The organism is Helicovermis profundi (genome assembly GCF_033097505.1).
GTDB lineage: Bacteria > Bacillota > Clostridia > Peptostreptococcales > Acidaminobacteraceae > Helicovermis > Helicovermis profundi.
In genome coordinates, this window is record NZ_AP028654.1 from 2,249,184 (window position 1) to 2,306,854 (window position 57,671).

General features: G+C 27.7%; 55 protein-coding genes, 1 tRNA gene, 1 riboswitch and 1 other annotated feature. Of the genes, 4 read left to right on the forward strand and 52 right to left on the reverse strand.

The window, feature by feature from the left end; genetic code table 11:
- Positions 1-3: 3 nt before the first annotated feature.
- Positions 4-168, reverse strand: a binding site (T-box leader).
- A 55-nt stretch (positions 169-223) separates the two neighbouring features.
- The 23 genes from AACH12_RS10095 to lepA form a co-directional block, all read right to left on the reverse strand.
- A complete protein-coding gene (locus AACH12_RS10095) occupies positions 224-811 on the reverse strand; it encodes a DUF4342 domain-containing protein (RefSeq protein WP_338535290.1) in 588 nt (195 codons plus the stop codon).
- A 101-nt stretch (positions 812-912) separates the two neighbouring features.
- Entirely contained in the window at positions 913-1,656 is a 744-nt protein-coding gene (gene recO / locus AACH12_RS10100) for a DNA repair protein RecO (protein ID WP_338535291.1), read from the reverse strand.
- A 24-nt stretch (positions 1,657-1,680) separates the two neighbouring features.
- Entirely contained in the window at positions 1,681-3,060 is a 1,380-nt protein-coding gene (gene mgtE, locus AACH12_RS10105) for a magnesium transporter (RefSeq protein ID WP_338535292.1), read from the reverse strand.
- A 16-nt stretch (positions 3,061-3,076) separates the two neighbouring features.
- On the reverse strand, positions 3,077-3,967 hold the full coding sequence (gene era, locus AACH12_RS10110) for a GTPase Era (RefSeq protein ID WP_338535293.1): 891 nt from the start codon (positions 3,965-3,967) through the stop codon (positions 3,077-3,079).
- A 32-nt stretch (positions 3,968-3,999) separates the two neighbouring features.
- On the reverse strand, positions 4,000-4,389 hold the full coding sequence (locus AACH12_RS10115) for a cytidine deaminase (protein ID WP_338535294.1): 390 nt from the start codon (positions 4,387-4,389) through the stop codon (positions 4,000-4,002).
- Positions 4,390-4,394: 5 nt separating this feature from the next.
- Positions 4,395-5,612 (reverse strand): DUF3048 domain-containing protein, encoded by a 1,218-nt coding sequence (locus tag AACH12_RS10120; protein ID WP_338535295.1) that lies wholly within the window; start codon positions 5,610-5,612, stop codon positions 4,395-4,397.
- A gap of 3 nt (positions 5,613-5,615) precedes the next feature.
- Positions 5,616-6,083 carry an rRNA maturation RNase YbeY gene (gene ybeY / locus AACH12_RS10125; RefSeq protein ID WP_338535296.1) on the reverse strand — a complete coding sequence of 156 codons (468 nt, stop codon included), beginning with the start codon at positions 6,081-6,083 and terminating at the stop codon, positions 5,616-5,618.
- Positions 6,084-6,203: 120 nt separating this feature from the next.
- Positions 6,204-6,650 carry a GatB/YqeY domain-containing protein gene (locus AACH12_RS10130; RefSeq protein ID WP_338535297.1) on the reverse strand — a complete coding sequence of 149 codons (447 nt, stop codon included), beginning with the start codon at positions 6,648-6,650 and terminating at the stop codon, positions 6,204-6,206.
- 12 nt (positions 6,651-6,662) lie between these two features.
- A complete protein-coding gene (gene rpsU, locus AACH12_RS10135; RefSeq protein WP_338535298.1) occupies positions 6,663-6,848 on the reverse strand; it encodes a 30S ribosomal protein S21 in 186 nt (61 codons plus the stop codon).
- Positions 6,849-7,013: 165 nt separating this feature from the next.
- Complete coding sequence (locus AACH12_RS10140) at positions 7,014-7,358, reverse strand: histidine triad nucleotide-binding protein (RefSeq protein WP_338535299.1); 345 nt, start codon at positions 7,356-7,358, stop codon at positions 7,014-7,016.
- Positions 7,359-7,384: 26 nt separating this feature from the next.
- Positions 7,385-8,755 (reverse strand): tRNA (N(6)-L-threonylcarbamoyladenosine(37)-C(2))-methylthiotransferase MtaB, encoded by a 1,371-nt coding sequence (mtaB, locus tag AACH12_RS10145; protein ID WP_463670986.1) that lies wholly within the window; start codon positions 8,753-8,755, stop codon positions 7,385-7,387.
- An 84-nt stretch (positions 8,756-8,839) separates the two neighbouring features.
- Positions 8,840-10,516, reverse strand: a complete 1,677-nt coding sequence (locus AACH12_RS10150; RefSeq protein ID WP_338535300.1) for a sensor domain-containing protein — start codon at positions 10,514-10,516, stop codon at positions 8,840-8,842.
- Between the two features lie 58 nt (positions 10,517-10,574).
- A complete protein-coding gene (locus AACH12_RS10155; RefSeq protein ID WP_338535301.1) occupies positions 10,575-10,865 on the reverse strand; it encodes a hypothetical protein in 291 nt (96 codons plus the stop codon).
- A 52-nt stretch (positions 10,866-10,917) separates the two neighbouring features.
- Positions 10,918-11,000: riboswitch (cyclic di-GMP riboswitch) on the reverse strand.
- A gap of 84 nt (positions 11,001-11,084) precedes the next feature.
- The gene (locus AACH12_RS10160; protein WP_338535302.1) at positions 11,085-11,831 is read right to left on the reverse strand and encodes a tRNA pseudouridine synthase A; all 747 of its coding nucleotides are present in this window, start codon (positions 11,829-11,831) and stop codon (positions 11,085-11,087) included.
- Positions 11,832-11,846: 15 nt separating this feature from the next.
- A complete protein-coding gene (locus tag AACH12_RS10165) occupies positions 11,847-12,608 on the reverse strand; it encodes an RsmE family RNA methyltransferase (protein WP_338535303.1) in 762 nt (253 codons plus the stop codon).
- Complete coding sequence (gene prmA / locus AACH12_RS10170) at positions 12,601-13,548, reverse strand: 50S ribosomal protein L11 methyltransferase (RefSeq protein ID WP_338535304.1); 948 nt, start codon at positions 13,546-13,548, stop codon at positions 12,601-12,603. Before prmA ends, AACH12_RS10165 begins: the two co-directional genes overlap by 8 nt.
- Before the next feature lie 511 nt (positions 13,549-14,059).
- Positions 14,060-15,208: a molecular chaperone DnaJ gene (gene dnaJ / locus AACH12_RS10175; protein WP_338535305.1), complete on the reverse strand. Its 1,149-nt coding sequence runs from the start codon at positions 15,206-15,208 to the stop codon at positions 14,060-14,062.
- Positions 15,209-15,278: 70 nt separating this feature from the next.
- Complete coding sequence (gene dnaK, locus AACH12_RS10180; RefSeq protein WP_338535306.1) at positions 15,279-17,105, reverse strand: molecular chaperone DnaK; 1,827 nt, start codon at positions 17,103-17,105, stop codon at positions 15,279-15,281.
- Between the two features lie 40 nt (positions 17,106-17,145).
- Complete coding sequence (grpE, locus tag AACH12_RS10185; RefSeq protein WP_338535307.1) at positions 17,146-17,754, reverse strand: nucleotide exchange factor GrpE; 609 nt, start codon at positions 17,752-17,754, stop codon at positions 17,146-17,148.
- 13 nt (positions 17,755-17,767) lie between these two features.
- Complete coding sequence (gene hrcA / locus AACH12_RS10190; RefSeq protein WP_338535308.1) at positions 17,768-18,796, reverse strand: heat-inducible transcriptional repressor HrcA; 1,029 nt, start codon at positions 18,794-18,796, stop codon at positions 17,768-17,770.
- A 116-nt stretch (positions 18,797-18,912) separates the two neighbouring features.
- Positions 18,913-20,004, reverse strand: coding sequence for an HD-GYP domain-containing protein (locus AACH12_RS10195; protein WP_338535309.1), 1,092 nt, complete (start codon positions 20,002-20,004; stop codon positions 18,913-18,915).
- A gap of 33 nt (positions 20,005-20,037) precedes the next feature.
- The gene (hemW, locus tag AACH12_RS10200; RefSeq protein WP_338535310.1) at positions 20,038-21,183 is read right to left on the reverse strand and encodes a radical SAM family heme chaperone HemW; all 1,146 of its coding nucleotides are present in this window, start codon (positions 21,181-21,183) and stop codon (positions 20,038-20,040) included.
- 125 nt (positions 21,184-21,308) lie between these two features.
- The gene (gene lepA / locus AACH12_RS10205) at positions 21,309-23,120 is read right to left on the reverse strand and encodes a translation elongation factor 4 (RefSeq protein WP_338535311.1); all 1,812 of its coding nucleotides are present in this window, start codon (positions 23,118-23,120) and stop codon (positions 21,309-21,311) included.
- Between the two features lie 150 nt (positions 23,121-23,270).
- Here lepA and rpsT point away from each other — a divergent pair, with 150 nt between their 5' ends.
- Complete coding sequence (gene rpsT / locus AACH12_RS10210; protein WP_338535312.1) at positions 23,271-23,534, forward strand: 30S ribosomal protein S20; 264 nt, start codon at positions 23,271-23,273, stop codon at positions 23,532-23,534.
- A gap of 267 nt (positions 23,535-23,801) precedes the next feature.
- Here rpsT and holA read toward each other — a convergent pair whose 3' ends face one another.
- From holA to AACH12_RS10320, 22 genes are all read right to left on the reverse strand, one after another.
- A complete protein-coding gene (gene holA / locus AACH12_RS10215) occupies positions 23,802-24,836 on the reverse strand; it encodes a DNA polymerase III subunit delta (protein WP_338535313.1) in 1,035 nt (344 codons plus the stop codon).
- An 18-nt stretch (positions 24,837-24,854) separates the two neighbouring features.
- A complete protein-coding gene (locus AACH12_RS10220; protein ID WP_338535314.1) occupies positions 24,855-27,101 on the reverse strand; it encodes a ComEC/Rec2 family competence protein in 2,247 nt (748 codons plus the stop codon).
- Positions 27,102-27,260: 159 nt separating this feature from the next.
- Positions 27,261-28,352: a YibE/F family protein gene (locus AACH12_RS10225; RefSeq protein ID WP_338535315.1), complete on the reverse strand. Its 1,092-nt coding sequence runs from the start codon at positions 28,350-28,352 to the stop codon at positions 27,261-27,263.
- A 337-nt stretch (positions 28,353-28,689) separates the two neighbouring features.
- The gene (locus AACH12_RS10230) at positions 28,690-29,211 is read right to left on the reverse strand and encodes an ECF transporter S component (RefSeq protein WP_338535316.1); all 522 of its coding nucleotides are present in this window, start codon (positions 29,209-29,211) and stop codon (positions 28,690-28,692) included.
- Positions 29,212-29,316: 105 nt separating this feature from the next.
- The gene (locus AACH12_RS10235; protein ID WP_338535317.1) at positions 29,317-30,672 is read right to left on the reverse strand and encodes a hypothetical protein; all 1,356 of its coding nucleotides are present in this window, start codon (positions 30,670-30,672) and stop codon (positions 29,317-29,319) included.
- Positions 30,669-32,720, reverse strand: coding sequence for an Eco57I restriction-modification methylase domain-containing protein (locus AACH12_RS10240; RefSeq protein ID WP_338535318.1), 2,052 nt, complete (start codon positions 32,718-32,720; stop codon positions 30,669-30,671). Before AACH12_RS10240 ends, AACH12_RS10235 begins: the two co-directional genes overlap by 4 nt.
- A gap of 237 nt (positions 32,721-32,957) precedes the next feature.
- Positions 32,958-33,377 carry a hypothetical protein gene (locus AACH12_RS10245; RefSeq protein WP_338535319.1) on the reverse strand — a complete coding sequence of 140 codons (420 nt, stop codon included), beginning with the start codon at positions 33,375-33,377 and terminating at the stop codon, positions 32,958-32,960.
- A gap of 51 nt (positions 33,378-33,428) precedes the next feature.
- Positions 33,429-34,319, reverse strand: coding sequence for a hypothetical protein (locus tag AACH12_RS10250; protein ID WP_338535320.1), 891 nt, complete (start codon positions 34,317-34,319; stop codon positions 33,429-33,431).
- Between the two features lie 36 nt (positions 34,320-34,355).
- A complete protein-coding gene (locus AACH12_RS10255; protein WP_338535321.1) occupies positions 34,356-35,249 on the reverse strand; it encodes an MBL fold metallo-hydrolase in 894 nt (297 codons plus the stop codon).
- Positions 35,250-35,535: 286 nt separating this feature from the next.
- Entirely contained in the window at positions 35,536-36,873 is a 1,338-nt protein-coding gene (gene gdhA, locus AACH12_RS10260; protein ID WP_338535322.1) for an NADP-specific glutamate dehydrogenase, read from the reverse strand.
- A 235-nt stretch (positions 36,874-37,108) separates the two neighbouring features.
- Positions 37,109-41,362 carry a 2-hydroxyacyl-CoA dehydratase gene (locus tag AACH12_RS10265; RefSeq protein ID WP_338535323.1) on the reverse strand — a complete coding sequence of 1,418 codons (4,254 nt, stop codon included), beginning with the start codon at positions 41,360-41,362 and terminating at the stop codon, positions 37,109-37,111.
- 240 nt (positions 41,363-41,602) lie between these two features.
- A complete protein-coding gene (locus AACH12_RS10270; protein WP_338535324.1) occupies positions 41,603-42,025 on the reverse strand; it encodes a MarR family winged helix-turn-helix transcriptional regulator in 423 nt (140 codons plus the stop codon).
- Entirely contained in the window at positions 42,022-42,951 is a 930-nt protein-coding gene (locus AACH12_RS10275; RefSeq protein ID WP_338535325.1) for a 4Fe-4S binding protein, read from the reverse strand. Before AACH12_RS10275 ends, AACH12_RS10270 begins: the two co-directional genes overlap by 4 nt.
- A gap of 131 nt (positions 42,952-43,082) precedes the next feature.
- Complete coding sequence (locus AACH12_RS10280; protein WP_338535326.1) at positions 43,083-43,628, reverse strand: hypothetical protein; 546 nt, start codon at positions 43,626-43,628, stop codon at positions 43,083-43,085.
- A gap of 60 nt (positions 43,629-43,688) precedes the next feature.
- Positions 43,689-44,789 carry a TDT family transporter gene (locus AACH12_RS10285; protein WP_338535327.1) on the reverse strand — a complete coding sequence of 367 codons (1,101 nt, stop codon included), beginning with the start codon at positions 44,787-44,789 and terminating at the stop codon, positions 43,689-43,691.
- Positions 44,790-44,823: 34 nt separating this feature from the next.
- The gene (locus tag AACH12_RS10290; RefSeq protein ID WP_338535328.1) at positions 44,824-45,186 is read right to left on the reverse strand and encodes a carboxymuconolactone decarboxylase family protein; all 363 of its coding nucleotides are present in this window, start codon (positions 45,184-45,186) and stop codon (positions 44,824-44,826) included.
- A 24-nt stretch (positions 45,187-45,210) separates the two neighbouring features.
- Positions 45,211-45,552 (reverse strand): ArsR/SmtB family transcription factor, encoded by a 342-nt coding sequence (locus AACH12_RS10295; RefSeq protein WP_338535329.1) that lies wholly within the window; start codon positions 45,550-45,552, stop codon positions 45,211-45,213.
- A 58-nt stretch (positions 45,553-45,610) separates the two neighbouring features.
- Positions 45,611-45,976, reverse strand: a complete 366-nt coding sequence (locus tag AACH12_RS10300) for a carboxymuconolactone decarboxylase family protein (protein WP_338535330.1) — start codon at positions 45,974-45,976, stop codon at positions 45,611-45,613.
- Between the two features lie 310 nt (positions 45,977-46,286).
- A complete protein-coding gene (locus AACH12_RS10305) occupies positions 46,287-46,694 on the reverse strand; it encodes an arsenate reductase ArsC (protein ID WP_338535331.1) in 408 nt (135 codons plus the stop codon).
- 69 nt (positions 46,695-46,763) lie between these two features.
- Positions 46,764-47,822, reverse strand: a complete 1,059-nt coding sequence (arsB, locus tag AACH12_RS10310) for an ACR3 family arsenite efflux transporter (RefSeq protein WP_338535332.1) — start codon at positions 47,820-47,822, stop codon at positions 46,764-46,766.
- A gap of 107 nt (positions 47,823-47,929) precedes the next feature.
- Positions 47,930-48,304, reverse strand: coding sequence for an ArsR/SmtB family transcription factor (locus AACH12_RS10315; protein ID WP_338535333.1), 375 nt, complete (start codon positions 48,302-48,304; stop codon positions 47,930-47,932).
- Positions 48,305-48,401: 97 nt separating this feature from the next.
- Positions 48,402-49,319, reverse strand: coding sequence for an alpha/beta hydrolase (locus AACH12_RS10320; RefSeq protein WP_338535334.1), 918 nt, complete (start codon positions 49,317-49,319; stop codon positions 48,402-48,404).
- 173 nt (positions 49,320-49,492) lie between these two features.
- On the opposite strand from AACH12_RS10320, the gene plsY reads away from it, so the two are divergent.
- On the forward strand, positions 49,493-50,089 hold the full coding sequence (gene plsY / locus AACH12_RS10325; protein ID WP_338535335.1) for a glycerol-3-phosphate 1-O-acyltransferase PlsY: 597 nt from the start codon (positions 49,493-49,495) through the stop codon (positions 50,087-50,089).
- 39 nt (positions 50,090-50,128) lie between these two features.
- Here plsY and AACH12_RS10330 read toward each other — a convergent pair whose 3' ends face one another.
- Positions 50,129-51,076 (reverse strand): hypothetical protein, encoded by a 948-nt coding sequence (locus tag AACH12_RS10330; RefSeq protein WP_338535336.1) that lies wholly within the window; start codon positions 51,074-51,076, stop codon positions 50,129-50,131.
- A gap of 198 nt (positions 51,077-51,274) precedes the next feature.
- On the opposite strand from AACH12_RS10330, the gene AACH12_RS10335 reads away from it, so the two are divergent.
- Both AACH12_RS10335 and AACH12_RS10340 read left to right on the forward strand, forming a co-directional pair.
- Positions 51,275-51,371: transfer RNA gene (locus tag AACH12_RS10335), tRNA-Sec, on the forward strand.
- A 125-nt stretch (positions 51,372-51,496) separates the two neighbouring features.
- On the forward strand, positions 51,497-51,796 hold the full coding sequence (locus AACH12_RS10340) for a hypothetical protein (protein ID WP_338535337.1): 300 nt from the start codon (positions 51,497-51,499) through the stop codon (positions 51,794-51,796).
- Between the two features lie 472 nt (positions 51,797-52,268).
- Here the strand turns inward: AACH12_RS10340 and AACH12_RS10345 are convergent, their stop codons facing one another.
- The 6 genes from AACH12_RS10345 to AACH12_RS10370 form a co-directional block, all read right to left on the reverse strand.
- Positions 52,269-53,528: an MFS transporter gene (locus AACH12_RS10345; protein ID WP_338535338.1), complete on the reverse strand. Its 1,260-nt coding sequence runs from the start codon at positions 53,526-53,528 to the stop codon at positions 52,269-52,271.
- A 156-nt stretch (positions 53,529-53,684) separates the two neighbouring features.
- Positions 53,685-54,884 carry a zinc metalloprotease gene (locus tag AACH12_RS10350; RefSeq protein ID WP_338535339.1) on the reverse strand — a complete coding sequence of 400 codons (1,200 nt, stop codon included), beginning with the start codon at positions 54,882-54,884 and terminating at the stop codon, positions 53,685-53,687.
- Positions 54,868-56,130, reverse strand: a complete 1,263-nt coding sequence (locus AACH12_RS10355; RefSeq protein WP_338535340.1) for a radical SAM/SPASM domain-containing protein — start codon at positions 56,128-56,130, stop codon at positions 54,868-54,870. Before AACH12_RS10355 ends, AACH12_RS10350 begins: the two co-directional genes overlap by 17 nt.
- An 87-nt stretch (positions 56,131-56,217) precedes the next feature.
- The gene (locus AACH12_RS10360; RefSeq protein ID WP_338535341.1) at positions 56,218-56,382 is read right to left on the reverse strand and encodes a hypothetical protein; all 165 of its coding nucleotides are present in this window, start codon (positions 56,380-56,382) and stop codon (positions 56,218-56,220) included.
- Positions 56,383-56,403: 21 nt separating this feature from the next.
- Positions 56,404-56,559, reverse strand: a complete 156-nt coding sequence (locus tag AACH12_RS10365; RefSeq protein WP_338535342.1) for a hypothetical protein — start codon at positions 56,557-56,559, stop codon at positions 56,404-56,406.
- Between the two features lie 30 nt (positions 56,560-56,589).
- Positions 56,590-57,594 (reverse strand): cysteine peptidase family C39 domain-containing protein, encoded by a 1,005-nt coding sequence (locus tag AACH12_RS10370; RefSeq protein WP_338535343.1) that lies wholly within the window; start codon positions 57,592-57,594, stop codon positions 56,590-56,592.
- Positions 57,595-57,671 lie beyond the last annotated feature (77 nt).

Genomic DNA, 57,671 nt, shown 5'->3' on the forward strand with positions numbered 1-57,671 from the left:
TAAAAAAGGGACGAAAGATTATCCGCGGTTCCACCCTAGTTGATTTAAAAAATCCACTTTGTTTAAGTATTGCTAAAAGTTCCATTCACATACATTAAGTATCATATCCCAGCAACTATGACTCTCTAAAACTCAAAATATACTACTACTCTTTATCATTGCACTCTATATTTAAATAATTACTGACATTCTAACATATCTACAAATTATAATCAAACAAATACTATTCTTCGTCTTTTTTAAAATCAACGACAATTTTTTCTTCTTCACTAGTATTTTCTTCATTAGGAGTTTCTTCATTTGACTCCTCATTTTTTTCTTCGTCAGTTACATCTTCACTATCTTCTTTTTTAAAACTATTTGTAAATTCATTCATTTTTTCTTTCATATTCTTGACAGTTTCTTCTGTTTTCTTGTTTAAGTTAATTACTTCTCCATCATCAGTTATAACTTTAATTTCTGCACCAATTGCAATTGCAGCTACAATAGCAATTAAAGTAGGTCCAGCAAAAATAAGTGCGCCTACAGCTCCTGCAATTACAGGTATATCAAGCATAGTTTTATTGTTTTTCTCAAAAACAATTCTTGAAACATTGCCTTTTTTAACAAATTCTTTTAACTTTTCAAGCATTTCATTGCCAGCATCATAAAATTCATTTTTCTTACTACTATCAGAATTTACCGTTTCAATATAAACAATTGCATCTAATACATTTCCTTCACAAAATTCTAAAGCCTCTTTAGCCTCTTTATAAGACGCTCCAGTTCTATTAATAACATCGTCTACCATCTCAAGTGTAATATTGTTCATCAAAATCACTCCTTTGTATTATTGTTGTATCGTTTCATAATATTAGTTTATACTATAAAACAAATAAAATCCTTAAAATAAGATTAAATTTACATTAATTATTATTTTATTGTATTTAAAAAGTCTAGACTTTTAAATTTTTTATGTCCCAAATGATGGAATATAAACAAACTTAAAATTTTACCTATTAATACAATATATCTTTTATTAATAGAAGTATTTAAAACAGTAGAAATATCGTTAGTTAAAATAAAATTTATAACTTTATGTGCATTTTTCCCACTGTATATTAATTCATTAAAGTTTCTTTTACAATCTTCGCAAATTAATCCACCTTCAATAGGACTAATATACCATTTTATATTATCAGTTTTTCCACAGTTTACACATGAATTTATATTCATTTTATAACCAATAATGCTCATCATTTTTAGTTCATATGAAATCTTAAGTAATTCAAAATCAGTATTTTTATTATTTAACACACTTAAGGCTTCATATAGTAAATTAAATAATCTTATATTAGGCGAATTTTCTAAAATTACATGTGAGGTTAATTCAACTATATAAGATGCATATGCTAACCTAACTAAGTCTTCCCTTAATTTATAAAAACTTTCTTCAATTTCAACAGAATTAATTCTATTCCATTTACTACCCATAGAAAGCATAAAATCTCCATAAATGAAGGGATGAGAAGCAGATGAAAGTTTAGATTTCGGATTTCTCGCACCTTTAGATATAACAGTAACTTTTCCAGCTTTTTTTGTGAAAAGAGTTAAAATTATATCTGTATCAGATAATTTTGTTTTTTTTATTACTATTGCTAACGTATTAAAATACATAATATTCCTTTTAAATACATACTCCTAAAGCCACGCTTTCATCATAAGCGTTGCTAATGTAAAGTAAATTGTAAGCCCTGTAATATCAACAGTCGTAGATATGAATGGCGCAGAAGCAACGGCTGGATCTACTCCAATTTTTTTAAATACAATAGGAACCATTGTACCAATTGTCGCTGCAGTAACAATATTTGACATCATTGCAACTCCGACTATAAGACTCATAAGTATATCCCCTTTTAAATAGAAAGACGATATAGCAACAATAATACTACATACAATACCTATAGATATGCCAACTATTCCTTCTTGAAAAATAGTCAAAAGAACTTCTTTTCCACGAATTTGATCTACTGCAATACTTCTAACAGTAAGTGTTGAAGACTGCGTACCAACATTTCCACCCATTCCTGCCAAAAGAGGCATAAACATTGCTAGAGTAGTGTTAGAATTAATCACACCTTGAAAATTAGAAACAATGTGTGAAGTAAAAAGTCCACCAAAAAGTGTAATAATTAACCAAGGTAGCCTTGAACGAACTGACATTAAAATTCTCATACCAAAATTTTCTTCATCAAAATCTTCTAAATCTGAAGAGCCTGCAAATTTTAATATATCTTCAGTAGCTTCTTCCTCAATTACATCTATTATATCATCCATTGTAATAATCCCGGATAATACACCATCATTATCCGTAACTGGTATTACTAGTAGGTCATATTTAGAAACTATTCTAGCAACTTCTTCTTGATCATCAGAGGTAGTTACGCTAATAACATTTTCATTCATTATTTCAGAAATTAATTGATTTGGTTTTGCAATAATTAATTCTCTAAGCGAAATTACTCCAACTAATCTTTCTTCAAGATCAGTTACATATACATAATAAATAGTTTCATTATCAACCTCAGTTTTTCTTAGTGTTTCTATTGCCTTGTAAATTGTATAATCTGACTTTAAAGATATAAAATCTTTAGTCATTATACCACCGGCAGTATCTTCATCATAAACAAGAAGTTCTCTTACATCTCTAGCATTTTCAATATCCAAATATGCAATGATTTCTTTTCTTCTATCTTCTTCAAGTTCACCTAATTTATCAACAATATCATCTTGGCTCATTCTATCAAGAACATAAGTTTTTTTGTCTTTTCCAAGTAATTCTAATACTTCGCTAAAAGACTCTGGTCCAAGTTCAGATAAGACTTCACTTGAATCTTCCCAAGATAATAAATTTAAAAAATTTAAACGATTTTCATCGGAAAGCTCCATTAAAACATCTGCAAGGTCAACTGGATGCATTTTTTCAATAATATTTTTTATTTCATCAATTCTATTATTTTCAAAGTGCTCTTTAATAAAATCAATAATATCATCAATATTTTCATCAATTATTGCATTCATTGCCCACCTCCAAATTTTATTTATTGTATCCAAAGTTTTTAAGATGTGAATCGTTATCTCTCCAACCTTGTCTTACTTTTACCCAAATTTCAAGATATACTTTAGAACCAAGTAATTTTTCTATATCTTCTCTAGCGCTTTTCCCAACGCCTTTTAATTTCCTACCATTTTTTCCAATAATAATGCCTTTATGCGTTTCTCTTTCGCAAATAATTGTTGCATTAATATCTACAATATCAGAATTTTTTCTTTTTCTCATTTTTTCTATTTCTACAGCTACTCCATGAGGAACTTCATCATTCAAATAATGGAGTAATTTTTCTCTTATAATTTCCGCGGCAATAACCTTTTCCGGTTGATCTGTAATCATATCTGATGGATAGTACATAGGTCCTTCAGGAAGTAAATTATTAACCATATTTAATAAAATATCAACATTAATATTGTTAAGTGCAGAAATAGAAATTATTTCTTCAATGAAATCATATTCTTTATAATTTTCAACTATTTTTATATAATTTTCTGGATTAATTAAATCCATTTTATTAATTACTAAAATAACAGGAGTTCTTGACATTTTAAGTTTTTCAAGAATATATTTATCACCTAGCCCAATTTTAGTTGACTCATCTACTAAAAATAATACTACATCAACTTCTTTAATTGTTTCATAAGCAGTTGAAACCATAAATTCACCTAATTTATTTTTAGGTTTGTGAAGACCTGGTGTATCTATAAATATTACTTGCGAATTGTCTGATTGATATATTGCTTGTATTTTATTTCTTGTAGTTTGAGGTTTATCGCTCATAATCGCGATTTTCTCGCCTAAAATTTTATTTATCAACGTTGATTTTCCAACGTTTGGTCTACCAACAACGGTAACAAATCCTGATTTAAATCCCATAAATTCTCCTTTTACTTTAGCACTAGACTTTTCTATAACAATTCTTCACTTGTCCAAGAATGCGGTAATAATTCTCCTAATTTTAATACTTTGTATTCCATATCTTTTGCAATAACTACATCAAGATCTTTTCCAAATTCAATTAATACTTGTCTACAAATCCCACACGGATAAGTAAAATCGTTGCTACTACTTACTATTGCAATTGCTGTAAATTCTTTTTCACCATCGGCAATAGCTGAAAATAGAGCTGTTCTTTCAGCGCAATTTGTACCTCCAAAAGACCCACACTCGACATTGCATCCTAAATAAATTTTTCCGTTTTTTGTTAATAGAGCAGCTCCTACTTTGTATTTTGAATACGGAGCATACGCATTGTCACGAACTTCATAAGCTTTTCTCACTAACTCTTTGTAATCCATTATCTTCACCATCCAAGTTTTATAGTTTTCGGTACAACTTCAAACCAAGTCACACCTTTGTTTAACTCAATTAACTTCCCATCTTTATCATAAAACTTTGTCATGGATTCTCTATTTTTTTTACTCCATGTCAATTTTGTTTTTACGCCCATTGTAAGTAAATATGCATCGCCTTTTCCTAAATCATCAATTTTAAGTCTGCCTTTATCATCTATAACTTTATGTTTAGCAAATTGCACAATAATATTTTTGGCTGTTAAATTTTCTCCATTTGCTTCATCAATATGATGTTTACCATTAACGTATCTATAGTACTCTTTTAAATCTTTATCATATTTAAATTCAACATAATATCCAGTTTTATCAGAACTTGAAGATTTCTTATATACTATTTTTAAATAATTTGCTTGCTCACTATTAATAGGCTTCTCGTCTTTACTATAAAACTCAAAAAAATCAAAGTTACCTTTTAATCTATACTTTCTGTTTGAACCAGCTTTTCTAAGAGCGGAAATTGAAGAATAAGTATTATGAGGTGGTTTTTTATTAGTTTTGCTTGTTCTATACATCCCGTTTCCACTTAAGCCATCAAGGTCTGCTACATTAAGGTTAACAAGGTCTGCCCAAGCTGCAGGCGAACCACCAACATGTGCATATAAAGGATCATATTCTAACGCTTTATTTATAAAATAAGGTCTTGCACTTCTAATTGGACCTACCCTCTTAGGCGCATTGCCATAAAACACTGCCATATATCTGGTAATTAACCCTTCAGCTAAAATTTCATAAACAACCTCAGCTTCACTAAGTCCTGACTGTGGACGAGCGTAGTACTGATTATCAAGCATAACTGCTACAGGTCGTTTCTCAAGCTCACTTTTATCAAATAAAAGTCCACTAAGCTTTGACTTTTCTTTTTCACTAGTATTACTGTCAACTGAATTCTTTGTACTCACTTTAACTTCACTGTCAGTAGAAGTTTTCTCTTTTGAAGCCTCACTTTGAACAGTGTCTTCTTCTTTTTCAGTTTTTTTATCTTCTATTACAATAACTTCTTTTAGGTTTTTCTTGTCACTACTATCTTTGTCTAACTTATTGTCTTTCTCTAAATTCACATCATTACTTGTATTATCTTTTACATCAATACTTGAAGCATTTTGACACGCAGATGACGCAAAAACTATAACAAATATTAGCAGCAACAAATAAATTTTTCTAAACATAAATCACCTATTAATCCCTAATTTTTTTAATGTTTCTTCTTCCAGCTCTCTCATTTCTTTTTTATCAATTTCATTCATATGGTCATATCCAAACAAATGAAACATACTATGTACTGCTAAATAACATAATTCTCTTAAAAAAGAATGATTATATTCTATCGACTGTGCATAGGCTCTTTCAGCACTTATCACAATATCACCTAAAAACAAATTTTCATCTAGTTCATCAGAATCCTTTATACTATCGTATTGATGAAACGAAAGAACATCTGTAACACTATCTATATTTCTATACTCTTTATTAAGCTTTTTTATCATTTCATTTGTTACGATATTCATACTAACTTCAATATTAAATTCTTCTAAACCCTCTACCCAAATTGCCATTTCAACAGTTTCAGTAAGCTTTTTAATCATAACTTCATCAATTTCATATGCACTCTGTGAATTTTCAATATCTAAATTTACCATATATTCTCCTTGTCTTAGCACTCAATTATATCATTTTTTTGATAAATAATATACTATGAATATTATAATTTATCAAAAAATAAAAAAAGCTGATAAAATCAGCTTTTTATGTTGTACTTATTAATTATTTATCATTTTCTTCACCAGTGAAGACACTGTTTTACCATCCGCTCTACCAACGCATTTCGGATTAACTATACTCATTACTTTTCCCATATCTTTCATCGAAGTAGCATTTACTTCTTCAATTGCAGACATAATAAGTTTTGTTAATTCTTCTTCGGAGATAGGCTCAGGCAAATACTTAGATAAAACAGAAATTTCTTTCTCAGCTTCTTCAACTAAATCAGTTCTTTCAGCTTTCGAAAATTCTTCTATTGCACCTTTTTTTTGCTTTATTTGTTTTGCTATGATTTCAATAATATCATCATCACTAAGTTCTACCCTATTATCAATTTCTACCTGCTTAACAGCAGAACGAAGCATAGTAACAGTAGTCTTTTTAATAACGTCTTTTTGTTTCATAGCATCCTTTAAATCAATCATTAATTGATCTTTTAGGGACATTCAAATCACCCCCTAGAAAGAATTTTTCTTGCTTTTTCTTCTAGCTGCTTCAGATTTTTTCTTTTTCTTTACGCTAGGTTTTTCATAATGCTTTCTCTTCTTGATTTCAGCTAAAACCCCAGATTTTGAAGTTTCTTTTTTGAATCTACGAAGTGCACTATCAATTGATTCCGTAGTACCAACTTTAATTCCTGCCATTTTTTATTCCCTCCCCCCGTGTGTTACTTGCATTCTGATTACGGAAAAACCGCAATTACAGTGGGATATTCACAGAATACTAGGTAATTATACAATAAATATTCATAAAAAGCAAGAATTTTTTTAAAGTAAATTTATATTTTTTTGCTAATTATATAACATTTTTTAACCAGGAGGCCACTCAAGTGGTCTGCCACCTACCAAATGAAAATGTAAGTGTTCAACAGTTTGCCCACCATCGTCACCAACATTGGTAACTAACCTAAATCCACTTTCATCAACACCCAGTTCTTTTGCAAGATCTTTAATTTTTGTCATAATATAAGTTACATATTCTATAGACTTTGAATCTAAATCAACAATTGAATTAATATGAATTTTGGGAACTATTAAAATATGTACTGGCGCAACTGGATTCAAATCATAAAAAGCCAAAATTTTATCATCTTCATAAGCTTTTTTTGATGGAATTTCTCCATTTACAATTTTACAAAAGATACAATCGCTCAAATTATCACCTCTTATTTTTTTTTACGCTATATAAGTTTTCCAAGTAAAATACCATCTTTTATACCAACAATATTTACTTTATAAACTTTTCCTTTTAAAGTTTTACTATTTTCTACAATTACTCTAAGGTAATTTTTAGATATACCTTCCACATACTTCTTGTTTTTTTCGTAATATCCTTCAAATAAAATTTCTAAATTTTGATTTACCATATTTTTTTGAAATTTATCTTCAAGATTCTTTGTAAGTTCAATAAGGCTCTCGCTTCTACTATGTTTAATACTATTCATTATTTGATTTTCCATTAATGCGGCTTTGGTACCTTCCTTTGGAGAATATTGAAATACATGTACTTGGCTAAAGCCAACTTTTTTCACAAATTCTAAAGTTTCTTCAAATTCCATATCTGTTTCACCAGGAAATCCGACTATAATATCAGTAGTAATAGCTGCGTTATTAAAACTTGAATAAATCAGATTAGCTGTATTTAAGTACTCTTTGGAAGTATATTTTCTATTCATTCTCTTTAGAACTCCATCAGACCCACTTTGAAGCGACAGATGAAAATGTGGGCAAAATGATTTTACTTTTTTGAGTCTTTCTATAAAATCATTTTCAAAAAGTCTAGGTTCTACAGAGCTCATTCTTAATCTTTCAAGGCCATCAACTTTATCAGCTAATTCTATTAGATCAATCAAAGAAAAGTTTTTTAAGTCCTTTCCATAAGAAGCTATATGAATCCCTGTTAATACGATTTCTTTGTATCCATGTTCAACTAACCTTTTAACTTCTGCAATTACATTTTCAGGACTACGACTTCTAATATTTCCCCTTGCATATGGAATGATACAATATGTGCAGTACTGATTACATCCATCTTGAACTTTTATAAACGCTCTCGTTTTTTCCTTAATTGCATCAATCTTAATTTCTTCAAATTCTTTTATTTCCATAATATTTGATACAAGACATTTAACTTCATTTTCTTTTAGATTTTCGATATATTCTACAATTTTTTTTCTCTCATTAGTTCCGAGTATTAGATTTACACCTTCAATATTTTTAATATCATTGGGGTTAACCTGAGAATAACAACCAACTACAGCAATAATTGCATCCGGATTATTTCTCTTAGATTTTCTAATAAATTGCCTTGATTTCTTATCACCTAAGTTTGTTACTGTGCACGTATTAATAATATAAATATCTGCTATTTGATCTTTACCAACAATTTCATACCCGCTTTTTTCAAACATTTCTGCCATAGCTTCGCTTTCATATTGATTTACTTTACAACCTAGAGTGTGTATATGAACGCTTTTTCTTCTTTTATCTTTAATAATAAATTTTTCTTCTTTTATATATGCATTAATTTGTTTTTCTTTTTTTATATCCACGACAATTTTCTCCTTAAAAACATATCACCAAATTCCTTACAATGAATATAATCTATCACAAGGAGAAAGTTTTTTCAAATTTTATTATATTATACTTAACATCTCATCTTTATTTAATGGTTTAGAAATTAGATATCCTTGGCCAAGTTCACATTTCATAGTTTTAAGCAGACTTAGCTGTTTTTCTGTTTCTATACCTTCTGCTATAGTAATTAAACCTAATTCCTTCGACAAATTAATAATAGATTTTACAATTATAAATGCTTTATTTTCATTTACGATCCTATCTATATAACTTTTATCAAGTTTCAATATATCAAAAGGTAGTTTACTTAAATAATTAAGAGAAGAGTATTCCGTACCAAAATCGTCAAGCGACATTATAAATCCTATTTTTTTTAATTCTTTCATAATTTTGAAAGCAGTATCTACATTTCTTATTATAGAATATTCAGTAATTTCAATTATAATTTGCTCAGGGTTAATTCCATAAACATCTATCATATCTTTTAAATACTGAATAAAGTCATTAGAATAAAATGATTTTGTGGATATGTTTAAGGAAAATTTTATTTTATCATTATCATTTGCCACTTCTTTAATACTACTAAATGTCCTCTCCACAACCCATTTGTCAATCTCGATTATTTGGTTTGTTTTTTCTGCAAGTCCTATAATATACCCAATATTCTTTTTACTTGTTGGATTAGACGGCCACCTTAATAATATTTCAAAATCTTTAATTTTTTTTGTTTCTATATTAAAAATAGGCTGAAAATTAAGTTTAAATTCATCTCTGGCTATTGCTTTATTAATTAGTTCAAATAATAATTGTTCTTCTTTAATTTTTGTTTTATACCTTATATTATAAAAAACGTGATTATTTTTACCTCTTTTTTTTGCTTCATTCAGCGCTATATCAGAATCCTGATGAAGCTCTTCTATTTTGCTTCCATCTTTTGAACATGTTGTTATTCCAACACTACATGTTGTAGAATAATCAAAATTTTCAAGTGTAATTTTTTTATTTACAATTTTATTTATTCGATCAATAGTTTTTATAATATCGTTATAATCTGTAGTTTTTTCAATAAATATAAAACCATCACCATAACCCCTATATGCTCCAATGTTACTAATATTTTTAAATTCGTCAGCAATTTTCATTAAATATTCATTTCCAAATTTATGTCCATGTATATTATTTAGTAATTTAAAATTATCAAGTCCCATTAAATATAGGGTAAAATCAACTCCAGCATTGTATAAATCAACAACATCACGCCTAAGAGTATAGTTGTTACCGAGTTTTGTAATAGGATCAACAATTTCAAATTCATTTATTTTATTATCAATATGTTTTTCTCTAATTATACCAATTGAAACGACGGCGAAATCATCAATGGATTCATCTAAAATAAGGCTATTACTCCACAAAACATCAATAATATGATTATATTTAGTCCTTATTTGATTTTCGTGGTTATGAAATTTTCCATCTTTTTTTAATCTTGAAATCATATTTGTAATTCTAAATTTTTCAAATTCAGGGATTAAAAACTCAGTCCACTTTTTTCCAATAATTTCTTTGCTGTAACCTAATTTTTCCAAAAAATATTCATTTGTAAATATTATTTCTCCGTCACTATTCCAAATCAAAATTAAGATCTCGTTATTATCATAAATTTTTTTATATAAATTACTATCAAATTGCAAATCATCTATGATTTTTTTTATACTAGCATTATTAACTAATTCCATTGCAACTTCACCAACTTTCTTTTTTAAAATTTTTTAGCTAAACATATTTTTTATTATACTACTTATAATAAAATTTTGTTTCATTTAATAAAATCTCGGCTAAAACTAAATCAATTTTAACTTTGTAATCACACTTTTCCATAGAGCTTAAAATTATCTTATCAAAATGTTTTTTAAAAGTATCAAGATTAATTTCATCAAAATATACCTTATATTCTTTACACAATGTAATAATTTTAGTAAATCTATTCATTCTTTTATCATCAACACAATTAATCATATACTTTAAATCTTCTCTAATTCTTTGCTTTATTTCTTTTTCGTGTTTTCTATCAATTATATATACCATTTTTACTCCCTTCATAACAAAAAACTACTTCAAAATAAGCTGAAGTAGTTTTTTTTGCAACTGGCTACCATCGTCTTCACTTTAGGTCCTTTAGTTTTGCGTCCTCACTTTTCAGTAAGTTTGCCGATATTTAATTTTCCATATTTAAAATTCATTTTACTTTCTTATTTATATTAACAATTTTTTTATTATAAATCAATGTAAATAATTAGCATTAAATCAATATTCCACTTTAACAAGACAAAGTGCTCCCGCCATTGCTTTATGCCCAACATCACTTAGCTCTCCTGAAATAAATGCATTTTCAATAGAATTTAAAGGAAGTTGTTTTAATCCAACTTGTATTAAAGTACCTACAATTAATCTTTCCATATTTAACAAATAACTATTTGCCTTAATAGTTATAATTATTTCATTATTTGTTTCCTTAACATCTAACAAAAATATTTTTTTAACTGGATTTTTTACCTTCCTATTAGTAGTAAAGGCTAAAAAATCGTGTTCACCTTCAATATATTTTTCAGCCTTTTTCATTAATCCAACATTTAAATTTTGAACCATTAAGTTCACATAGTTTCTTTCAAATAAAGGACGATTTTGTGCATTATTTTTCCACAATCGGTATTCGTATGTTGCACTTTTAACTAGATATTTACTTTGAAATCTTTCTTCAACTTTCTCAACATTAATAACTATAATATCATCAGGTAAATATTTTTCAAAATATTCATGTATTTCATTTTTTTTAAAGCTTCCATTTGGTGCTTTGAAATTAACTATTTGTTCTCTCGCATGAACACCAGCCGCAGTGTTAATAGCCCCAATTACTTCAATTTCCTGATTGTAAAGTTTTAATAATATTGTTTCAAGTTTTCCCTCTATACTTTTAGATGGATTATTCTTTTTCTTACTAAAACCCATATATTTATGACCATCATATGCTATTGTCATTTTATAATTTTGCATATTAATCTCCTCAATTTACCCCAAATCACCAATTTCGTATTGAATTATCGATGATATAACAAAGCCTGCAGTTTCTGTCCTAAGAATTCTAGTTCCCAAATTAATAATATATGAATTACTTAGTTCCTTTAAAATATCAATTTCACTTTCTTCGAACCCACCTTCTGGTCCTATCACAATTGCAACTTTTTTAGAATCTATGTTTTTTGACTTAATATCACTAAAAACTTTTTTAATGCCTGTATCTTCATCATTTTCATATGCAATAATAAGTAAATCATAATTTTTAGAAAGTATAACTAATCTATCCATATCAATAGATTCATTTATTTTTGGTATATAAGTTCTCTTCGATTGCTTAGCCGCTGCTTCAGCTATTTTTTGCCATCTTTCTATTTTTTTATTTTCTGATTTTTTATCTTTAAAAAACGTTATACATCTATCAAAATTTACAGCAGTAAAAGTTTTTACTCCAAGTTCCGTGTTTTTTTGAATAATCAAATCCATTTTAGTACTTTTTGGTAAACCTTGATATATATCTATATTAATTGGTGATTCATAAACTTTCTCTATTTTTTCAATAATACGAAATTCTACACTTTCACTTGTAATATTTTGCAATTCACCAAGGTACACTTCACCTGAAGAAACACATATTTCAGCATCATCTCCTAAATTCATTCTTAGCACCTTAAGGATGTGGTTTACATCAGTTTTTTCGCTTACTGTAGCTATATTATCAGAAACATTTTCTTTTTTAATAAAAAATCTATTCATTATCTTCACCAAGTTTTGATACTATAGCAGACCACTCTCCTACAGTTTTAGTGTCTAAAACGACTAATCCATTTTCTTTAAGTGCACTGAGAACCATATCAAGTTTACCATTAATAATACCAGATGCTATAAAAACTGAATCTTTATTTAAAAATTTATGAATATTAACCGAAAGCATTGCAATAACCTCTGCTATAATATTTGCTACAACTATATCTGCTTTCCCTTTTACAACTTCCATTAAGTCGCCTTCTTTTACTTCAACAATATTTTCTAAATTATTAATTCTAACATTTTCTGTAGTTGTTCTTACTGCTTCTGAATCAATATCACCAGCAATAACCTTTTTCGCACCTAGTTTTGCTGCCGAGATTCCAAGAATTCCACTCCCGCAACCAATATCAAATACAAAGCTATTTTCTTTAATGTATTCTTCTATAAATTCTACACACATACTTGTCGTTTCGTGTGTACCAGAACCAAAAGCACCACCTGGATCTATTTCAATAACGATTTCATCTTTTTTAGAATTATATTCTTCCCAAGAAGGTTTAATAACAATATTTTCTCCTATTTTAAATGTTTCATAATATTTTTTCCATTCGTTTGCCCAGTCAGTATCTTTCACAACTTCCGCGCTAACTTCATCAATATGACAATCAATTCCTTCATTTTTTAATGAATCAACTTTCTCTTTTATTATACTCAAAATATCTTCAATATCATCTGTCTCAAAATAACATTTTATAATAGCGCCATTATATTCAAATTCAACTTTTTCCTTATCGAAATAATCCCAATCACCCTTATAAGAATCAGAATAAATTTCATCATTAGGATCTATAATTTCAATTCCATCTACATCAACATCATATAAAATACCATTAATTACTTCAATTGATTCCGTTTTTGTTTTAATAATTACTTGATACCACTTCATTAAACTACCTCCATATATACTCTTAGAAAACATAATCTAGGTCCTTTTTAGAGTTCTTTATCCCCCACTTTTTTAAGTAGTGGGGGTATTAGAACTCTAAGGCATCGGATAAATATATAATATATCATAAAACAAAAAAAATATACATCAAAATTATAGATGTATATACTTAAGACACTTACAGCATAGCTGCGAAGCGAAGCGCATTACCTTGGAACATTCTATTTGATACACCAAAATATTATTATAAGCACTATATCGTCGCAAGAATATATCACCCTTTCGCCAAAAGGCAAAAATTTCATGTATATGCGGAGCGCACATTACAGCAAAGCTGTGAAGCGAAGCGCATTACCTTGGAAAATTCTATTTGATACACCAAAATATTATTATAAGCACTATATCTTTGCAAGGATATATACCCTTTCGTAAAAAGGCAAAAATTTCATGTTTATGCGAAGCGCGCCTTACAGCAAAGCTGTGAAGCGAAGCGCATAAACATGAAATTTTCTTATTTTTTCAACCCATCTTTTAATTTATTTAATATACCTTTATCTTTTCCACCAACTTTTGAAAGGTCTTCTCCCATTGTAAGTGCATATTTCCTAAGTTCTTCTTTCTGTTTTCCATTAAGATTTTTTGGAACAACAATATTTACTTTAACGTACTGGTCACCTCTACCATAAGCGTTTAAGTTTGGAACACCTTTACCTTTTAACCTAAATGTTTTACCACTAGGTGTTCCTGGAGTTATCTTATATGAAACTTTACCATCTAAAGTTGGTACAGTAATTTCAGCTCCTAAAACCGCCTGAGCAAAAGTTATATCAATATCTAAGAAAATATCTTCTCCATCTCTTTTAAAGATTTTATGAGAAAGTACCCTTATAACTACATAAACATCCCCTCTAGGTCCACCTTTTGTTCCAAGATCAGATTCTCCTCTAAGGGTTAACTGAGCACCATTATAAACTCCTGCCGGAATATTAACTTTAATAGTTTTCTTTTTCTTAACTTTTCCTTTTCCTTTACAAGTATGGCAAGGATTTTCAAATACTTTTCCTTTTCCTTGACATACATCACATTTTTTAACCGAAATTGATTCTCCAAATAAACTTCTTTGGGAATATCTAAGTTCACCTGAACCTCCGCACTTAGTACAAGTAGTCGTCTTAGATCCAGGTTCAGCACCTTCTCCTCCACAAGTTGGACATTCTTCAGTACGATAGAATTCAATTTCTTTTTCGCATCCAAACACAGCTTCTTCAAAAGTTAATGTAATATCTGCCCTAACATCATTTCCTTTTCTAGGACCATTTCGTCTAGACGAAGACGAAAATCCACCAAATCCACCGCCAAACATTTCATTAATAATATCTTCAAATCCGCCAAAACCTGCACCGCCACTAAATCCTCCGCCGCCAGCATTTTGATTTACACCTGCATGTCCAAATTGATCATAAAGTGATCTTTTTTCCTTATCACTTAATATTTCATAAGCTTCATTTGCTTCTTTAAATTTTGATTCAGCATCTTTATTATCCGGATTTCTATCTGGATGATATTTCATAGCTAATTTTCTATAGGCTTTTTTTAGTTCTGCTTCATCAGCATTTTTACTAACACCTAAAATGTCATAATAATCTCTCTTATCACTCAAGTCTTCCCGCCTCTCTTTATCGTAGTATTATATCACTTAAAGACACCAATTAAGGTGTCTTTAAAAAATATTAATCTACTACTTCATAATCTGCATCTTCAACATCATCATTTGGAGCTTCGCCGCCGCCATTTGCTTGATTAGCTGCTGCTTCATCAGTTGCTTGTTGCTGATATATTTTTTGTGCGATTGGACTAAATGCTTCAGTAAGTTCTTCAACGCCTTTCTTAATTGCTTCTCCATCTTCACTTTCCATAAGTTTTTTAAGTTCTTCAATTTTTTCTTCAACTTTAACTTTTTCAGCTTCTTCTACTTTATCAGCTTGCTCTTTTAAAGTTTTTTCTGTTTCATAAATTAATGAATCAGCACTATTTTTAGCTTCTATTTTTTCTTTCATTTTTTTATCTTCTTCAGCAAATTCTTCAGCTTCTTTTACTTTTCTTTCAATTTCCTCTTCACTTAAGTTAGTCGATGCAGTGATTGTAATATGTTGCATTTTTCCAGTTCCCATATCTTTAGCACTTACATGTACAATTCCATTTGCATCTATATCAAAAGTAACTTCAATTTGAGGAATTCCACGTCTAGCTGGAGCAATTCCATCTAATTGGAATCTTCCCATTGTTGAATTGTCCTTTGCCATTGGTCTTTCACCTTGAAGAACATGTATATCTACAGCAGTTTGATTATCAGCAGCAGTTGAGAATATTTGACTCTTCTTAGTAGGAATAGTTGTATTTCTTTCAATTAATTTAGTAAATACACTTCCCATAGTTTCAATGCCAAGAGAAAGTGGAGTTACGTCTAAAAGAAGAACATCTTTAACATCTCCAGAAAGTACACCACCTTGTATTGCAGCACCAAGAGCAACACACTCATCAGGATTTACTCCTTTGTGAGGATCTTTGTTTGTTAATTTTTTTACTAAGGCTTGAACTGCAGGTATCCTTGTTGAACCTCCAACTAAAATAACTTGATCAATTTCATTAGCAGTAACTCCAGCATCTTTCATAGCTTTTTTAATTGGCTCTTCTGTTGCAGTAACTAAACTTGAAGTAAGTTGATCAAATTTAGCTCTTGTAAGATCCATATTTAAATGAACTGGTCCATTTGCAGTTGCAGTAATAAAAGGCAAGTTAATATTTGTTGATTGAGTAGTTGACAACTCTTTTTTAGCTTTTTCTGCAGCTTCTTTTAATCTTTGAAGTGACATTTTATCATTTCTTAAATCAATTCCATTCTCTTTATTAAATGCAGTTGCAAGATAATCAATTATTTTATTATCAAAGTCATCTCCACCTAAATGATTATTACCATTAGTAGCTAAAACTTCAAATACTCCATCACCAATTTCTAATATAGAAACGTCAAATGTTCCACCACCAAGATCATAAACCATAATTTTTTGTTGCTTTTCAGTCTTATCCATACCATATGATAATGAAGCAGCGGTAGGTTCATTTATAATTCTTTTTACTTCAAGTCCTGCAATTTTACCAGCATCTTTAGTTGCTTGTCTTTGAGCATCTGTAAAGTAAGCCGGAACAGTTATAACTGCTTCAGTAACTTTTTCTCCTAAATACGCTTCAGCATCTGCTTTTAATTTAGCAAGTATCATTGCCGAAATATCTTGAGGAGAATGCTTAATACCATCTATTTCAACATGATAATCTTTACCCATTTCTCTTTTAATTGAACTGATTGTTCTATCTGGATTAGTGATTGCTTGTCTTTTGGCAGTTTCACCAACTAATCTTTCACCATTTTTTGTAAATGCAACTATTGAAGGTGTAGTTCTATTTCCCTCTGCATTAGCGATAACTGTTGATTCTCCACCTTCTAATACTGCAACACATGAATTTGTAGTTCCTAAGTCAATACCAATAATTTTAGCCATTTTTATTTCCTCCTTATGTTTTAATTTCCTTTTTAATTAATTAACAAGATACTTTTACCATTGAATGTCTAATCACTTTACCATTCATTTCATATCCCTTTTGAAATTCTTCAATAACAATATCCGCCTCAACACCTTCTTTTTCTTCTGTCATAACAGCATGGTGCTTATCATGATCAAAAGGAGTATTAAGTGCTTTTACTTCTTTAACTCCATTTTTATCTAAAAAGTCCATAAGACTTTTTTTAATTAATTCAATTCCTTCAAGCAATGCTGGATTTTCTTCAAGGTCAATACTAGAAAAACCTCTTTCAAAATTATCTACAACTGGAAGAAGATCTACAAATAATTTTTCGTTGGCATATTTATAAATATCTGCTTTTTCTGTAGTAGCACGTCTTCTAAAATTTTGATACTCCGCATTTAGTCTCAAAAAGCTATCTTTTGTTTCGGCAAGTTCTTTTTTTAGTTTATCAACTTCTGAAAGTTCCTGATCATTTTCTTTAGTGTTTTTTTCTATTTCTTCATCAATCTTTTCTTCGCTTAATTTCTCAGCTTCGTCAATTTCCTTAGCTTCATTCTCTAAGGAATTTTTCAATTCTTCTTCAAGAATTTCTTCTTTTATCTTTTCATTTTTTTTACTTGTCAAATTCTACACCTCTTTATAAATATATTCCAGAGAAAATTTCAGATAAAGTTTCTCTTATATAATCTACAACACTGATAACAATATCATAATTCATTCTTTTAGGACCAATAACACCAATCTTGCCAATGTATTCTCCATTAAATTTATATGAAGTTGCTACCATACTACAATCACTAAATTCCTTAATGGAAAGTTCTGAACCAATTTTGACAGAAATACTTTCTGAAACATCTGCAAACAATTCATATAAATCTTTTTTGTTTTCAAAAATATTAAGCAAAACACTTGCCTCTTCAATACTTTTAAACTCTGGAGAATTAAATAAATTACCTGTTCCATTAACATAAAGTTCAACTTCATCCATTTCTCTAAAAATATCTCTCATAATAGGAACCAAATAATCAATAAAATTTGAATACTCAGGAAACTCTTTCTTTAAATTATTTACAAGTTTTATATTTATTTCTTCAATAGTAATTCCTTTAAGCAATTTAAGAAGAGAATCATTAACAATATCAAGCACTTCTTGAGAAATTCCATTTAAAAGTATTGGCAAACTTTTGTAAGTTCCTGAATCGGATACAAAAATCATAAGAACTTTTGAATCACTTATTCTTACAAACTTCATGTTTTTTAGCCTACTTTTATTGAACTGGGGCATTGATACTATACCAACATATCCTGTTAGATCTGATAAAAGCTGGACAGTTTGATTTATTATATCATCCGCTTCAATAACCTTATTTAATAGAAGCTCTCTTATAATATTTCTTTTTTCTCTAGCTATTATAATATCCTTATCCATTAAATTATCAACATACAATCTATATCCTCTATCAGAAGGAATACGACCAGATGATGTGTGGGGCTGAAGTAAATAACCAAGTTCTTCAAGATCAGCCATCTCATTTCTAATAGTTGCTGAGCTAATACCAAGAGGATATTTTTTTGCAATCGTTCTTGATCCAACCGGGTGAGCAGTATTGATAAAATCATCAATAATAACTTGAAGTATTTTCATTTTTCTTTCGCTATTTTTCATATCTTCACCTCTATCAGCACTCTTCGTATTCGAGTGCTAACACCTTACACTAATAAGATACCATCACAAATAAAATTTGTCAACGGTATCAATATAAATATTTTGTAAAGAAATTGTTAAAAGTCAAGTTCAATTACATTTTCAACAAATATAGTTCTTTCGTCTATTAAATCAAGGTCATATGATTTCTTTAAATCATCCTTATCAATTATTCTGACAAGTGGTCTGCTAGGGTATTCTCTCCTATACTTCACCACTATAGCTTCTCTATTATCAGAGAGTTTAACACCACTTCCTGGAGGATATATACAGATATTTTCAACAAAATGTCTATATATATTTCTATCGAGTTTAAAAACTGCATCTGTCATCAGTATCTCAAGAGCTTTATACATTGGGATTCTCTTTCTGTATACTCTGTCATTTGTAATTGCATCAAAAATATCACATAGAGTTACAATTCTAACAAACTCTGGTATATCTTTAGATTCGATTCCACTAGGGTAACCTGATCCATCAAGTTTTTCGTGATGTTTTATTATTATTTGTTTAACATAGGCTGATAAAGCTACATCCTTTTTTACTATTTCAAAACCATATTTTGCATGATTCTTAATTTCATCAAATTCATCATCAGTAAGGGGTTCTTTTTTATTAATAAGTTCATTTTTCACATTGATTTTACCGATATCATGAAGCAGTGCCCCTATTGCTATTTGCTCAATCATCTTATAATTATATTTTAATGATTTTGACGTAAGTATAGAAAGGATTGCAACATTTACACTATGCTTATATGTATACATATCCGTTCCCATAAGTTCTGTAACTGAATAAAGTACATCTTTATTACTCATAATATTTTCAATAAGTGCTTTTACAAGATCTTGAACTATTTTAAATGTTTCAAGTGGTACAAAGCCTGAAACATTTTTATTTTTATCACCAAAAATAGCATCGTCCATTACTTTTTTCATCGAGGTTACAAACTTAGCCATATGTTCTTCATCAACAACATTATTAATTTCAATTCCTTTTGAAATTTCATCGTCAATATAAATAAAATAAATATCATGTTCAAATATTTTATCTATCAGCCCTTTAGTTAATTTTACCCCTTTTCCAAGAAGTAGATTTCCATTTTCTGAAAAAATTGGCCTACCAACAAATTGTCCGATTTTTACTTTAGATGTACTTAATAATCTCATTTCATCACCTACATATGTTATAGTATAAAATTTTTACTCTGGAATAAATTCGACAAATACTTGATTTGATATATCTATTCCTAATTTTGTTAAATATATTTTATTATTTTCATGTATGATTAACTGCTTTTTTTTAAGTGTTTCTATTTTATCAAAATACTTTACTTTAAAATCAATTCCAAACTCTTCATTAATACTTACAATATCTATTCCTTTATTAAGCCTAAGCCCCAAAATAATTTTCTCATATAGGGATTCTTCTTTATTTATATATTCTTCGTTCTCTACGCTAATAATACCTTTTTCAATATTTTTTTTATATACTTCTATATTTGAAACATTATTAAATCTTTTTTCATTAACTAAACTACTACTCGATAAACCTAAGCCCAAATACTCATCTCTTTCCCAGTATAGCAAATTATGTTTTGACTCATAATTTACTTTAGCAAAATTACTGATTTCATATTGATAGTATCCATTTTCTTTTAAATATTCTACTATATAATGATACATTTCTCTCTCAATTTCTTCCGAAGGAAGAATTAATAGATCTTTTTCATCCATATTATATAACTTTGTTCCTTTTTCAAGTTTCAAACTATATACAGAAATGTGTTTTGGTTCAATTGATACAATTTTTTTTATATCATTTTTTACATCCTCTAAAGTTTGTTCTGGAAGCCCAATAATAAGATCAATACTAATATTATCTAATCCTTTAGATTTGATTAAATTAAAGTTGTCTAAAAATTCTTCATAGCTATGAGTTCTACCTATTTTCTTCAAAATTTTATTTTTTGTACTTTGTAAGCCTAAAGATATCCTATTAATACCTATACTTAAATAGTCATCAATTTTTTTTTCATTTACTGTATTTGGGTTACATTCTATTGTAAATTCATCTAGATATTTTAAATTGAAATTAGATTTTAATACTTCATATAACTTAACTATAAATTTAGAATCAATAAAGCTAGGTGTTCCGCCTCCAATAAAAATGGTGTCTACTTTTTTATTATTATATTCATTTAAATTCCCATATAGCTTAATTTCACTATATAGACTTTTCATATAGCTATTTATCAATTCATCGTTTGCTTTAAATGAATTAAAATCACAATAATAACATTTGCTTTCACAAAATGGTATATGAATATATATTCCAAATTTTTTCATATATCCTCCAATTTAATACTATCTTCAAAAGGGCTTTGGAATTTTCCAAAGCCCTTATAGTTATACCCATTATTAATGAAATAAAACGATTATTTATCCAATGCCTAGCGTTCTAATATTCCAACTTATTTATCTTCATCAAATTTAAGGACTTCTAGAAAAGCTTGCTGCGGAACTTCTACAGAACCGAGTTGACGCATTTTTTTCTTTCCTTCCTTTTGTTTCTCTAATAATTTTTTCTTTCTAGAAATATCTCCCCCGTAACATTTGGCAAGTACATCTTTTCTAAGTGCCTTAATAGTTTCCCTTGCAATTACATTAGTTCCAATTGAAGCTTGAATTGGAATTACAAATTGATGTCTTGGTATAACTTCTCTAAGTTTGTTACATACTTGTCTTCCTCTTGAAACAGATTTACTCCTATGCACTATCATACAAAACGCATCAATTATTTCTTTATTGAGTAAAATTTCAAGTTTAACTAAATCCGACTCTCTATATTCTTTAAAATCATAATCTAATGAACCATACCCTCTAGTTTTTGATTTTAAAGCATCAAAAAAGTCGTATATAACTTCATTTAATGGTAATTCATAATGTAATTTAACTCTTTTCTCATCCAAATAATCCATAGATATCATATTGCCTCTACGGTTTTGACAAAGTTCCATTACATTACCAACATACTCATTTGGAATAAATATACTCGCATCTACAATTGGTTCTTCCATTTTTTCTATTGCACTTACACTCGGCATATTTGTTGGATTTTGAATAAATACAACCTTACCATCAGTTTTTGTAATCTTATATATAACACTTGGTGATGTTGCTATTAAGTCCAAATCAAACTCTCTATCTAAACGCTGCTGAATTATCTCTAAATGAAGTAATCCTAAAAATCCACATCTAAAGCCAAAGCCCAGCGCAACAGATGTTTCTGCTTCAAATGTAAGAGCAGCATCATTCAATCTTAATTTTTCAAGAGCATCTCTAATCTCATCATAACTTTCTCCTTCAGCAGGATATATTCCGCAGTACACCATCGGAGTCGCTTGTTTATATCCGGGAAGAGGTTCGCTTGTTGGACTTGAAAACGAAGTGATAGTATCACCAACTTTGCAATCACCAACATTTTTAATGGCCGCTGTAATATAACCTACATCGCCTGATTTAAGTTCCTTAAGTGGAGTTGCTACAGGTGAAAAAACTCCTACTTCAGCAACTTCAAATGATTTATTATCAGCCATTAAAAGAATTTTATCATTCTTTTTAACTCTACCATCAATTATTCTAACAATTGATACTGCCCCTTTATAACTATCATAATAAGAATCAAAAATAAGTGCTTTCAAAGGCTTATCCTCGTCACCACTTGGCGCAGGAATATCATTTACTATTTTTTCTAAAACTTCTTCAACATTAAGACCTGTTTTTGCAGATACAAGTGGTGCATCTTCTGCAATTATTCCAATCACGTCTTCAATTTCAGCCTTTATTTCATCTGGTCTAGCACTTGGTAAATCAACTTTATTAAGTACCGGTATGATTTCAAGCCCTTGTTCATCAGCTAAATGAACGTTTGCAAGTGTTTGTGCCTCAACTCCCTGAGTTGCATCTACAACAAGTACAGCGCCTTCACACGCAGCAAGAGACCTTGAAACTTCATAAGTGAAATCCACATGGCCTGGTGTATCAATTAAATTAAGCGTATAAATTTCTCCATCTTTAGCTTTATATAGCAAGCGAGTTGTTTGAAGTTTTATCGTAATTCCTCTTTCCCTTTCAAGCTCCATATTATCTAAAATTTGATCTTTCATTTCTCTATTAGTTAAAAGACCGGTCTTTTCAATTAATCTATCAGCTAAAGTTGACTTTCCATGGTCAATATGAGCAATAATACTAAAATTTCGTATTTTGTCCTGTCTACCCGTCATCAACATCTTCCTCCCTTTAAAGTACATAATCCTATTAATTATATCACATATATATCAAAAAAGGTAAGATAAAAAAATTTTTTTATCTTGCTTTTTAATATCCCATATGATAAAATACTTTTGTTAAACGTTATTAGGGAGGTGAAGACCGTGGCAAATATTAAATCTGCTAAAAAGAGAATCAAAGTTATCTCAAAGAAGACTTTAAATAATAAATCTAAGAAATCAGCGCTTAAAACTGCTGAAAAGAAATTTTTAGAAGCTGTTGAAGCTGGAGATAAAGCACTAGCAACTGATAGTCTTAAATCAGTAGAGAAACAAATCAGAAAAGCAACTACAAAGAACATTTTACATTTAAATACTGCTTCAAGAAAAGTTTCTAGATTAACAAGTAAACTTAATAAAATGGCATAATAATTACATTTTATAATATGTTTAATATTTGAGCTCGAATATTAAGTAAAGCGTACAAAATTTATTTTGTACGCTTGTTTATTTTTTGCACATATTAGTTTATAAATGAATTTCTAAGGTTCAGAGGGAGTTTTTACTCCCACTGTATCTTAGAAAACATAATCCAGGGCCTTTTTAGAGTTCTTTATCCCCCATTTTTTTTAGAAGTGGGGGTATTAGAACTATAAGGCATCGGACAAAATTATGATTTGAAAAGCTGAAGTTCATTTACAAAGTTGATTTAATTATAAGCATCTCGACTTCTCTTCTAGGACTATTAAGCCCTGTTTTAATTTTAAGTTCTGAATTCACACAATTTGAAATAATATATGATAATTTCTCACTACCAAATCGTCTACACTGAGTAGAATATTTTTTCGCAACAAATGGAGGAACCCCTATTTTACTAGCCACAGCAGATGGATTGAATCCAGCATCTATATAAACTAAAGTTTTTTTTAGCATTCTAAATTGCCTAGAAATCATATTCAGTATTAAAAATTCACTTTCACCTCTTGTAATTAAATTATCAAAAAGCAATATCGCTGATTTTGCATTTTTATTTCCAATACTATCAACCAATTCAAAAATATCTGTTTCAAGTGAATTTTCAATTACATTTTTAATATCAGAAACTTCTACACTAGCTTTTTCACCAATTAAATTAACCAATTTGTTTATTTCATTTTTGATATCATAAATTGTTTTCGTTGAATTTTTATTTAAATAAGAAAAACTCTTTATTAAAAATTTAACTGCTTCTCTTTCAATTTTCTTATTTCCATTTTTAAATTCTTTGATCATCCATTTTGTTAAATCTGTTTCAGATAGTTTATTTAATTCTATAATACTACCATTTTTTTTAATACTTTTATAAAGTTTTCTCTTTTTATCAACAGTAATTCCACCATAAAAAATAACAATCGTTGATTTCAAAGGATTTTTAAAATAATTTAATAACTGTTCCGTTTCCTTGTCACTAATGCCCGTTTTAATAGAATTAAAATAAAGACAATTTTTCACAATAACAATTTTTTCATCATCCATAAATGGTAATGTTTCAAAACTACTTACTAGGTTTTTTACAGATTTATCTCCTGCATCAATAATTTCAAAATTAAATTCTTTAAAAGAATTATTTTCATATTTTTTTTCCAGAGAATTTATAATAGAATCAAATAGATATTTTTCTCTTCCATAGAGTAAATATAAATTGTTTAGTTTTTTGTTTTTAATATCATCAAAAATAATTTTATACGACATATTAGCCTCCCGCTTTGATTATTTTAACATACTTTTTATAGAAACAAAATCATTCTTATACTTAAGTCTAATCATTCCCAATTTATCATTTCGATAAATTTTTAGCTTCATATTGTTATATCTGTTAATTACAACCTTAGAAGGATGAGAGTAAGAATTTTTACCGACTTGAATCACAACAATTTTAGGATTAATCTTATTTAAAATGTATTCTGATGATGATGTTTTAGAACCATGATGTGGAGATTTTAAAATATCAATACTAGCTATTATTTTTTTATTTAACAATAATTTTTCCTCTTCAAGTTCCATATCACCAGTAAAAAGGATATTTAAGTCTTTAAAAGTAACTTTTAAAATCAAAGAATTATTATTAATATTTTTAAGTAAATTAATAGCTGATGTTTGAAAATCAAGTTTTACACCATCAACATAAATTGTGTTTTCTCCATTAAGTTCAAAATAATTACTCTTGGTATTATGAAGATAATTTTTAATCCTATTGCCTTTAGAATAAAGAATATTTTTAATTTCAATTTCATTTTCAAGTTCTATAGCTCCACCAATATGATCCATATGCTCATGTGATATAACTAAATAATCAATTTTATTCACTTTTAATGCTTTTAAAACACTATTTATCCTTAAATATCCATTTCCTGAATCAATTAAGATTGTCTTTCTACTTGGAGTAATTATAAGCGATGAATCTCCTTCTCCAACATCAATAAAATAAATCAGTAATGAATTTTGCATTTGGTAGCTTAAAACAACTGAAATAAAAAGTATTATAAGAGATAAATTAATTATTTTTATTTTTTTATAATAATCTAAATTCTGCTTTAAATATACTAGTGCCACTATAATAAAAATAGCAATAGTCAATATTTTAAACACACCTAAGCTATAGTATAGTAAATCTAATTTTGCTGTTTTAATATTAAAATTAATTAAAGTTTTACAAATTCCATCTAAAAATGGCGATAAAATGATAAGTAATTCATTTGAAATAAAAATGGCAAAAAACGAAATATAAAATAATATACTTATAATTATTCCAAATATCAGCATGTAAATTAAACTAATAAATGAAATATTATTATTATAAATAATATTATAAGGTAACATAGAAAATTGTATTGAAAACGACAATAAAAGACTCGTAATTATTTTTTTAGAAAAACTATCTTTATTTAAGAGAATTTCTTTTAAAACAGGATATATGATTCCTATTCCTATACAAGCTAATACTGTTAACACAAACGATAGACTCTGCAGTATCAAAGTATTCAAAATAATTGAAATAATAATTACAAGAGAAACTCCGCTTAAAAAATCAAATTTTTTATAAAAACTTTTTGCCAATATTATTATGATTATGGTGCATAGAGCTCTAAACGCAGAAAATTTCATTGCTGTAAGAAACCAATAGGATGAGATTATAATCAAAATAGCTAAATTTCTAATAATAAAGGGAATCTTAATTTTTCTAAATAATTTTAATAAAAAAATATATAGTATGCCAAAGTGAAAACCTGAAACGGTTAAAAAATGTATAGTAGATGTTTTTACAAAACTGTTTGTCACCATCTTTTCATTTTCAAGAGGGGTTTTTATACCAAATACTAAACTACTTGCTATATATGAAAAATTGGGTCCTACTTTTTTATATTTTTCAGTAATATATGTTAAAATATTTTTTCGATATAAATATATATTTTTTTTCTCGCCTGTCCTTTTAATATTTTTAATATCTATACTTCCAAATAATCCTTTACCTTGTAAATATTTTTCATAATCAAATTCTCCTATATTTCTTATTTTTTTTACATCTGTAAAAAAAAAGCTGATTTCAACTACTTCGCCATCGCTTATTTGTTCTTTTAATTTAGAAACATTTGAGTTTAACCTAATTCCATTTAAATAGAAATCATTATTATTTATAGTTTTAAATATAGCATTTTTCTTATTTATAGGATCTTCATAATAAAATACAACTTGTAAATTTTTACCAACGTTAGAAAGTATCTCTTTTCTATATTCATAATATGAGTGACTTATTAGCAATAAAAAAAATATAAATAATATTATTAAAAGCACAATTTTTTTCTCTTTTATAAAATTATATTTTTTTACAAAAAAAATAAATAGAATTATACAATACATACTCATTAAAACTAAATACAAATTAACACTATTGATAAGAATAAAATCTAAAAAAATAGTTATTAGTGAAATATCCGTTAAACACCTTTTAGTAAACAAAAAAAGCACCTCTTTTGGATATATTATCATTTTTGTATTAATTTGTAAATATATTCCTGTTTCTATTTCAACTAGCATATAACTTATAGTCACTATAGTCTATTTGTAAAAAAAATGCAATCAATATTAATTGATCGCATTTTTAAAAATTTATTTTTATTACTCTTTTATTAACATTACAGATATAAAAGCTGTTATAGGAATCGTTAGAACGAGTCCTATAGTTCCAGCTAACGAACGTACCATTTCGGTCGCAATTATATCCAAATTCATGAATTTATGAAAAGATGAACCATTTGCAGAAAAAATAAGCAATAATGGAATAGAACTACCTGCATATGCAAGAATTAAAGTATTTGTCATAGTACCCATTATATCTTTACCAACTGTCATACCCGAAGAAAAAAGTTCACGTATATTTAATTTATTATTATTTTTATAAACTTCTTCAATAGTAGAGGCAATCGACATAGCTACATCCATTACTGCACCTAATGATCCTAGTAAAATACCTGCAAACAAAAGTTCTTTAAAATTAAATTTAATTTGCTGTGGAAGATATAAAAGCATAACGCCTTCTTCACTTGAAAGACCAGTTAGTTTTACTTTAGAACCAACAGCAAATGCCAATATACCTGCAATAATAACTCCTGCAATAGACCCAAGAATCGCAGATGTAGATTTTCTATTTATACCAGATATAAAATAAACACTAAAAACGGTTATTAAAACAGCTATTGAAACAGCTAAAAATATAGGATTATACCCTTTTAATAGTCCTGGAATCAATCCTTTAAATATTAATAATACACTTACGATTATCGTAATTACAGTTTTAAAGCCCTTGAATTTACCTACTAGAATAACAGCTACAGCAAAAATAACCATCAAAATATATATGTACTTATCTCTAATGTAATCTGCTATAAAAATATTTACGCTTCCGTCATCAGCCTCATCAATATGTACTAATACATTATCTCCTAATTTAACTGGAATATCAAAAACAATACTATCCGATAAAATATTATCAATTGTAAAAATCTTACCTTTATATTTTCCAGTAGTAATTTTAATAACAACCTTTTGTACCATATCATAGGTTACATTAGGATCTTTTCCAAGATTATCAACGTGAAGAACTTCTGCTTTATCTTCACTTGAATACAAAATATCTGTCGTATTAGCAAAGTTAATAGAGATACATCCATACAATAATATAACTAATAAAAATATAATTACTTTTTTCATTTAAACACCTCATAATATTATGTAGTTTTACTATAATATTATACATGAAATATTATAAAAAATCTCAATTTTCACTATATTTTTAGTTAAACTTGGAGTTCTTTATCATAAGCTATAACCGCTTGTACCAATTGCTCCATGTACTGTGCTAAATCACATTTTAAAAGTTTAATTTTAGTTGTATTTTCGAATATAAAAAAAATGAATACAATTTTATATAAATTGATTAATTATTATTTGCAGATTGTACGATGATTTGTATTAAAGAAATTTATTTATATTATAATAGAATAAAAAAAAGTAGCATAAGCTACTTTTTTTATTCTAAAAGATATAATTATTCTATATATTTTCTTAAATCTGTTTTTTCAAGTGCTATTAAAAGTGGATAACCAAGTATTCCTCCTCCAATTGCTTGAATTGTATTTGAAACAACTCCAGCAGTAGCTGGTATAAATCCATATAAAAAAGTTTCAAATGCCAAGTATCCTAAAACCATAACAGCTCCACCTGCAACAAATGAAATGATATAAGAAAACGACTTTTCAGTAACAGATGTTTTATTTTTACTTAATTTTAAATATAAGTAACCAACTACAAAAGCATCAAGTGCTTTTATAATAAAAGTTGGAACTGCATAAACAGCATACCCAAGTAATAAATCCGATATCATAGAACCAAGTCCTGCTGCAAGAGAACCTAGTACAGGTCCTAGTAATATACCTGCTAAGTATACTAAACTATCTCCAATATGAATATAACCTTTTGTAGGTGTTGGAACATGTATAAGCATAGTACCAATAGTTACCATAGCAGCCATTACCCCTGCAAGAACAATTTTTTTTGTAGTAAATTTCATGTTTCACTCTCCTCTAATAATATAATTTCACTTTATTATACTATTAATTGTACCCTTTGTAAAACCTTTTATAAAGGTTTTTACTTGAATTGTATCGCAACATAGTTACAATTTAATTATTTCATATACGATTTCTCCTTCTATTTCTTTTTTCCCAATTACTAAGGTACCCTCTTTTGAAACTGAAATTACTTTAAGGTTTGAATATGTATATTCGTTAGTAATTATTGATGTATCACTGATAAATTTTATGCCATTTTCAGTTGAAATCATTAATCCCCTATCAGTATTAATAGCTATTTTTTCATTATTTTCATTTCCTATTAATCTAATATTCTTATAAGTTTTTAATTCAAAATTATTATAAGATAATGAATTTAAAATAATACCATCTGATTTTTCACCCCAATATATATGATCTTCAAAAATAATAACACCAAATTCTTTCAAGAATTCTCCTCTAATTTCATATTTTTTCTTTTGCATTTTTGAAGTATTTAATAAGCAAATATAAGATTTTATTTCATCTTTATATCTGTAGACTAATGTTGAATTGTCATTCAGCCAGTAAATACTACTCACAAATTCATCATTTTTTAGAGCACTATCATAATATATAATTTTTTTAGTCTTTAAATTTATAACACCAACGCGTGTATTTACTAATTTTTCAGATACTAAATCACCACTATAATAAAATCCAATTTTATTGCTTTTTGGTGAAAACACTGGATTAACACCTAATATATTTTTGCCATATGTTCTTCCAGAATCTGCACCATAAATATTAAATTTAATTTTATTTTCAACTTTAGTTTTTACTAAAAAGAACCCGCCATCATCACTTATTTTAATATTTTCAAAAAAATTGTTAATAGTATCTTTATCTAATTTTACAATTTTTTTCTTAGTTTTAAAATTGTTTAATGAAAACGTATCAATATATCCATCTTTATCAACATATAAAAGTTTGCTCTTATCTTTTGACACTAGATACATCTCTTTTGTGGTGTACTTTACATCAGAAATATATATCAGTTTACTATTAGTATATAAATATAGCTTTTTGTTACTTTCTTCATCTAGCTTCATTAGAAGTTTATTTTCATCATTTGACTCAAGAATAGTATATTCCTCTTCATTCAACGCTAATTTGTTCAATTCTATATCAGTTTTGTTCAATTTATAATTTTTTAAATCAAATAAGTATGTGCCCTTACCACTAGAACTATGTGTGCCTATAATTTTAACTTTACTAGCACTTATCCAATTGACATCGGTAATATTACTAAAGGAATACATAGAAATAACATTGTTACTTATTTCAATTTCTGACTTTATTTTTTCTACGTTAAATTTATTTCTTTCCTTTAAAGTTACCGTAGTCTTAAAGAAAAACATATAACTTACAATTACGGTTACAATCGCCGTTAATACATAAAGCACTATCTTTTTATTCATTTTTCACCTTTCTTTAATACATATTCTATTTCAATTATTTCATCATCCGTTAGTTTAAATTTTTCATAAATAATCTTATCTAATTTTATAAGCAATGTTTTGAATTTATCATTATTTATATCACTATAACTTGAAACTTCATATATTTTTTTTGAAATACTAACAACAGTTTTAAAAAATGTAAGGTCATTACTTATAATAGGGATATTCTGAATTGGATTAGAATATAATTCAAGCATATCGCCTTTTTTTTTGCCAACATTATAAAACCAAAAAAAATATAATTTTGAATTAAGAAGTGCTAGTAAATAATAATATTCATCTTCATTGTTAATACTTAGTTGGTTAACAATTCTGCGCTTAATTTTTAAATAATACACATCAGCACTTGAGTAAAAACTGCTTTTACTTAATGCAAAATAGTTAAATTTAGCCCTTTGAGGATTAATTATTTTTATAGTTTCAAAAAGTTTCGAATCTCGTCCCCACTGGAGAGCATACCAAGGTTTGTATCCCTTTTTAACTTCTCTCCTTTTTTCAAGAACAGTTCTAAAACCACTTAAATGTTTGTAAATATTTGGATATTTTATTTCGATATTTTTAATTTCTTTATTAATAAAAATTATATATTTATCAGTTTTATTATCAAAAAAGTAATTTTTAATATGGCTATTTTTATATAACGGTTTTAACAATTCACTTTCTAAATTATATTTCAGAGCCTCTTCTTTCAAAACAATAAAAATCCCTTTATTTAAGGCTTCACTATCTGAAATCAAATTATGTTCTACCATTCTTTTAGTAACTTTATCCGCGCCGCTTACTATACCTTGTTTAATGTCCGCATAGTTGAAAAGAACATCCTCTGCTACATCTAAAATTTTATTAATTATATTATAATAATTTTGTTTCTCTAGTATTAAAATATTGTTCATATTGTCATAAATTTCACTCTGTTTAATTATAAATTCCGAACTTTTTACAATTTTATAGAAATTTGATTTGTCATATTTATAACTTTCCAAACTTATATTAGCATCTGTATTTCCTTTAATTGACAATGAGTAAACTATATTATGTTGACCTGGTGCATCTTTAAATAATTTTGACTCCTTAAAATTATTTATACTATTAAATTCACATTCTTTTTTAAGGAAACACCTCAGTTTTTTTGCACCGTCAGCTGTAATAAAATAAGAAGTCGTTAAATACACAAGTATCCCTGATTTTTTTAATATTGAGATTCCTTTATAAATGAAATAATAAAAAAAATCCATTTTACCTTCATAATATTTTATTCCAAACTCTGACTTTTTCACTTCATCAAACAAGACTTTGTTTCCTTTTTCTCCTATATAAGGTGGATTTCCAATAACTATATCAAATCCGCCTTTTTCTAGAATATCTACATAGTCTTTTCTATCAATCATATCAGTAATTGTATTACAATTAATCAAGTTTATATTGAAATTTTTTATATGGTCTTTATCAATATTTCGAATCAAATCATATAGACAAATATTAAGTGGTTCAACTTGCTTATCTAAGCAAAAAAAATTATTTAGATTAATCAATTCAATATTGAACTTTGAAATTAACAATAGTTTTTTTCTTATATCAATCAATTTATATATAAAAGTTTTAATTAAGTTTCCAGTCCCTGAAGCCAAATCAATTACTTTAAAATCAATTATTAACTTATAGATTTCATGATACTCTTTAATGTAGATTGTATCCAGTGAAGAGTAAAACAATTTTTCTAAAATATGTAACTTTATTTCTGTATTTTTTTTTATGTAATCATAAATTGCCCTATACACCATAAATTCACAAACATTAATAGGAGTATAAAAGCTACCAGTAGCATTTCTTAATTTTTCATCAATATTTTTATCGTAATTAGTAATAAAATCGTCTATAGAAATAAAATCTAAATTACTAATATCTAGTCCTTTAAAATTATTATATAGACAAATATCATTATACAATTTTAATTTTTCACTATTCAGTGAAAAATTGTTCACTACTTCAAATAATTCATTTTTCATATCTATCACTCACCATATTTTTTTATCCGACACCTTAGAGTTCTAATACCCCCACTTCTTAAAAAAGTGGGGGATAAAGAACTCTAAAAAGGCCCTGGATTATGTTTTCTAAGATTCAGTGGGAGTAAAAACTCCCTCTGAATCTTAGAAATTCATTTATAATACAAACTACAATTGTATCACAAGAACTAATTTTAAATCTACATATTAAAAATAGAAATGAACTTATGCTCATTTCTATTTTTTTCTTGAATATTTTCCGTACCCTTCTTTTACAACTCCATCAATAGATAATATTATTTTTTCTACTAATAAATCAATATCTAATAGTGAAACATTAACGTTTTTTTTCTTAAGGTACTTCATAATAGTAATAAGTCTTATTGAATAAGAATTTGGATTTTTAAAATATGGATGTTTTTCAATTAATTTTTTTACTTCTTCTTTATCAATATTATTTAACTCATTTTTATTAACTATATCAATTTTTTTTTCTACATGATCAATATATTCTTGTAATTTATTTGATGGGTCTTTATGTTCAACAAGTAAATTTTTAATTTCTGATATAATATGACCGGGATCAACTTCTTTATCTATCTCATTTTTCGCTTTCTGTTCGGGTACATCATCCGTATCGGATGTAGTCATTTCCATTTTAATGCTCCTTTCAAGTATATAATACAAACTAATATAATAATAATGATTTTACAAAAGATTGTCAATACTAACAACTTCATCTTTAATAAAAATCAATATTCCTTCACTTATATTATCTAAATATACTTTAAAATACTCTAAGTCTATTTGGTTTCTTGCTTCAAGTTCAAGCCTACTTTTTTCAAGAACTATTTCGCCAATTATTATTGATTCGTCCTTTTTTAAAGAAATTCTATAAATTACTTCTTTTTCGTCTTCAACAAAAACAATATTTTCATCAACTTCAAGTAAAATTTTAATTTCTTTTAAGTTCTTAAATGTATAAATTGATTGAAAAACATTATATATTTCATCATCAATCGTCATATCACCAATTACTTCATCTATAATATCATTAAATTTATAAATTAAAATTGAATTCTTCTTAATAAATTCTTCGATTCCAATATTATCAGAAATACTACAATAGTCATTATACTTTTCATATATTGCTTTTTTAAAAGTAGCTTTATATTCAGTCTCATAATATGAAATATCATCTGAAATATAACATTTTAGTCCTTTTATATATATTCTAGTTCTAAGAAAACTATTTTCTTTTATGCCATCATAATTTTCTAAAATATAGTCTTTATTAGTAAATACATCTTTTAATATTAAATTATTTGGCGTTATCAACATCTCAAAAAATGACACATAAGAATTGTTAATTAAGTCATACTCTAATTTGTTTTTCTCATATTTTCCAGCATTCTCTCTTTTAAATATTTCTATAATTTTCTCATTATTATACATAAAATCATGAATTAGCCACTCGTTAAAATTATTACCATTTTCTTTTTCGTCACTGTAATATGCTTCTTTTGCCTCTAAAATTATATTTTTTTTAGAAGTAACAAAATAAAGAATATCATTTTTTAAACTTACAAAATCTATCATACACACCTCAACTATTTCTATACTTGTATTTCCATTTTATTTATTATTGATTTTCCATTTCACCTCAGAATCAATAATACTATTTATTATAATTTTTTCATCAACTAAGTACGTTAAATGAGCTTTAATAACAGAAATATTCAAATAAAATTGTGGTAAATTTTCTCTTATTTCATAGTTATTTACAACACTTCTATGAATATCCTCAATCGATTTATAGTCAGTTAATAAACTAAATATATAATCATTTACTTCTTTTAAAGCTTTAATATTGTAATCAATAACAGGCTCTAAGTTTTCAATAACACCACCGTGAGAAAGAACATATTTTTCATGCTTCTCATCTTTTAAACAATTTAAAGTATTAACTGTATTTTTGTAATCAAATAAAAAAAGCAAATTATGCTTTTCTATAATATAATCAGGAAAAATACTATCACCTAAAAAACAAATATCGTCATCAGTTACAACTCCAATTAACTGCGGGGAATGTCCTTTTAAATCGATAATATCAAACTTTTTATTTTCTATTATAAGTTCTCCATATTCTACTACATGACTTACTTTAGAACTCTTAGCCATTAAAAATTTCTTTTGCAATTTCTTCTGAGGATATGCACCATATAAGTAGGCAGGCTCAAGAATTGAATTTTCTATCATAACTTTTTCAAGTGAAGATGCATAAACTGCTATATCATATTTTTCTAATAAATAGTAATTTCCCCCGCAATGGTCTGCGTGAGAATGTGTATTTATAATATATTTGATTTTCCAATTCTTCTCTTCAATAATCTTAATTGCTTTTTTTATAGTATCTTTATCTATCCCCGTATCAATAAGTAATACATTATTACTTTCAAATAAATATAGTCCGATTATTGAAGGGTTATCAAAATAAAAAGTATTTTCACCTATTCTGTGTAATTCCATTGTTTATACCTTCTTTTCAACTTTATTTTATCCGATGCCTTAGAGTACTAATACCCCCACTTCTTAAAAAAGTGGGGGATAAAGAACTCTAAAAAGGCCCTGGATTATGTTTTCTAAGATTCAGCGGGAGTAAAAACTCCCTCTGAATACAAGAAATTCATTTATGATTTTAAGTTTATCAGATTTTCTTTAAAACTTCAACAATAGTTATTTACTTTATTGCAGTAAAAATGCGATATAAGTATCACACTTATACCGCACTAATATTTAAGTAAATAATATTAAATTAATAATTTCCTTGAGCAAGCATTGCATCCGCAACCTTTCTAAATCCTGCAATATTAGCTCCTGCTACTAGATTATAACCAAAGCCATATTCTTTAGATGCTTTAGATGCATTCGTATGGATATTAATCATAATAGATTTCAGTTTTTTATCAACTTCCTCAGCAGTCCAAGAATACCTCATACTATTTTGGGACATTTCAAGTGCTGAAGTTGCAACACCACCAGCATTTGCCGCTTTTGCAGGAGCAAGTAAAATGCCTTTTTCAAGTAAATAATCTATAGCTTCATTAGTTGTAGGCATATTTGCACCCTCTCCCAAAGCTATACATCCATTTTCTACTAATTTCTTAGCTTTTTCGAGATCAATATCATTTTGTGTTGCACAAGGAAGAGCAACATCACATTTTTCATTCCAAATATTTCCCCAACCTTTAGTAAAGGTAGCAGTTGGATTCTCTTTTAAATATTCACTGATTCTTTTTCTTTCAACTTCTTTTAATCTTTTAATTGTATCTAAATCAATACCATTCTCATCCAAAATATAGCCACTTGAATCTGACATAGCAACAACTTTTGCTCCCATTTCTGTAGCTTTTTCGCATGCATAAATTGCTACATTACCAGAACCTGATATAAGAACTCTCTTTCCAACTAATGAAATATCATTATGTTTTAACATTTCTTCTACAAAATACATAAGACCATATCCAGTAGCTTGAGTCCTAATTAATGATCCACCATAAGTAAGCCCCTTACCAGTTAGAACACCATTTTCAAATACTTTTTTAACTCTTCTATATTGACCATAAAGATATCCAATCTCTCTTCCACCGACGCCAATATCACCAGCTGGTACGTCAACATCTGGGCCGATATGTCTTTGAAGCTCCATCATAAAACTTTGACAAAATCTCATAACTTCACCATTCGATTTACCCTTAGGATTAAAATCTGCTCCTCCCTTTCCTCCGCCTATAGGAAGTCCTGTAAGAGAATTTTTAAATATTTGCTCAAAACCTAAGAATTTTACAATTCCTATGTATACCGATGGATGAAATCTGATTCCACCTTTATAAGGTCCGATTGCTCCATTAAATTGTACTCTATAACCTCTGTTAACGATTAACTTGCCATCATCATTCACCCAAGGTACTCTAAACATAATTTGTCTTTCTGGTTCAGCAAGTCTATCAAGAATATTTGCTTTAACATACTCAGGATGCTTTTCAATTACAGGTTCAAGTGATTTAAAAACCTCCTCAATTGTCTGAAGAAATTCCTTTTCATATGGATTCCTTGCCTTAATTCTTTCAATTACACTTTCAATATAACTCATTTATATAACCCCCTTATATAATATACTTATATTTTAACAGAATTTTCAGAAAATTATATCGTTCTTTTTGATATTGATAATATTTGTTAATTACTATAATATAGATTTTTTATTAGTTTAAGCACACTAGCTATAAATGTGTTTATAACTGCTTTTTTGTTTATTATATATAATCTTTAATAAAAAAAAAACAATCATTTTGTAATATATTTACAAAATGATTGCTGTTTATTAACTAACTATCACCATTTATTATATTTTCTTTTGCATTTGAAAGCATAAGTTTGATTCTGTTTATTTGATTTACTTCGCTAGCTCCTGGGTCGTAATCAATTGCAGCAATATTTGCATCTACAAATTTTGATTTTAATAATTTTATTACACCTTTTCCAGTGACGTGATTGGGAAGACATCCAAATGGTTGAAGTATAACAACGTTACTAACTCCACTTTCTAAAAGCTCAATTATTTCAGCAGTTAAAAACCACCCCTCACCCGTTTGATGACCAAGCGATATAAGTTTTGATGCGCTTTTAGCAAGTTCAGCAATTTTCTTAGGTGGATTAAATCTTTTTGAATCTAGTAAGGATTTTTTCATATGTTTTCTATAAAATTCCAAATACTTAATAAACAAATCCCCACCTAATTTTTTGTAATATGAAGCAGCAAGAAGATTTCTTCTAATCGTCGTATTGTAACTGCTATAAAGCATAAAATCTGTTAAATCTGGCATTACAGCTTCAACGCCTTCACTTTCAAGAAAATTAACTATATCATTATTTGCATAAGGATGAAATTTAACTAAAATCTCTCCAACAATACCAACTTTAGATTTTACTAAATCTTCTCGTATAGCAATTTCATCAAACTCTTTTACTATGTTTTTTATATTCTTTATATAATCACGGTAGCGTGCTTTTTTCAAGGAATCAATACATATTTGATTCCATTTTTCATATAACTTATTTGCAGAACCAATTACAAGTTCATATGGCCTAACTCTATATAAAACTCTCATTAATAAATCTCCATAAATAAGAGCCATTGTAAGCCTTTTAATCATAGGAAGTGTAATTTTAAATCCAGAATTTTTTTCAAGCCCACCCATATTCAGCGAAATAACTGGAATATGGCCTAATTTAGAATCTTTAAGAGCTTTTCTAATAAAACCGATGTAATTAGTAGCTCTACAACCTCCACCCGTTTGAGAAATCATAATCGACACATTGTTTAAATCATATTTTCCAGATTTAATTGCATCTAAGAGCTGTCCAACAACAATTATAGATGGAAAACATGCATCATTATTTACTACTCTAAGCCCTTCATCAATCATTTCTTTACTTGTATGTTCAATAACTACAAAATTATATCCTGCTAAATTAAACCCTTCTTTAAGCAATCTAAAATGAATAGGTGACATTTGTGGACATAAAATAGTATGTCTCTTTTTCATTTCTTTTGTAAATTCAACTCTTTCATTTAAAACAGGAACATAAGGAACTATTTTTTCTTTAGCTTTATCTTTTTCATTAAATTCTTTTTCTTTCATAAGTGCAATAAGTGATCTAATACGTATTCTAGCAGCACCAAGACTATTGATTTCATCAATTTTTAAAGAAGTAAAAACTCTAGCATTTTTCTCTAAAATCTCCTTAACTTGATCAGTAGTAACTGCATCAAGACCACAACCAAATGAATTAAATTGCACCATCTCCAAATTTTTATTTTTAGCAACAAATGACGCACTATCATATAGTCTTGAATGATATGTCCATTGATCAACTACTCTAAGTGGTCTATCTGCTGTTGAAAGATGAGAGATAGAATCCTCACTAAGCACCGGAAGTCCAAAACCTGTAATCATACTTGGAATACCATGGTTAATCTCTGGATCAATATGATAAGGTCTACCTGCTAACACTATACCTTTTAAATTATTATCTTTAATATATTTTAATACCTCTTCACCTTTATTTCTTACATCATTTTTATAATTTTTTAATTCAGCATACGCTTTTGAAATAGCAATATTTATCTCATTTTTAGTATGTCCGTATTTAGAAAAATTTTGAAAAAATACTTTTTTCATTTGTTTTTCATTGTATAGTGGTAAAAAAGGATTAATAAATTCAATATCATCTTTATTTAATTTTTCTACATTTGCTTTTATACTTTCAGGATACGAAGTTACAATTGGACAGTTAAAATTATTGTCTGAACCTTTATTTTCATCAATTTCAAATGGAATTGATGGATAAAATATTCTTTTAACCCCTTTTTCTAATAAATCTTCAATATGACCATGCATAAGTTTTGCAGGATAACAAACGGAATCCGAAGGAATCGATTCTATACCTTTACTAAAAATTTGTCTAGAAGATCTACTGGATAATAGAACTGAATATCCAAGTTCGCTAAAAAGAGTATGCCAAAATGGATAGTTTTCATATATATTAAGACCTCTTGGTATTCCAATTACTCCATAGGGTGCCTCTTTTTTATCAAGAGATTTATACCCAAACACTCTTTTGCATTTATATTCATATAAATTGGGTAAATCTTTCTTTTTATTAAAATTTCCAAGTCCTCTTTCACATCGATTTCCTGATATAAATTTTCTATTATCATCAAAAACATTTATTGTAAGTAAGCATTTATTGCCACAAAGTTTACATCTTCCATGACTTGTTTTCACACTAAAATTTTCCAATTCTTCTAGAGAAAGTATAGAACTTTTTTCAGTTTTAATTCTATCGTCATGTGCAATAATAGCAGCACCAAAGGCTCCCATTGTACCTGCTATATCCGGTCTAATAACTTCTTTTCCTGTTATAAGTTCAAAAGATTTAAGAACAGCATCATTATAAAAAGTACCACCTTGAACAACAATATTATCGCCTAATTCATCAGAATTTTTTAGTCTTATAACTTTATAAAGAGCATTCTTAATAACAGAGTATGAAATTCCTGCTGCTATATCTCCAACCGTTGCTCCCTCTTTTTGAACTTGTTTAACTTTTGAATTCATAAAAACTGTACATCTTGAACCAAGATCCACTGGTTCTTTCGAATTCACACCTTCTTTAACAAATTCTGAAATTGAAATACCAAGCGATTTTGCAAAAGTTTCTATAAAAGATCCACAACCAGAAGAACAAGCCTCATTAAGCATAATTGATTCAACAAAACCATTTTTAATCTTCATACTTTTCATATCTTGACCACCAATATCGATAATAAAATCAACATTTGGCTGAAAATGTTCTGCACCCTTGTAATGAGCTATAGTTTCAATTTCTCCGATATCGACTTTTAAAGCAGATTTCAATAAATTTTCACCATAACCAGTTACACTTGACTTTGAAATTACAGTATCTTTATTCAATTTTTTATATAAATCTTTAAGCGCTTTAATCGCCGAATCAAGTGGACTACCAAGATTGTTATCATAATAACTATATAAAAGCTCTTTTTCTTCACCAATTAATACTACTTTAGTCGTTGTTGAACCAGCATCTATTCCTAAATATGCTTTTCCTTTATAAGATTCTAAATTTCCTCTTTTAACCTTATATTTACTTTGTCTTAAAAGAAAATTTTTATAGTCTTCCTCACTTTTAAACAAAGGTTCTAGCTTTCTTTCCGTCATAACAAAATCAGTGTCTAATAAAAGTAATTTATTTGTTAAATCACTTACCTTTACCGCTTTTAAGTCTTTTGAATATAGAGCAGCACCAAGTGCAACAAAATACTGGGCATTTTTTGGAAAAATAATTTCGTCTTCAGTAAGATTTAATGTTTCAATAAATTGTTTTCTAAGTTCACTTAAAAAGAATAAAGGACCACCTAAAAATGCAACATTACCTCTTATAGGTTTACCACTAGCAAGTCCACCAATTGTTTGATTAACAACAGCTTGAAAAACTGATAATGCTATATCCTCTTTAGGAGTACCCTCATTTAAAAGTGGCTGAACATCACTTTTTGCAAAAACACCGCATCTTGAAGCTATAGAATAAATAGTAGTTGCTTTTTTTGCAAGTTCATTTAATCCTGCACCGTCTGTATCAAGTAAAAGAGCCATCTGATCAATAAAAGCTCCTGTTCCACCTGCACACACTCCATTCATTCTTTGATCAAGTGTTGCACCAAAATAAGTTATTTTTGCATCTTCACCGCCAAGTTCAATTGCTACATCCGTTTTAGGAAAATACTCAGTAATTGCTTTTGAACTTGCAATAACTTCCTGAATAAATTCTATTGAAAGTCTATCAGAAAGCATCATTCCAGCTGATCCTGTTACCGATAATTTTGCATTATAGCCTTCAAATTTACCTATTATTTTATTAATTATTTCTTTACTAGCATTTTTAATATCAGAAAAATGCCTTTTATATTCTGAAAAAACTATTTCATCATTTTCAAGTACTACAACTTTTATTGTAGTTGAACCTACATCTATTCCTACATTAATAATTTTTTTCATATATATACCTCTTACCCATATAATATTCTCTCTATGCGCATGTACTAATTACATTCATAATAAAAATGTAATGTTAGTAATCCGCTACTTGTATATCATTTTATCATATATTCAAATTAATTTCCCGTAAAAATACTTCTTTATTATTAATAAATATTAACATTATATCTATTTTTTTTGCTTCACAAAGAGTCTAAAAACACAATGAGCTAATATCTATCACTGAAGTCAAAAACACTTTTATATAACTTTACTGTTATTATACAACCTATTTAAATAACTTTTTAAAATTTCCATTTCTGAAGCATCAAAACCTTTAAAAACCGATTCATCAATTCTTTTGGAAATTCTATTAAAAACATTAATAAGTGGTCTACCTTTTTCACTTATAAAAAGACCATAGTTTCTTTTGTCGCTTTCATCAATTTTTCTATCAATAACACCTTCTTTAATCAAAATTTTCACTGCCTTTGTTACACTTGCTTTACCTACTTTCAATAAATTTGCAAGTTCATTTTGATTTATTCCTTCATTTTCATATATTAAAATAAAATACTGAAATTGCCCATCTGAAAGATTATAATCTTTTAATTCTTTATTAATATATGATTTAACATTGTTTTCAAGTAACCTTATACTTTTACCAATAACAAATGGTTTCATATAAATTTCTCCTTAATTTTATAATAATCATTTCTAAAAAAACTACACTCTTTTATACACACCGAGCAACCATAATTTATAGTAAAAGGAACCGCACATTTTTTATAATCTATACAAACTTTATTAGTTTCATTTATAACTTTAGCATCTTTATAAATAGCATTTGATGGACATTTTGAAACACATCTACCACATTTCTCACAAAATGACTTTATCCAAAGGTGTTCATTCTTTTCACTAAAAGGTAAATTTTCAATATCTGTATAAATTGCCGCTATACGAAGACTAGGTCCAAACTTTGGAGTAATTAAAAGTCCATGTTTTCCTAAAGCACCAAGTCCTGCTTTTTCAGCAAGTAGTGGATATATCACGTCTCCGCCAAGAGCGGGTCCCGCTTGTGCATTAAAACCTCTTTCTCTTAAAAAGGACGAAAGCTTATTAACGACTTTTCCAAGTTCTAAATAAGTTCTAAATATTTCTTGTTTAGAATCAAGTGATGGTGCTTTTTCTATTGACTCTTTCTTCATTTCCATTGTAAAAACAAATGCATTTGCAAATAATATTTCTTTACCGGAAAAAATCATTGAGGGTTCAACTTTTGTAAAACCAATATCACTTATACCTATTTCATAAGCATATTTTTTAAATTCATTTAATGTTTTTTCATCAATAATAGTTTTGGCTTTTAAAGGATTATTTTTAAGAGTTTTATAGCTTTTTTTCACCTCAATAATAGTCTTAACCATTTTAGGCATTGTAACTATTAAATCATCCTTTTTCATTTTACCTTTCCCATAAGTAAGGACTATTTCAGGAACAATTAATCCTACAGGTGATTTTTTACTAGACTTAACAGTCACTGTATCTAGGTCAATATAATCTCTAAGTTTTGGTAAATTCTTTTTTATAATTTTTACACTTAACATACGTCCTCCTAAATTAGTTCACCAGTTTACTATTTCAGTATACATCCTATTAGTTTACCAGTCAACTAATAAAGAAAAATAATATAAAAATAAATTTTTATATTATTTTTTTTATTAATATTTATTAAAAATTACTTAAGAATTCTATCAATTTCTTTTATAAGACTTTCATCAATATTTTCATTATAATAAACTACTGGGGCTCTAAATATATTAAGTTTATTTCTATTTTCATCCATGGGTATTAATAGTTCATATTCTTCTTCAAAGTCATTCCAATCAACAAGGGTTGGTGTAGAAAACGAATTTTTCATACAATCTTTTTTGGAATCAAAATACTCTACTTGTTCAAAGAAGGAAAAATCTTTTTCAACAATTACTTTTGGGATATACGTTTTTATAGCTAGTTCTTTTAAACGTTCCTTAGATATTGAAGTTTTATGTGAATAAGCTAATGTATAACCATTTTTGATTCTTTTCTCTTTTATTTCTAGATTAAGTTCTCTTTTATAAGCTTTTCTACCTATTATAATCATATCTACTTCTCTATTTCTAAGCATTGCAAGTACCCCTGCTGCGCTCATTCCATTCACAATTTCTAGGTCAATTTTATTATCTATTAGCTTATTTATATATGGTAGCATTGTAGGGCAATAGCTTAATTTTAGTTTTTTCATAATATCATCTCCATATTTATTTATTACAAGGTTTAAGATTAAAATTTAAAACTAAATTTACTAGTTTGCTTTTTTCATAGTAGGCGGAGCAAGTAATTTACCGTTAAATGTTCCAACTAATGATTTAATAAAGGTAACAATCCAAAGATAAGATAGTAAAGCAGCTAAAACAATTGTATACACTAAAATAAAACTTACTTTTGTATATGCATATACGCTAAATGAAGATAAAGTGTATGCTGACATTGGAAATATGAAGGCCCACCAAGAAAGAGAATAAGGTATCTTACCTTCATTCATATACTTCACTGTAATAGCTAGAATAAGGAAAAATGCCCATATTCCAAATCCCCAAAATACTAAAGATAATAATTTAAGCGTACCAACTGAACTTATTAATCCAAGCATTTTAGATACATCAGCTATACCCATTAAACTAACTGTTCCAACGCCAATCGGTCCTAATATAATCCAAAATGTTGGTGCAACCATTGAAGGTGGCATTTTATTTACTATAAATCTTCTTATAATTACTGTTGTTAATATTACAAATAACATAAATCCAATTCCAAAGAAACTTATATCTATTAAGTTAATAAATTTAGCAAGAGAAATATTTGATTTAAAATATGATTTCACAAGTAAATTTCCAAGCAATGGTATAACAATACTAGCTACCGGTGTTATTAACCATGAAAAGTTTTTAACTTCAAATCCTATTTTTTCACTTATCATCATATTATACATAACGTAAACACCAAAGAAAAGTGAAGTAATTCCAGCAAAGCTCCATAAAACTAATCCTAAGTTAATAATAAAAGACATAGAAAAATATCCTTTTCCCATCATAAAAAAATTAGTTCCAAGAATTAATCCCCCAACTGGCATAGTTACAAAAAAATTCGACATAATTGGATGTTTTAAGTCTTTTATTAGACTATCAAAATGAAAGAACCATCTTAAAGTCCAAGGTATAATAAAAATTAAGAATAAGGCTATATTTAACCACCATAGACCAAGAGCAATAGGTTTTAAAAATTTAAAATTCATACTTAATAAATAAAATACATTTGCAAGTCCGCCTGTACCCATAACTGAGGCATACCATGCCGGCGAAAAATTTTTTACTATGTCACTAAAACTTATATTCTTTGTTTCCATTTTTTCATTCCTCCTGCACTAATAATAATTTTTACTACATTTCATCTTTATTGTTAATAAGCCATTCCATAGCTGGTGCAAATCCTGATATCGCAGAAGATGATTTCGAAAATTTTGCTATAGAATAAACTTCCATAATTTCAGCAGTAGTTGCTCCAAGTTTTTTAGCTTCTTTAACATTATTCATAATACAACCTTCAGAATCTAAAGCAATTCCTACAGCAAGTGCTATAAGCGCCTTTGTTTTAGCATCTAAATTTTCTCCAGAATAAGCATTTTTCTTAGCAATAACATGACCTTTTAAAATACTATCACTTAGCTCTGATAAGTCTTTAAGTGGCTTTGGAATAGCTCCCATTTCTTTTTCTATCATTTTTAAAATGTCTTTTGTTTCCATTTTTATTCCTCCAAATTTACAATATTAATATTTACACTGAACAAGAATTTTATCAATATCAATCAATTTCTTTTGATCTTCAAGTAAAATTTCATGTTCTTCTATATCATTTAATATATCTTTAATTATAGTTATTAAAATTTTGTTATCTAATTTTAGCGAGTAGAATATAAATTTTTCTCTTCTTTCAAAGGTAACTAAATTCATATCTCTTAATTTTGATAAATTTCTTGAAACTTTACTTTGAGGCAACTCTAAAATTTCACAAAGTTCACAAACACATAATTCTTTTTGCATAAGAATTACAATAATCCTCATCCTTGTTTCATCAGATAAAACTTTGAAAATATTAGTTAAATTAATCATATTCTTCTCCTAGCTTTTTTACTTTATTATTACATATATACAAGCTTTATTAAATGCTCTATTCATCATCATTTTCTAATAACCACTGCATAGCTGGTGCAAAACTAGAAATAGAACTTGATGCCTTTGAAAATTTTACCACATTATACATTTCTAATATTTCTTCAACTGTTGCTCCATATTTTTTTGCAAAAGTCAATCCGCCCATAATACATCCTGGTGAATCAAGTGCAATTCCAACTGATAAAGCAATTAATACCTGTGTTTTATTATCTAAATTAGTTCCACTATAGGCAATCTGTTTTTCCTCTAAATAATTTTTTAGCATATCCATATCAAGATTAGACATGTTTTCTAAAGGCTTTGGAACCATACCCATTTTTCTTTCTAAAATCGTCATAATTTTTTTCTTTTCTTTTTCCATTTTTTCCATCTCCTTAATATATATAACTATCAATATACATATCTGCATAAGTGAATATGTAATGCAAACTTATAGTACATCTATTGTTATTCTTTGTCAAGTAAATATTATACAAATTATAATAAATACTTTAATAAGTAAAAAAAAGTGATAATAATAATTACCACTTTTCTATTTTATCCGATGCCTTAGAGTTCTAATACCCCCACTTCTAAAAAAAGTGGGGGATAAAGAACTCTAAAAAGGCCCTGGATTATGTTTTCTAAGATTCAGTGGGAGTAAAAACTCCCTCTGAATCCAAGAAATTCATTTATAATTTAATTTTTCCGCTTTTAATTTGATTGATAAGTTCTTTCATTTTTTCTTCAATAAGGTTTCTAGTTTTTCTAAAATCTTCTATAGGCCCACCTGATGGGTCGTCTAATCCCCAATCTGCAGCATATTTATTTGGTACAAAAGGACAAACCACGTTACATCCCATTGTTATTAGTAAATCAAGTTCATTTGGAATTTCAGTTAATAATTTAGGTTTATAGTTAGTCATATCTACATCAATTTCTTTCATAACTTCTACTGCTAGAGGTTTTACCTCGTGATATTTTTCAGTTCCTGCGGAATAAGCTTCAAAAATATCAGACCCAAGTTTTTTTGCTATCCCTTCTGCCATTTGACTTCTACATGAATTATGAACACATACAAATGCTATTTTAAATTTCATAGTTTCCTCCATTAATATATTTTTTGTTGATAATAAATTTTTTTTACAATATGTTTTAAAAAATTCGTTTTATTTTTCAAACCAATTAATTGTATTATTAGATATTTTAACTAAAGTTAGCATCACTGGAACTTCTACTAAAACTCCCACTACTGTAACAAGAGTTGCTCCTGAGTTCAAACCAAAGAGAGAAATAGCTACTGCTACTGCAAGTTCAAAGAAATTACTAGCACCAATCATTGCTGCAGGAGACGCTATATTATGCTTAAGTTTTAAAATTTTAGACCAAAAGTAAGCTATAAAAAATATAAAAAATGTTTGAATAATAAGCGGAATAGATATAAGTACTATATGAAAAGGATTATTTAATATTATATTACCTTGAAAAGAAAATATAATTATTAAAGTTAATAAAAGTCCTATAATAGTTACATTATCAAATTTTTTAATAAATGCATTTTCGTAGTAGCTTATTCCCTTATTTTTAACAATATATTTTCTTGATATATATCCGCCAAGAAGCGGAATTACAACGAATAATACTACTGAAAGAAAAAGTGTATTGTATGGAACTACAATATTTCCAATTCCTAGTAAAAATGCAACAATAGGTGCAAAAGCAACTAAAAGTATTAAATCATTTACTGCAACTTGAACAAGTGTATATGCAGGATCGCCTTTTGTAAGATGACTCCATACAAAAACCATAGCAGTACATGGTGCCGCTCCAAGAAGCACAGCCCCAGCTATATATTCATTTGAAAGTTCAACTCCAATAAAAGATTTAAATACTACTTTAAAGAAAAATGCTGATATTATATACATTGTAAACGGTTTTATTAACCAATTTGTAAGAGTCGTTACCATAAGTCCTTTAGGCTTTTTACTAGCACTAATTATGCTAGAAAAATCAATTTTAAGCATCATTGGATATATCATAAGCCATATTAATATTGCTACCGGAAGTGACACATTATAATATTCAAATTTACTTAAAGTGCTGGGAATAATAGGGATAAATCGTCCTATAATAAGTCCTACAACAATGCAAAGCGCAACCCAAAGAGTTAAATATCTCCCAAATATACCCATTTCATCAGATGGCTTTATTTCTTTATTAATTTCCATAATATTTTGTATACCAAATATTACTTTTGATATACCCCTCCTTTTTTATTTTGATTTTATACTTCTACATATTTTTAGAAGTATTGCAATTATTACATTTGTTTTTTTTAAGAAATAATATTTAAAACAGCTTCTCTATTTTCTGCAATCTTTTTACATGATAAATTATTAAATTTATATTTTTCAAGCCTTTTTAGATCATTAGTAAAAATTTCATTTTCACTTAATTTCTTCTCAATATATTTAAATAAATATTCGTTTTCTTTAGCAAATTTTTTACTAACTTTATAGTGAGTCCAAAGAGAATCTTTTGAAAAATCCAAAAAACCATTATTCTTTAGTTTTGATAAATGCCTCGATGCATTTGATTGATTAATATCTAAAATTACTTCAATTTCACACACACAAAGCTCTACTTTAATTAAAATATTTATTATTCTAAGTCTATTTAAATCTCCTAATGTCTTAAAAATTTCTACCATACGTCCTCCTCTATATGATTAAAATCGATTACACTCATATAATAACATATAATTTAAATGTTATCAATATTTTTTAAATAAAGATAACATTTTTTATTTAAATATTTTTATTTATCCAACCAACAATAAATTCATAAACCTCAGTTTTACCTACTTCATTAAGAATTTCATGTCTCATTCCTTCAAATAATTTTATATTAATATTTTTCACTTTACTATTTTTATATGACTCATAAACTTTTTGAACACCATCACCCATTTCTCCTACAGGGTCATTAGACCCACTTAAAATTAGTATTTTTGACTCTTTGTTTATCTTATTAATATTCATTTCCATACTTAAATGCTCAATCCCCTTAAATAAATCATAGAAAAATGAAGCAGTAAATGTGCTGCCGCAGTATGGATCTTCTATATATTTCCTAACATTTTTTTTATCTTTTGAAAGCCAATCAAATTCAGTTGTCGAATTTTCAATATCTTTATTAAAATCAGTAAAAGTTAATTTTCTAAGTAATTTAGATCTATACCATTCACCTTTTGTTTTCTTTATAAACTTTGCAAGCAATTTAGATGCAAGAATTTTAAAATTTTCTCCGTTTGCTGTTCCTGAAAGAATAATGTAATTAGCTTTATCAGGATATTTAAACATAAATGTTCTAATTACAAACGAGCCCATACTATGTCCCAAACAAATAATTTTTTTATCAGGGTGCTTCTCTTTTACAAAGTTATACATTTCATTGTAGTCTTCAGCAACTCTATTCCAGCCATTAATTTTAGCAAAATATCCTAATTTATCAACAGTTTTCGCAGTTTTACCATGTCCTCTTTGATCATACCCATATACATAAAATCCTTTAGAAAGCAAATAATTTGCAAAATCATCATATCTGTCAATATGTTCAGCCATTCCATGAGCAATTAAAATAATAGCATTTGGAATAAATTGACCAGTCCATTTTTTCATATATAGCTCTTTCTTATCTGAAGTTACAAAAGTAACATTTTCCATCTTAACCTCCATTAAATTTATTATGTATTAAAATATAAATCCATTTTAATTATATATTATTATAAGCAATCTTTCCACTTTACAACTTGGTCTTAGTATCAAGTTACAAACATATAGCTAATTTCATTTTAATATGATAAAATAAAATGGATTAAAAAACTAGGAGGTTTATTTTGATTAAATATTTTATTCTTATTGTACTAGGCTATTTACTCGGTTCAATTCCGTTTTCATACTTAACTAGCAAATATATTGGAAAAATTGATATAAGAAAACACGGTAGTGGAAATTCTGGAACTACTAACGTTTTTAGAACACTTGGAAAAAAAGCGGCTTTTATTGCTTTTATTGGAGATTTTTCAAAAGGTTTAATCGCAACTATTATTGGTGGATTTATTTTCGGTACAAATGGAGCTTTTTTGTGTGGATTGTCTTCAGTGATTGGGCACTGTTACCCTTTTACTTTAAATTTTAAAGGTGGAAAAGGTGTTGCTACTTCTGCTGGAGTTATTTTTGCTATTTCTCCAATAATTGGATTTATACTACTATTTTTTCAAATAATTATAATTGCTACTACTAAATATATGTCACTTGCATCCTCACTTTCTGCAATACTTTTTCCTTTTCTTGGCATACTTTTTAATAAGTCAATCACTTTTATAATTTATTCTATTATATTTTCACTATTTGTTTTATATAAACATAGAGCAAATATTAGCAGACTTCTAAGCGGAAAAGAAAATAAACTAAAATTCAAAAAAAACAGTTAAATATTTTAAAAAATTAACAGCTCATAAGCTGTTAATTTTTTATTTTTTTTGATTAATATTTTCCCTTATATCACTTCTATACTTGTCAACAACATCATCCAAATAATAATTTGATTGTTTTAATAATTTAAAATACTCTCTTAATTTTAAAACGAATATACTAGATAAATTTTCTAAATAAACATTATCATATGACTGTTTTAAATATTTCTTCAACTTATTATTTCCATCAAATGCAGGTGTATTTGGTGTTCCAAACAAATATATCTCAACGTATTTTTTATAAAGTTCACTTACTTCATCATATTTTTCTGCGCTCTTATAATTAGTAACATATTTTTCTGCTAATAAAATTCTTTTAAAAACTTCATCCCATGTTATATTAAGACTTCCATCATTTATTACAATACTTGCATATTCTTTTTGCATAAGTTCAAAATAGATATTTGTCTCTAACGATAAATCTTTTTTATATTTTAAATAAAAATCATAATTAATTTCTGGATAAAAAACACCATTTTTACCTATTATTTTATAGCCTATTTGAAGATATTCTAATACAAAGCTTCTTAATTCTTTATCCTGTAGATATGACAAATCTTCAATTTTATCAATTTCAACATAATTTTTTCTTAGATAGTCTTCCTCGGAAAATTTTTCTTGAATATTCCCCCTAAAAAAGTTATTTACTCTTCTTTTTATATTTTTCTTTTGTACTCTTTCAAAACCATATATCAAATAATCATTCGTTTCACTATCTGAAGAAACAATATATTTATCAATATAATCTAAAACTTCTTTTTCACTTGGTGTTTTCGAGAGAAGTATATTAAATTCTCCTTTAATATCACCACCAAGAATTATTGCTTCATTTTCTGTATTATCTATAACTTTAACTTTGTACCTTTTGTCAGTATTATTTTCAATATTTGAACAACCTGAAAATAAAAAAATGACAAGTATAAGGAAAATAATTTTTCTTTTCATTAAGCCTCCAATAAATAGCATATATATTCATTATATAAGTTTTATTATAATTTTAGTTACATAACAATTACAATTCTATTATAACTTGTATTTTAAGGCGAAACTCAATCTTAGTTATCTAATTTTAGTGAAATATAGTAAATTTCTTTTCTTGCTTTTTATTTAGTTTTTGTTATAATGTAGTAGCCAATTAATTTTGGGAGTAGATGGGCGCTGGTGTGTCCTCTGGTCTTCAAAACCAGCATGAGGCGTTAAGAGCGTCTTAGGTGGGTTCGATTCCCACGTATTCCCGCCAAAATGTACTAGTTACAACAGTTGTAGAGATTCTACGGTTGTTGTTTTTTCGCTTTTTTGTAGAATTTTAAAACCAATGTGTCTAATAGTTAGTTTCATCTATTATAATACGCGGAGGTGTTGGAAATGGCTATTTCTATGAAAGGAAAAACAAATTATAAAACCACTATGAACAATATTCCAAAATATCGGGAAAAAATGTTAATACAAACTTACCTTGATTTACATGATGAATTTATACGTGATAAAGAGTTGGAAAACCTAAGTGATAGGACTATTAAAGACCACATATATATCTTTAAAATATTTAGTAAGTGGTTGTTAGCATCCGATTGGTCTTATGAAAACCAATATGTTCAAAAGGCTCTTTTTATAGACTATAAAGACTATATGATTAATGAGAAGATTATGCACCATGTACAGTAAACGTAAGGCTTAGACCACTCAAAACGTATAATAATTGGCTAGTAAGAAATCGTCATACAGAGGCGAATTATAACCTTTATCTTTGACTTTTAAAAATTCCAAAAGACGGAATCCATTTTAGAGAGTATATGACTTTCAAACTTTATTTTATTTTTGTTAATATTTTAGTTAATTAAGATGTACTAGAATATACGTTTACTTCTAATTTTTCTCTATAACTGGCTTCAGCATGCTAAATACTATATCTATACTTGTGCAACTTACACATCGTTTTAGTTTCGCGGCCTTTACAAATATGAGAAAATTTCTTTGTTCGCTGACAGATTTATTTTGTAAAATTAGAACAATATCTATAGCAATTGAGTGTCGTATATTTCTTACAAATTCTCTTACAATCATAATTACATAAATATATTTCTCATATTTTTATATCGCCGTCATCCTCTATTCGCTATATAGCACAAAACACATTCTATATTTCTTTAATATCTTTAAACCTCAATAGTAAGATACAAAGACAAAGGCTTAATAGTCCACAAACCAAAAATATTATATAACTTTCGGAGAAATCAGCTACAAACCCAATTATAAGCATTCCGAACGGCACAACTGCCTGACTAAGCGAATTCATCGTTGAAAAGAAACGCCCTCTCATATCGTCCGGAATTATTTTTTGCATCATTGTCATAAAAGGTATATTGCAAAAGGAACCACAAGCCATAAGTAGAAACCCAATAAAGCAGATTATGGCGAATTTCATATTATCCGACAATACGTTTTTCAACAATGGCAATAATGGAATTGATAGCATCGAAAATAATACAGAAAATATTAGAATAGACAAAAACAAGCTTCTGAATATTTTTTTAGGTTGAGGTATTATGCTCAGCACTACCATTCCAAACACACCTCCAGATAGCATAATTCCTCTCAACAATCCATAGGATTGGGCTTCAAGACCTAAATTGAATTTTATAACCTTAGGTAGTACAATCTGTAATGCCGGATTAAACAGAAAATTAAAAAACACAATAAATGATAGCAGCGTTAATATGGATGTTTTATTCATTATGTACATAATACCGTCTTTAAAGTCTGCATACATTGAAGTTTCAGCCTTTTGCTGTACTTCACACTTCCTCATTTTGATAAACATCTCTGATATTCCAGATAGAATAAAAGAAATTCCATTTAGAAATACAATGCCTGCTATACCAAGATATGAATAAAGAAATCCAGATATGAATAACCCAATCATGAAAGTCAGTTGACCCGACAACTCATTTATAGAATTAGCTTTTTGTAAATTATAATCATCAACTATATTTGGAATTGATGCATCTATAGCAGAATTAAATAATGAATTTAAAATAGCACAAATACTTGAAATTGCTATAATACTGACAAACGGAAAAAATCCGAACTTAATTAATAAGCCCATGAGGATAATTAAGCCACCTCGTATAATATCTGTCCATACTATAATCCATTTTCTGTTGAATCGATCCACAATAACTCCACCAAAAGTTCCAAATATTATTACAGGAATTAATGTACTTATCCCATAATAAGAGAGTAACCGCCCAGTCGCAGTCGCATCAGCTAAAGTCATAATATACCAGCCTATCGCACCTATATGTATTGCAGATCCAATATTTGATACAATACTACCTAATATTAAAAGGACAAAACTTTTATGGTGAATTATTTTTTCAGTTTGTAACTCTTCCATTATTACCTCCTCTATAAACAAAATATACTAAATGATAACATATACATATTATTAGTACTAATTATCAAGCATCTACATAGCATTAAAACAAAAAAATATTCAAAAATACAATTATACAAATTACATATATGAATCAAATGGTATCCTAAAACAATTCTAGGCATTGATGTAATTTTTTGTTTTATATGTAATAACTATATAATTCAATATACCGTTAAAAATAATCAAAATTGGTATAATTAACAAAATATACTTTTCACAAAAAATTTGAATTCCCAATAGAGAGAATATTGCATAAATTAAATGAACTTGATTAAATAGTGGCCCAATCAAAATAAATGAAATTGCGAGAACATAATAAATCCTATCAAAATTATCAATATCCAATTTTATTTTTTTTGATTTATTAAAAACATACATTACGAATTTATATAAATTGAGCCTTAAATTGCTTTTTCTTAACATAATTGACATATAGAAATAGCCATCTGTCAAGGATATTGGCATAAGATTGTAAATGAATATGCTTATATTACCTAATGCGAACATTTTGAAAAGTTCATTTCTGCTGATGAAATACAAATTCATCCAAAATAAAGCTTGGAATATGTTGGATTTAGCACCGGCACTGATAACTTGAAGAAGATCATTACGTTCCAAAGAATACATATTAGGTATTTTAATATAAAACATCGGAAACCATCCGAAATATAACACAAATGATAATTTTTCTGGATTTAAACCTTTTTTTAATGCCTGATAACAATGAGAAAATTCATGCAATAATAAGGAGATTACCATTGAAACATTTGAAATAAGATAGCCCTTTAAAACCGAGTTTTCATACAAAAACAAATTGCCAAAATTGTTATTTAGAGTATTGAACACGAACAGTGAAACCATGAAGAAAAAAAGCACTTCATAAAATCTATCTAAAATAGTCATATTCCGTTTTAAAAATCTAACTAACCACGTAAGTCTAATAGAAAACAAATTGATAGAAAGGTTTCTTATTTCACTAAAATCTTTCTTTTTGATATTATCATACTCAACAATTCCATTAGCACTTAGATAGATAATAATTTCTTTCACATCACACTTAATATTAAGTGTGTTTATCTCATTTTGTAATTCTTCAATATTTCTTCTTCCGTCAATTTTACTTAATACTTGTCTGAACACACTTATCTTGTTGTATGTTACTAATATAGACGAATCGTTTTCTAGCGAGCCAACGATCCACTTACCACCTGTTTCTGCATACAAGTCATTGTAGTATATTTCCCCAGCTAATTTTGGTACATTCGAATCAACATATAGATTCTCAACATTGTTATTATCATTTAATAGATTCATAGATTACTCTTTCAAGAAGTTTTTTTGACAATATGCAATTTTCAACAACTGGCTTGCATATGCTACCATTTACCATATTAAAAGTACCTATGCATCCAGAACATCCAGCATAACAAATTTTTTGTGCCCAACAACTATTACATTCTTTATTATTAGCTATCTTATTTTGAGATAATTTTTCAAAAACACTATTAAATTCAGTTTCATTATAGTTAAATACATTACTCATTCTATATTCCTTTGAACCAATAAACATAAAACAAGGGTATATATCACCATTGTAGTTTATTGTTATGTCAGATAGACCTGCCATACAAAAATACTCTTGTGTTTCCTTATCTCTTAGTAATTTTCTAATAGTAGCTTTTTTAAAATCACTCAGTTTATTATTTAGGTTAAAAGAATATTTCGAACATGCATCAAAGTAGTTTCTAAAAATTTCACTTCCATAATATTTGTTTTTACTGTCTTCAATATTGGGGCAAAAATGTACTTGATCAACATCCAAATCACAAATATGTTTATAGTCTAATATGTCATTGTCATCAACAAAATTCTTAATTTGGTTGTTAGCAACAGTCATTTCAATATTTATCTTGAATTTTCCGTATTTTTTCATTTTTGATATATTTTTAAGTACTTCATCATAAACACTTTTATTACTATTCTTGTAAATTCGATTATCGTCATTAGTTTGCTTCATACCATCTAGACTTACCGTAATATTATCGAAATACAAATTAAAAATATCAATTATTTTTTCGTTGATAAGGGTCCCATTTGTTACCATTGTTAATTTTGGAATAACAAGCCCCTTTTCTCTGAATTTTTCGTGTATAATTTTACAAGCTTCTTCAATAATCCCAGCATTTAAGAGTGGTTCTCCACCAAAAAACTGTATATATCCGACTCCATCATTATACTTATTAAGAATAAAATCGATTCCAGTTATCATCGTTTCCAATTTCATTAAGCATTCTGACACATTATTATCATCAATACAATCATGCAGATAACAATATTTACAACTTAAATTACATGATTCTGATAAAATAATAACTAGCCTCTCTAGCATATTTCTTTCATCGTTTTGTGGAGAAGATTTTAAATAATTAGTATTTAATATATTCTCTTTAATTTCATTCACTTTATTTTTATGAACATCTGGAATTTTATAAATTTCAACATTATGTCCATCAAATAAAATACCTTGATTCTCAATTTCATAATAATGTAATTTGTTCACTATACCCTCCTAAATTGTAATAGCTAGCTTATTAATAACTTACAGAGTAATAATTATGTAGCTAAATACATTCCATAGTTTTGTTGACTACAAAGCTCCTTTACAATCACATCCAAATCCAGAACCACCCGGAACAGCTAAGTCTTCGATGTTTTCCAAATCATTGCAATCAAATCTCATACTTTCAATATCAAAATCAATTTCTCTTCCTTCTCTTTTTTCTGATTTTTCGAACAATTCATTTACTTTCATATTTCGTCACCTCCTATATAATTACAGTCCAGTTTTGCAGTTACATCCAGCTCCAGAGCCTCCGGGAACAACCAATTCTTCGATATTTTCGACATCAGACAAATCCAATCTCATTTTCTCAATATTAAATTCTTTAATCTCTTGTTTAACCTCGCGTTTCTCATTTTCTAAATTCATAATTTTTCTCCTTTTTTTAACAATATATTATTACAACTGTAAGTTATTAATTAATTCATCAATGCACATAATGAAAAATTCATGTTCAAAATTCATTATTTCATTAAATTTATTTAGAAGTTCTTTAGAAGGAACATAACATTCTTCACAAATGAAATTGGCCATTTCACACCATTTCCTTTCCATTTCTGAAACCATTTCAATTAGATTTTGACTTAGATTAATATCATATTTTAAGCACGCACGAATCAAAGCCTTTTTTAAGGTCCCTCTATAAAAAGAATTACTTGCATCAATTGACGTAATGTATTTCTCAATCATTCTCATATATAATTTAATTGTATTTTTGGTTGAATAACTATAATTTACCAAACAAAATTCTAAAAATTTTTTAAAACTCTTCATATGCCCAAATGCTCCTTTTTCTGATAACATATGTTCGAAATTGATAATGATTGAATTGCAATATAAATTCTTCGAAACAACAACATTCACTTCACGCTTCTTTGCCAGTTTATAAATTATGTTCTCCGGTAAAATCAGTCCTTTTTTTGATGACATAGCTCTATTTAATGCTTCAATATCAATCCATATACGTGCAAAATGTAAACAATCATATAGCAAAACCTCCGTTTTGCTTCCTTCACATCTTGAATCAATAACATTTACAGCGTGTAATCCAAAGTGAGCTTTATTAATTTCCAAATAATCCAAATAGAACCTATCAGTATTAATCAGTATTTCGTATTTCGAGATATTCTTTACCTGTTCATTGAAATCTAAACACTTCTCTTTATAAACTGAAAAACCAAGTTTTTTTGAAATAACGATTTCATTATCGGTTTTTTTACCAAATAGAATTGGAAAATTAATCCCCTTATTTTCAACTAAGTAAAAGTTGAAATCCAAGCTTTCACCTAGCAAAAACAAATCAAAATCATCTAGATTAATATCATTCCTTGAAAATATTTCCTTCACACAGCTGATTCTGCAATCAATCCAATTTTTTTTATTATCTACAACAGCTTTCATCATATGACCATCCTTCCCTAACGTGAAATTTTCATTTGATTTGATGATCGTAAATATTTCTTTCTTAAGCGTGCCAACAA

Coding starts and splice junctions, on each gene's coding strand:
- arsB (WP_338535332.1), bottom strand. CDS start 47,822: ATGGAAATTAATAAAGAAATAAAGCCATCTGATGAAATGGGTATATTT.
- AACH12_RS10280 (WP_338535326.1), bottom strand. CDS start 43,628: ATGAAAAAACTAAAATTAAGCTATTGCCCTACAATGCTACCATATATA.
- AACH12_RS10290 (WP_338535328.1), bottom strand. CDS start 45,186: ATGGAAACAAAAGACATTTTAAAAATGATAGAAAAAGAAATGGGAGCT.
- AACH12_RS10330 (WP_338535336.1), bottom strand. CDS start 51,076: ATGAAAAGAAAAATTATTTTCCTTATACTTGTCATTTTTTTATTTTCA.
- AACH12_RS10305 (WP_338535331.1), bottom strand. CDS start 46,694: ATGAAATTTAAAATAGCATTTGTATGTGTTCATAATTCATGTAGAAGT.
- rpsU (WP_338535298.1), bottom strand. CDS start 6,848: ATGGCAGGAATTAAAGTTGGTACTACGGAATCAATTGATAGTGCACTT.
- AACH12_RS10235 (WP_338535317.1), bottom strand. CDS start 30,672: ATGAATAAAAAGATAGTGCTTTATGTATTAACGGCGATTGTAACCGTA.
- AACH12_RS10345 (WP_338535338.1), bottom strand. CDS start 53,528: ATGGAAGAGTTACAAACTGAAAAAATAATTCACCATAAAAGTTTTGTC.
- AACH12_RS10095 (WP_338535290.1), bottom strand. CDS start 811: ATGAACAATATTACACTTGAGATGGTAGACGATGTTATTAATAGAACT.
- ybeY (WP_338535296.1), bottom strand. CDS start 6,083: ATGGTAAATTTAGATATTGAAAATTCACAGAGTGCATATGAAATTGAT.
- AACH12_RS10165 (WP_338535303.1), bottom strand. CDS start 12,608: ATGAATAGATTTTTTATTAAAAAAGAAAATGTTTCTGATAATATAGCT.
- AACH12_RS10285 (WP_338535327.1), bottom strand. CDS start 44,789: ATGGAAACAAAGAATATAAGTTTTAGTGACATAGTAAAAAATTTTTCG.
- gdhA (WP_338535322.1), bottom strand. CDS start 36,873: ATGAGTTATATTGAAAGTGTAATTGAAAGAATTAAGGCAAGGAATCCA.
- AACH12_RS10265 (WP_338535323.1), bottom strand. CDS start 41,362: ATGAAAAAAATTATTAATGTAGGAATAGATGTAGGTTCAACTACAATA.
- AACH12_RS10150 (WP_338535300.1), bottom strand. CDS start 10,516: ATGGAATTAGTTAATAATGCTAGTATAAAAAAAATCATAGATGATTTG.
- prmA (WP_338535304.1), bottom strand. CDS start 13,548: ATGAAGTGGTATCAAGTAATTATTAAAACAAAAACGGAATCAATTGAA.
- hrcA (WP_338535308.1), bottom strand. CDS start 18,796: ATGAAAAATAGCGAAAGAAAAATGAAAATACTTCAAGTTATTATTGAT.
- AACH12_RS10370 (WP_338535343.1), bottom strand. CDS start 57,594: ATGATGAAAGCTGTTGTAGATAATAAAAAAAATTGGATTGATTGCAGA.
- AACH12_RS10350 (WP_338535339.1), bottom strand. CDS start 54,884: ATGAATCTATTAAATGATAATAACAATGTTGAGAATCTATATGTTGAT.
- AACH12_RS10360 (WP_338535341.1), bottom strand. CDS start 56,382: ATGAAAGTAAATGAATTGTTCGAAAAATCAGAAAAAAGAGAAGGAAGA.
- era (WP_338535293.1), bottom strand. CDS start 3,967: ATGGGATTTAAATCAGGATTTGTTACCGTTGTTGGTAGACCAAACGTT.
- AACH12_RS10365 (WP_338535342.1), bottom strand. CDS start 56,559: ATGAATTTAGAAAATGAGAAACGCGAGGTTAAACAAGAGATTAAAGAA.
- holA (WP_338535313.1), bottom strand. CDS start 24,836: ATGTCGTATAAAATTATTTTTGATGATATTAAAAACAAAAAACTAAAC.
- recO (WP_338535291.1), bottom strand. CDS start 1,656: ATGTATTTTAATACGTTAGCAATAGTAATAAAAAAAACAAAATTATCT.
- AACH12_RS10270 (WP_338535324.1), bottom strand. CDS start 42,025: ATGAAACCATTTGTTATTGGTAAAAGTATAAGGTTACTTGAAAACAAT.
- AACH12_RS10240 (WP_338535318.1), bottom strand. CDS start 32,720: ATGAAAAATGAATTATTTGAAGTAGTGAACAATTTTTCACTGAATAGT.
- AACH12_RS10225 (WP_338535315.1), bottom strand. CDS start 28,352: ATGAAAAAAGTAATTATATTTTTATTAGTTATATTATTGTATGGATGT.
- AACH12_RS10195 (WP_338535309.1), bottom strand. CDS start 20,004: ATGAGATTATTAAGTACATCTAAAGTAAAAATCGGACAATTTGTTGGT.
- dnaK (WP_338535306.1), bottom strand. CDS start 17,105: ATGGCTAAAATTATTGGTATTGACTTAGGAACTACAAATTCATGTGTT.
- AACH12_RS10160 (WP_338535302.1), bottom strand. CDS start 11,831: ATGCAAAATTATAAAATGACAATAGCATATGATGGTCATAAATATATG.
- AACH12_RS10245 (WP_338535319.1), bottom strand. CDS start 33,377: ATGGAAATGACTACATCCGATACGGATGATGTACCCGAACAGAAAGCG.
- hemW (WP_338535310.1), bottom strand. CDS start 21,183: ATGAAAAAATTTGGAATATATATTCATATACCATTTTGTGAAAGCAAA.
- AACH12_RS10230 (WP_338535316.1), bottom strand. CDS start 29,211: ATGAAATTTACTACAAAAAAAATTGTTCTTGCAGGGGTAATGGCTGCT.
- AACH12_RS10340 (WP_338535337.1), top strand. CDS start 51,497: ATGGCTATTTCTATGAAAGGAAAAACAAATTATAAAACCACTATGAAC.
- AACH12_RS10130 (WP_338535297.1), bottom strand. CDS start 6,650: ATGTCCCTAAAAGATCAATTAATGATTGATTTAAAGGATGCTATGAAA.
- AACH12_RS10155 (WP_338535301.1), bottom strand. CDS start 10,865: ATGGTATATATAATTGATAGAAAACACGAAAAAGAAATAAAGCAAAGA.
- mgtE (WP_338535292.1), bottom strand. CDS start 3,060: ATGAATGCAATAATTGATGAAAATATTGATGATATTATTGATTTTATT.
- AACH12_RS10250 (WP_338535320.1), bottom strand. CDS start 34,319: ATGATAGATTTTGTAAGTTTAAAAAATGATATTCTTTATTTTGTTACT.
- AACH12_RS10255 (WP_338535321.1), bottom strand. CDS start 35,249: ATGGAATTACACAGAATAGGTGAAAATACTTTTTATTTTGATAACCCT.
- lepA (WP_338535311.1), bottom strand. CDS start 23,120: ATGACGGGTAGACAGGACAAAATACGAAATTTTAGTATTATTGCTCAT.
- AACH12_RS10315 (WP_338535333.1), bottom strand. CDS start 48,304: ATGGTAGAAATTTTTAAGACATTAGGAGATTTAAATAGACTTAGAATA.
- AACH12_RS10120 (WP_338535295.1), bottom strand. CDS start 5,612: ATGTTTAGAAAAATTTATTTGTTGCTGCTAATATTTGTTATAGTTTTT.
- AACH12_RS10320 (WP_338535334.1), bottom strand. CDS start 49,319: ATGGAAAATGTTACTTTTGTAACTTCAGATAAGAAAGAGCTATATATG.
- AACH12_RS10275 (WP_338535325.1), bottom strand. CDS start 42,951: ATGTTAAGTGTAAAAATTATAAAAAAGAATTTACCAAAACTTAGAGAT.
- AACH12_RS10115 (WP_338535294.1), bottom strand. CDS start 4,389: ATGGATTACAAAGAGTTAGTGAGAAAAGCTTATGAAGTTCGTGACAAT.
- AACH12_RS10295 (WP_338535329.1), bottom strand. CDS start 45,552: ATGATTAATTTAACTAATATTTTCAAAGTTTTATCTGATGAAACAAGG.
- AACH12_RS10300 (WP_338535330.1), bottom strand. CDS start 45,976: ATGGAAAAAGAAAAGAAAAAAATTATGACGATTTTAGAAAGAAAAATG.